Origin of the sequence: uncultured Psychroserpens sp., from assembly GCF_947492715.1 — a bacterium.
Taxonomy (GTDB): domain Bacteria; phylum Bacteroidota; class Bacteroidia; order Flavobacteriales; family Flavobacteriaceae; genus Psychroserpens.
The window spans coordinates 1-57,671 of the sequence record NZ_CANLNS010000006.1; the positions used below are offsets into that span (position 1 = coordinate 1).

55 protein-coding genes and 2 tRNA genes (1 of these 57 running past the window's edge) are annotated in these 57,671 nt (G+C 33.9%); 32 read left to right on the plus strand and 25 right to left on the minus strand.

The genetic code is table 11. The features are described from left to right. Window positions 1–192: 192 nt before the first annotated feature. The 5 genes from thrS to Q0787_RS14215 all read left to right on the plus strand — a co-directional run bounded on the left by thrS (window position 193) and on the right by Q0787_RS14215 (window position 6,851). Window positions 193–2,148, plus strand: coding sequence for a threonine--tRNA ligase (gene thrS, locus Q0787_RS14195; protein WP_298903505.1), 1,956 nt, complete (start codon window positions 193–195; stop codon window positions 2,146–2,148). A 27-nt stretch (window positions 2,149–2,175) separates the two neighbouring features. Next, window positions 2,176–2,727, plus strand: coding sequence for a translation initiation factor IF-3 (gene infC / locus Q0787_RS14200; protein WP_298903789.1), 552 nt, complete (start codon window positions 2,176–2,178; stop codon window positions 2,725–2,727). 57 nt (window positions 2,728–2,784) lie between these two features. After that, a complete protein-coding gene (gene rpmI / locus Q0787_RS14205) occupies window positions 2,785–2,982 on the plus strand; it encodes a 50S ribosomal protein L35 (RefSeq protein ID WP_040250651.1) in 198 nt (65 codons plus the stop codon). A gap of 104 nt (window positions 2,983–3,086) precedes the next feature. Then, window positions 3,087–3,431, plus strand: a complete 345-nt coding sequence (rplT, locus tag Q0787_RS14210; RefSeq protein ID WP_204347045.1) for a 50S ribosomal protein L20 — start codon at window positions 3,087–3,089, stop codon at window positions 3,429–3,431. 162 nt (window positions 3,432–3,593) lie between these two features. Then, on the plus strand, window positions 3,594–6,851 hold the full coding sequence (locus Q0787_RS14215; protein ID WP_298903506.1) for an amidohydrolase family protein: 3,258 nt from the start codon (window positions 3,594–3,596) through the stop codon (window positions 6,849–6,851). Window positions 6,852–6,890: 39 nt separating this feature from the next. Here the strand turns inward: Q0787_RS14215 and Q0787_RS14220 are convergent, their stop codons facing one another. The 9 genes from Q0787_RS14220 to tgt all read right to left on the minus strand — a co-directional run bounded on the left by Q0787_RS14220 (window position 6,891) and on the right by tgt (window position 16,636). Then, window positions 6,891–7,970 (minus strand): adenylate/guanylate cyclase domain-containing protein, encoded by a 1,080-nt coding sequence (locus Q0787_RS14220; protein ID WP_298903507.1) that lies wholly within the window; start codon window positions 7,968–7,970, stop codon window positions 6,891–6,893. Between the two features lie 12 nt (window positions 7,971–7,982). Further along, the gene (locus tag Q0787_RS14225; protein ID WP_298903508.1) at window positions 7,983–8,258 is read right to left on the minus strand and encodes an EF-hand domain-containing protein; all 276 of its coding nucleotides are present in this window, start codon (window positions 8,256–8,258) and stop codon (window positions 7,983–7,985) included. A 55-nt stretch (window positions 8,259–8,313) separates the two neighbouring features. After that, on the minus strand, window positions 8,314–9,573 hold the full coding sequence (locus Q0787_RS14230) for an asparagine synthetase B (RefSeq protein ID WP_298903509.1): 1,260 nt from the start codon (window positions 9,571–9,573) through the stop codon (window positions 8,314–8,316). Between the two features lie 118 nt (window positions 9,574–9,691). Further along, the gene (locus Q0787_RS14235) at window positions 9,692–10,738 is read right to left on the minus strand and encodes an AI-2E family transporter (protein WP_298903510.1); all 1,047 of its coding nucleotides are present in this window, start codon (window positions 10,736–10,738) and stop codon (window positions 9,692–9,694) included. 71 nt (window positions 10,739–10,809) lie between these two features. Then, the gene (gene dnaB / locus Q0787_RS14240) at window positions 10,810–12,351 is read right to left on the minus strand and encodes a replicative DNA helicase (protein WP_298903511.1); all 1,542 of its coding nucleotides are present in this window, start codon (window positions 12,349–12,351) and stop codon (window positions 10,810–10,812) included. A 166-nt stretch (window positions 12,352–12,517) separates the two neighbouring features. Next, window positions 12,518–13,471, minus strand: a complete 954-nt coding sequence (locus tag Q0787_RS14245) for an acetyl-CoA carboxylase carboxyltransferase subunit alpha (protein ID WP_298903512.1) — start codon at window positions 13,469–13,471, stop codon at window positions 12,518–12,520. Window positions 13,472–13,531: 60 nt separating this feature from the next. Further along, window positions 13,532–14,446, minus strand: a complete 915-nt coding sequence (locus tag Q0787_RS14250) for a DMT family transporter (protein WP_298903513.1) — start codon at window positions 14,444–14,446, stop codon at window positions 13,532–13,534. Then, entirely contained in the window at window positions 14,433–15,503 is a 1,071-nt protein-coding gene (locus tag Q0787_RS14255) for an LptF/LptG family permease (RefSeq protein WP_298903514.1), read from the minus strand. The genes Q0787_RS14250 and Q0787_RS14255 overlap by 14 nt, the downstream gene beginning before the upstream one ends. 2 nt (window positions 15,504–15,505) lie before the next feature. Then, a complete protein-coding gene (tgt, locus tag Q0787_RS14260; protein ID WP_298903515.1) occupies window positions 15,506–16,636 on the minus strand; it encodes a tRNA guanosine(34) transglycosylase Tgt in 1,131 nt (376 codons plus the stop codon). Window positions 16,637–16,860: 224 nt separating this feature from the next. On the opposite strand from tgt, the gene Q0787_RS14265 reads away from it, so the two are divergent. The 4 genes from Q0787_RS14265 (at window position 16,861) to Q0787_RS14280 (ending at window position 20,017) form a co-directional block, all read left to right on the plus strand. Continuing rightward, entirely contained in the window at window positions 16,861–17,706 is an 846-nt protein-coding gene (locus Q0787_RS14265) for a transketolase (RefSeq protein ID WP_298903516.1), read from the plus strand. A 1-nt stretch (window position 17,707) separates the two neighbouring features. Continuing rightward, entirely contained in the window at window positions 17,708–18,415 is a 708-nt protein-coding gene (locus Q0787_RS14270) for a hypothetical protein (RefSeq protein ID WP_298903517.1), read from the plus strand. Beyond that, entirely contained in the window at window positions 18,412–19,365 is a 954-nt protein-coding gene (locus Q0787_RS14275) for a transketolase C-terminal domain-containing protein (RefSeq protein WP_298903518.1), read from the plus strand. Before Q0787_RS14270 ends, Q0787_RS14275 begins: the two co-directional genes overlap by 4 nt. 61 nt (window positions 19,366–19,426) lie before the next feature. Further along, complete coding sequence (locus Q0787_RS14280) at window positions 19,427–20,017, plus strand: outer membrane beta-barrel protein (RefSeq protein WP_298903519.1); 591 nt, start codon at window positions 19,427–19,429, stop codon at window positions 20,015–20,017. A 73-nt stretch (window positions 20,018–20,090) separates the two neighbouring features. Here the strand turns inward: Q0787_RS14280 and Q0787_RS14285 are convergent, their stop codons facing one another. Next, window positions 20,091–21,035 (minus strand): FKBP-type peptidyl-prolyl cis-trans isomerase, encoded by a 945-nt coding sequence (locus Q0787_RS14285; protein WP_298903520.1) that lies wholly within the window; start codon window positions 21,033–21,035, stop codon window positions 20,091–20,093. 122 nt (window positions 21,036–21,157) lie between these two features. Here Q0787_RS14285 and Q0787_RS14290 point away from each other — a divergent pair, with 122 nt between their 5' ends. Both Q0787_RS14290 and Q0787_RS14295 read left to right on the plus strand, forming a co-directional pair. Next, window positions 21,158–21,544 (plus strand): S4 domain-containing protein, encoded by a 387-nt coding sequence (locus Q0787_RS14290; RefSeq protein WP_298903521.1) that lies wholly within the window; start codon window positions 21,158–21,160, stop codon window positions 21,542–21,544. 50 nt (window positions 21,545–21,594) lie between these two features. Continuing rightward, window positions 21,595–22,098 carry a phosphoribosyltransferase family protein gene (locus Q0787_RS14295; protein ID WP_298903522.1) on the plus strand — a complete coding sequence of 168 codons (504 nt, stop codon included), beginning with the start codon at window positions 21,595–21,597 and terminating at the stop codon, window positions 22,096–22,098. Here the strand turns inward: Q0787_RS14295 and Q0787_RS14300 are convergent. Continuing rightward, window positions 22,090–22,608 (minus strand): shikimate kinase, encoded by a 519-nt coding sequence (locus Q0787_RS14300; protein ID WP_298903523.1) that lies wholly within the window; start codon window positions 22,606–22,608, stop codon window positions 22,090–22,092. The two genes, Q0787_RS14295 and Q0787_RS14300, sit on opposite strands and share 9 nt — an antisense overlap. A 129-nt stretch (window positions 22,609–22,737) precedes the next feature. On the opposite strand from Q0787_RS14300, the gene Q0787_RS14305 reads away from it, so the two are divergent. The 3 genes from Q0787_RS14305 to Q0787_RS14315 all read left to right on the plus strand — a co-directional run bounded on the left by Q0787_RS14305 (window position 22,738) and on the right by Q0787_RS14315 (window position 24,973). Next, a tRNA-Lys gene (locus Q0787_RS14305) sits at window positions 22,738–22,810 on the plus strand. A gap of 478 nt (window positions 22,811–23,288) precedes the next feature. Further along, window positions 23,289–24,722, plus strand: a complete 1,434-nt coding sequence (locus Q0787_RS14310) for a M57 family metalloprotease (RefSeq protein ID WP_298903524.1) — start codon at window positions 23,289–23,291, stop codon at window positions 24,720–24,722. 164 nt (window positions 24,723–24,886) lie between these two features. Further along, window positions 24,887–24,973 (plus strand) — tRNA-Leu (locus tag Q0787_RS14315). A gap of 47 nt (window positions 24,974–25,020) precedes the next feature. Here Q0787_RS14315 and Q0787_RS14320 read toward each other — a convergent pair. Beyond that, a complete protein-coding gene (locus Q0787_RS14320; protein ID WP_298903525.1) occupies window positions 25,021–25,434 on the minus strand; it encodes a hypothetical protein in 414 nt (137 codons plus the stop codon). Between the two features lie 14 nt (window positions 25,435–25,448). Further along, window positions 25,449–25,973 (minus strand): DUF4269 domain-containing protein, encoded by a 525-nt coding sequence (locus Q0787_RS14325; protein ID WP_298903526.1) that lies wholly within the window; start codon window positions 25,971–25,973, stop codon window positions 25,449–25,451. Window positions 25,974–26,173: 200 nt separating this feature from the next. On the opposite strand from Q0787_RS14325, the gene Q0787_RS14330 reads away from it, so the two are divergent. The 5 genes from Q0787_RS14330 to Q0787_RS14350 are packed head-to-tail and all read left to right on the plus strand — an operon-like array spanning window position 26,174 to window position 31,054. Then, window positions 26,174–27,073, plus strand: coding sequence for a MerR family transcriptional regulator (locus tag Q0787_RS14330; protein WP_298903527.1), 900 nt, complete (start codon window positions 26,174–26,176; stop codon window positions 27,071–27,073). Window positions 27,074–27,127: 54 nt separating this feature from the next. Beyond that, window positions 27,128–28,594 (plus strand): NAD(P)/FAD-dependent oxidoreductase, encoded by a 1,467-nt coding sequence (gene crtI / locus Q0787_RS14335; RefSeq protein ID WP_298903528.1) that lies wholly within the window; start codon window positions 27,128–27,130, stop codon window positions 28,592–28,594. 2 nt (window positions 28,595–28,596) lie between these two features. Continuing rightward, window positions 28,597–29,436, plus strand: a complete 840-nt coding sequence (locus tag Q0787_RS14340) for a phytoene/squalene synthase family protein (protein ID WP_298903529.1) — start codon at window positions 28,597–28,599, stop codon at window positions 29,434–29,436. Between the two features lie 4 nt (window positions 29,437–29,440). Continuing rightward, window positions 29,441–29,890, plus strand: a complete 450-nt coding sequence (locus Q0787_RS14345; RefSeq protein ID WP_298903530.1) for a sterol desaturase family protein — start codon at window positions 29,441–29,443, stop codon at window positions 29,888–29,890. Window positions 29,891–29,905: 15 nt separating this feature from the next. Next, on the plus strand, window positions 29,906–31,054 hold the full coding sequence (locus Q0787_RS14350; protein WP_298903531.1) for a lycopene cyclase family protein: 1,149 nt from the start codon (window positions 29,906–29,908) through the stop codon (window positions 31,052–31,054). Here Q0787_RS14350 and Q0787_RS14355 read toward each other — a convergent pair. The 5 genes from Q0787_RS14355 to Q0787_RS14375 all read right to left on the minus strand — a co-directional run bounded on the left by Q0787_RS14355 (window position 31,041) and on the right by Q0787_RS14375 (window position 37,061). After that, complete coding sequence (locus Q0787_RS14355) at window positions 31,041–31,619, minus strand: TlpA disulfide reductase family protein (protein ID WP_298903532.1); 579 nt, start codon at window positions 31,617–31,619, stop codon at window positions 31,041–31,043. The two genes, Q0787_RS14350 and Q0787_RS14355, sit on opposite strands and share 14 nt — an antisense overlap. Window positions 31,620–31,706: 87 nt before the next feature. Further along, complete coding sequence (locus Q0787_RS14360) at window positions 31,707–32,579, minus strand: anti-sigma factor (protein ID WP_298903533.1); 873 nt, start codon at window positions 32,577–32,579, stop codon at window positions 31,707–31,709. A gap of 93 nt (window positions 32,580–32,672) precedes the next feature. After that, entirely contained in the window at window positions 32,673–33,344 is a 672-nt protein-coding gene (locus Q0787_RS14365) for a Crp/Fnr family transcriptional regulator (protein ID WP_298903534.1), read from the minus strand. A gap of 119 nt (window positions 33,345–33,463) precedes the next feature. Then, window positions 33,464–35,734, minus strand: a complete 2,271-nt coding sequence (locus Q0787_RS14370; protein WP_298903535.1) for an aconitate hydratase — start codon at window positions 35,732–35,734, stop codon at window positions 33,464–33,466. A 190-nt stretch (window positions 35,735–35,924) separates the two neighbouring features. After that, window positions 35,925–37,061, minus strand: coding sequence for an acyltransferase (locus Q0787_RS14375; protein ID WP_298903536.1), 1,137 nt, complete (start codon window positions 37,059–37,061; stop codon window positions 35,925–35,927). A 158-nt stretch (window positions 37,062–37,219) separates the two neighbouring features. Here Q0787_RS14375 and Q0787_RS14380 point away from each other — a divergent pair, with 158 nt between their 5' ends. Both Q0787_RS14380 and Q0787_RS14385 read left to right on the plus strand, forming a co-directional pair. Beyond that, window positions 37,220–38,266, plus strand: coding sequence for a hypothetical protein (locus Q0787_RS14380; RefSeq protein WP_298903537.1), 1,047 nt, complete (start codon window positions 37,220–37,222; stop codon window positions 38,264–38,266). A gap of 4 nt (window positions 38,267–38,270) precedes the next feature. Then, the gene (locus Q0787_RS14385) at window positions 38,271–38,867 is read left to right on the plus strand and encodes an SCO family protein (RefSeq protein WP_298903538.1); all 597 of its coding nucleotides are present in this window, start codon (window positions 38,271–38,273) and stop codon (window positions 38,865–38,867) included. A gap of 8 nt (window positions 38,868–38,875) precedes the next feature. On the opposite strand, the gene Q0787_RS14390 is transcribed toward Q0787_RS14385, so the two are convergent. The 5 genes from Q0787_RS14390 to Q0787_RS14410 all read right to left on the minus strand — a co-directional run bounded on the left by Q0787_RS14390 (window position 38,876) and on the right by Q0787_RS14410 (window position 45,094). After that, complete coding sequence (locus Q0787_RS14390; protein WP_298903539.1) at window positions 38,876–39,841, minus strand: hypothetical protein; 966 nt, start codon at window positions 39,839–39,841, stop codon at window positions 38,876–38,878. 80 nt (window positions 39,842–39,921) lie between these two features. Then, a complete protein-coding gene (locus tag Q0787_RS14395; RefSeq protein ID WP_298903540.1) occupies window positions 39,922–40,875 on the minus strand; it encodes a MoxR family ATPase in 954 nt (317 codons plus the stop codon). A gap of 1 nt (window position 40,876) precedes the next feature. Continuing rightward, entirely contained in the window at window positions 40,877–42,286 is a 1,410-nt protein-coding gene (locus tag Q0787_RS14400; protein ID WP_366915894.1) for a peptidylprolyl isomerase, read from the minus strand. Between the two features lie 10 nt (window positions 42,287–42,296). Next, on the minus strand, window positions 42,297–43,148 hold the full coding sequence (locus Q0787_RS14405; protein ID WP_366915895.1) for a peptidyl-prolyl cis-trans isomerase: 852 nt from the start codon (window positions 43,146–43,148) through the stop codon (window positions 42,297–42,299). Window positions 43,149–43,150: 2 nt separating this feature from the next. Next, window positions 43,151–45,094, minus strand: coding sequence for a peptidylprolyl isomerase (locus Q0787_RS14410; RefSeq protein ID WP_298903541.1), 1,944 nt, complete (start codon window positions 45,092–45,094; stop codon window positions 43,151–43,153). Window positions 45,095–45,374: 280 nt separating this feature from the next. Between Q0787_RS14410 and Q0787_RS14415 the strand changes: the two genes are divergently transcribed. The 6 genes from Q0787_RS14415 (at window position 45,375) to Q0787_RS14440 (ending at window position 50,053) form a co-directional block, all read left to right on the plus strand. Beyond that, entirely contained in the window at window positions 45,375–45,830 is a 456-nt protein-coding gene (locus Q0787_RS14415; RefSeq protein WP_298903542.1) for an SRPBCC family protein, read from the plus strand. Further along, window positions 45,823–46,059 carry a hypothetical protein gene (locus Q0787_RS14420; RefSeq protein WP_298903543.1) on the plus strand — a complete coding sequence of 79 codons (237 nt, stop codon included), beginning with the start codon at window positions 45,823–45,825 and terminating at the stop codon, window positions 46,057–46,059. Before Q0787_RS14415 ends, Q0787_RS14420 begins: the two co-directional genes overlap by 8 nt. A 5-nt stretch (window positions 46,060–46,064) precedes the next feature. Beyond that, window positions 46,065–47,918 carry a M1 family metallopeptidase gene (locus Q0787_RS14425; protein WP_298903544.1) on the plus strand — a complete coding sequence of 618 codons (1,854 nt, stop codon included), beginning with the start codon at window positions 46,065–46,067 and terminating at the stop codon, window positions 47,916–47,918. Between the two features lie 56 nt (window positions 47,919–47,974). Next, window positions 47,975–48,376 carry a DUF1801 domain-containing protein gene (locus Q0787_RS14430; RefSeq protein WP_298903545.1) on the plus strand — a complete coding sequence of 134 codons (402 nt, stop codon included), beginning with the start codon at window positions 47,975–47,977 and terminating at the stop codon, window positions 48,374–48,376. 364 nt (window positions 48,377–48,740) lie between these two features. Next, the gene (locus Q0787_RS14435) at window positions 48,741–49,295 is read left to right on the plus strand and encodes an AAA family ATPase (RefSeq protein ID WP_298903546.1); all 555 of its coding nucleotides are present in this window, start codon (window positions 48,741–48,743) and stop codon (window positions 49,293–49,295) included. Next, window positions 49,292–50,053: a hypothetical protein gene (locus tag Q0787_RS14440; RefSeq protein WP_298903547.1), complete on the plus strand. Its 762-nt coding sequence runs from the start codon at window positions 49,292–49,294 to the stop codon at window positions 50,051–50,053. Before Q0787_RS14435 ends, Q0787_RS14440 begins: the two co-directional genes overlap by 4 nt. Before the next feature lie 133 nt (window positions 50,054–50,186). Here Q0787_RS14440 and Q0787_RS14445 read toward each other — a convergent pair whose 3' ends face one another. Continuing rightward, window positions 50,187–50,339: a hypothetical protein gene (locus tag Q0787_RS14445; protein WP_298903548.1), complete on the minus strand. Its 153-nt coding sequence runs from the start codon at window positions 50,337–50,339 to the stop codon at window positions 50,187–50,189. Between the two features lie 166 nt (window positions 50,340–50,505). Between Q0787_RS14445 and Q0787_RS14450 the strand changes: the two genes are divergently transcribed. Then, on the plus strand, window positions 50,506–51,495 hold the full coding sequence (locus tag Q0787_RS14450; RefSeq protein ID WP_298903549.1) for a HindIII family type II restriction endonuclease: 990 nt from the start codon (window positions 50,506–50,508) through the stop codon (window positions 51,493–51,495). On the opposite strand, the gene Q0787_RS14455 is transcribed toward Q0787_RS14450, so the two are convergent. Continuing rightward, complete coding sequence (locus tag Q0787_RS14455) at window positions 51,492–53,813, minus strand: DUF1156 domain-containing protein (protein WP_298903550.1); 2,322 nt, start codon at window positions 53,811–53,813, stop codon at window positions 51,492–51,494. The genes Q0787_RS14450 and Q0787_RS14455 overlap by 4 nt on opposite strands. Before the next feature lie 156 nt (window positions 53,814–53,969). Between Q0787_RS14455 and Q0787_RS14460 the strand changes: the two genes are divergently transcribed. The 4 genes from Q0787_RS14460 to Q0787_RS14475 form a co-directional block, all read left to right on the plus strand. Next, a complete protein-coding gene (locus Q0787_RS14460) occupies window positions 53,970–55,211 on the plus strand; it encodes an erythromycin esterase family protein (RefSeq protein WP_298903551.1) in 1,242 nt (413 codons plus the stop codon). 24 nt (window positions 55,212–55,235) lie between these two features. Further along, a complete protein-coding gene (locus tag Q0787_RS14465) occupies window positions 55,236–55,778 on the plus strand; it encodes a hypothetical protein (protein ID WP_298903552.1) in 543 nt (180 codons plus the stop codon). 96 nt (window positions 55,779–55,874) lie between these two features. Then, window positions 55,875–56,546 (plus strand): hypothetical protein, encoded by a 672-nt coding sequence (locus Q0787_RS14470; RefSeq protein ID WP_298903553.1) that lies wholly within the window; start codon window positions 55,875–55,877, stop codon window positions 56,544–56,546. A gap of 7 nt (window positions 56,547–56,553) precedes the next feature. Further along, window positions 56,554–57,671: the 5' portion of a T9SS type A sorting domain-containing protein gene (locus tag Q0787_RS14475; protein ID WP_298903554.1), read on the plus strand. 319 nt of this gene lie beyond the right edge of the window; only the first 1,118 of its 1,437 coding nucleotides appear in the window; the start codon lies at window positions 56,554–56,556; the stop codon falls past the right edge of the window.

The window sequence follows — 57,671 nt, forward strand, 5'->3', positions numbered from 1 at the left end:
TTTCAAGCTTTTTTTAAACTATTTTTTTTCAAACCCCACAACCCCTTATAATGAACGCTTTACAAACCTCTTTTTTTATAAAAGTTTATTTCTTTTACCGAAATCACTCTTCATATAATATTATATATATCATCTATTGTATGGCAATATTTAACATACTATCTTTGCCAACTTAATTATTAGGTCATTATTATGATAGATATTACTTTACCAGATGGTACTATTAAAACCTTTGAAGAAGGAACAACTCCAATGGATGTCGCTAAGAGCATTAGTGAAGGATTTGCAAGAAATGTAATCTCTGCAAGTTTCAATGATGAAATGATAGAAACATCCACACCATTACATATTAATGGATCATTAATATTGTATACATGGAGAGATCGAAAAGGAAAAGAATCTTTCTGGCATTCAACATCTCATGTTATGGCTCAAGCATTAGAAGAATTATATCCTAATATAAAACTAACACTTGGACCAGCAATTCAAGAAGATAAAGGTAATGGGTTTTATTACGATATCGATTTTGGCGACCATTCTATTTCCGAAAAGGATTTCAAAGTAATAGAGAATAAAATGATGGAAATTGCTAGGGGTAAACATGATTTTAAAATGCGCCCAGTAAGTAAAGCCGAAGCGCTTTCATTATATAGGTCTCAAAATAATGAGTATAAAGTTGAAATGATTGAAAATTTGGAAGATGGAACCATCACTTTTTGTGATCATTCAAGCTTTTCAGATTTATGTAAAGGTGGACATATTCCAAATACGGGATTAATAAAAGCAGTAAAAATAATGTCTGTGGCAGGTGCTTACTGGAGAGGCGATGAAAACAATAAGCAGCTCACTAGAGTTTATGGTATTTCATTTCCGAAGCAAAAAGAGCTAACCGAATATCTTCAATTAATTGAGGAAGCTAAAAAACGAGATCATAGAAAATTAGGAAAAGAATTAGAATTATTCACGTTTTCCCAAAAAGTAGGACAAGGTCTTCCATTATGGCTGCCAAAAGGGGCTGCATTACGTGAACGTCTTGAGAATTTCCTTAAGAATGCTCAGAAAAAAGCAGGATATGAAATGGTTGTAACCCCTCATATCGGACAGAAAGAACTATATGTAACGTCGGGTCACTTCGCTAAATACGGAGAGGACAGTTTTCAACCCATAAATACACCAGCAGAAGGTGAGGAATTCTTATTGAAACCTATGAATTGCCCTCATCACTGTGAAATATATAACACACGACCTTTTTCTTATAAAGAACTTCCTAAACGTTATGCAGAATTCGGAACGGTATACAGATATGAACAAAGTGGTGAACTTCATGGCTTAACTCGAGTTAGAGGTTTCACGCAAGATGATGCGCATATATTTTGTACTCCAGATCAACTTGATAGTGAATTTAAAGAGGTGATTGATCTCGTTCTATATGTTTTTGGATCGCTTGGATTTGAAAACTTTAAGGCACAAGTTTCCCTTAGAGATCCAGAGAATCCAGAAAAGTATATTGGTAGCGACGAAAATTGGAAAAAAGCTGAAGCTGCAATATTAAATGCAGCTATTGATAAAGGTTTAGACTATGTTGTTGAAACAGGAGAAGCTGCTTTCTATGGACCAAAATTAGATTTTATGGTAAAGGATGCCTTAGGTCGAAATTGGCAATTAGGAACAATTCAAGTAGATTATAATTTACCAGAACGATTTGACTTGACGTATAAGGGCAGTGATAATGAGTTACATAGACCTGTAATGATTCATCGTGCACCTTTTGGAAGTATGGAACGTTTCATTGCTATTTTATTAGAACATACCGGTGGAAATTTCCCTCTTTGGCTTATGCCAGAACAGGCAATTGTATTATCATTAAGTGAGAAATATGAAAAATACGCGGAAAAAGTTTTAAATTTGCTAGAAAATCACGAAATTCGCGCCCTCGCAGATAATAGAAACGAGACTATTGGTAAGAAAATCCGAGAAGCGGAAATGAATAAGATACCGTTTATGATTATCATTGGCGAGAATGAAGAAAAGGAAAACATGATTTCTGTTCGACAACACGGTGGGGAAGATTTAGGCATGATTAGTGTAGATGAATTTTCAGAAATTGTTGAAAGAGAAGTCAATAAAACATTAAAAACATTTAAATAGATAAAGTTTAATTAAAATATATAAGCCATAGCAATACGTAGACGACACAACTCTAAGCGAGTAGTAAAAGAAGATCAACACAAAATCAACTCTAAAATTAGAGCCGAAAAGGTAAGACTTGTAGGTGATAATGTAGACGTTGGAATTTACTCAACTAAAGAAGCGTTGGCCATCGCTGATGACCAAGGGCTAGATCTTGTTGAGATTTCACCAAAGGCTGATCCTCCTGTGTGCAAGGTAATGGATTATAAGAAGTTTCTTTATGAACAAAAGAAACGTGAAAAGGCACTTAAAGCAAAAGCCTCTAAGGTGACTATCAAAGAAATTCGTTTTGGTCCTCAAACAGATGACCATGATTACGAGTTTAAAAAGAAGCACGCCGAGAAGTTTTTGAAAGATGGAGCTAAACTTAAAGCCTTTGTGTTTTTTAAAGGGCGTTCAATCATTTTTAAAGAACAAGGACAAATCTTATTATTAAGATTAGCTCAGGATCTTGAAGAATTAGGTAAGGTTGAACAAATGCCAAGATTAGAAGGTAAGCGAATGACCATGTTCATCGCACCAAAAAAAGTAAAATAAACGCTGAAAAGTTCAGCAGTAAGATAATAAGCGAAACGTAAATAAAACTAGGAAACAATGCCTAAAATGAAAACTAAATCAAGTGCTAAGAAACGTTTTAAACTAACTGGCACTGGTAAAATTAAAAGAAAGCATGCTTTTAAGAGTCATATCTTGACAAAAAAATCTAAAAAGCGTAAGCTAGCTTTGACTCATGACACTTTGGTACACAAAGCAGATGAGAACAATATTAAAACAATGTTACGTTTAAAGTAATAAGGTTTTAATCGGTTAAAACAAATTATAAACCCTGGAGTTAGGCAAAAGTATTTAGCAAGTGTCAAGAATTGACCGCCTACTACAAAAAAACAATTTAAGAAATGCCAAGATCAGTAAATTCAGTAGCGAAAAGAGCCAGAAGAAAAAAGGTTCTTAAGCAAGCAAAAGGTTACTTCGGAAGACGTAAAAACGTTTGGACAGTAGCAAAAAATGCGGTTGATAAAGCGATGCAATATTCGTATAGAGACCGTCGAAACAAAAAAAGAACATTCCGTTCATTATGGATAATGCGTATTAATGCAGGAGCCAGACAACACGGAATGAGCTATTCTAAGTTTATGGGAAAACTTAAAGCTAACAACATCGAATTGAACCGTAAAGTTCTTGCAGATTTAGCTATGAATAACCCAGAAGCTTTTGAAGCAATAGTGAACAAAGTAAAGTAGGGCGTTCGCCTAAATAATAACAACAATTCGCTTATAAAACCGATTCAGAAATGAATCGGTTTTTTTATATTGTTATATCAAAAGTTAAAGCTCTACATGCTAGATTTTAACAGTGAATTTCATTTTTTATAATTAACTTACCTCTCAATTAAAACTAATCAAATGAAATACACACAACTCATCAAACTCCTCATTCTGCTAATTACTTTTAATGCCTTTTCCCAAGATAAGGACAAAGCTAAATCTTGGGACGTATCCAACCCCGAAGGTGATTGGGGTTTTAAAGAATTTAAATTATCAACTAATGAAGGAACATGGATGAACCTCGATGTAAGTCCTGATGGCAAGTCAATTGTTTTTGATATGTTAGGTGACATCTATAAGATAGATAGTAACGGAGGAAAAGCTACAATTCTAAGAAAAGGACTAGCCTTTGAAATACAACCTCGTTTTAGCCCTGATGGAAAACACATTTCCTTTACAAGTGATGCTGGTGGAGGTGATAATATTTGGGTTATGAATAGCGATGGTTCTAATGCTAAACAAATTACGAAAGAAAATTTTCGGTTACTAAACAACGCCATATGGACACCAGATGGTAATTACCTTATTGCTCGGAAACATTTTACGTCTGGACGTTCACTTGGAGCAGGCGAAATGTGGATGTACCATAAATCAGGAGGTAATGGTATTCAACTTACGAAAAAAAAGAATGCACAACAGGACGTTAATGAACCATCACTTTCTCCAGATGGCAAATACCTCTATTACAGTGAAGATGTTTATCCTGGTGGTTTCTTTCAATACAATAAAGATCCAAATAGCCAGATTTATGCAATTAACCGATACGACATGGAAAAGGGAAAAACCACTAGAATTACTGGTGGCCCTGGTGGTGCCGCTCGTCCTCAAGTGTCTAGAGATGGTAAAAAGTTGGCTTTTGTAAAACGTGTACGAACGAAATCCGTGCTTTATATACATGATTTAGAAACAGGAGAAGAATGGCCAATTTATGATCAACTTAATAAAGATCAGCAAGAAGCATGGGCCATTTTCGGTGTATATACGAATTTTAACTGGATGCCAGATAATCAAGCTATCGTTATCTGGTCTGGTGGAAAAATAAAGAAGATAAACATTGACAACTTAGAGGTTACCGATATTCCTTTTCAAGTGGATACAACGATTAAGATTGCCAAAGCATTAGAATTTGAGAATCCTGTTTCTCCCGATACATTTGATGCTAAAGTAATGCGTCATGTTACGACCTCTCCAGACGGAAAATCAATTGTATTTAATGCCTTGGGACACCTTTATACTCAAAATCTACCTAACGGAAAAGCGCAACGATTGACATCTGGGTCTGATTTTGAATTCGAACCCACTTTTTCTCCTGATGGCAAAACAATAACTTATGTGACATGGAATGATGAAAATTTAGGCGGGATATATTCAATTCCTAGTACAGGTGGTACTGCAACAAAATTAACTTCCGAAAAAGGAATCTATCGAAACCCGGCGTACTCACACGATGGGAAAACTATCGTTTATCGCAAAGAAGGTGGAAATAATGACCAAGGCAGAACATTTGCCAAAAAAACAGGATTGTACCTTATGAATGCCAATGGTACTAATTCAAAATTATTAACTCAAGAAGGTGATTTCCCTTTCTTTAATGCTGATGACTCTAGAGTTTTATATCAAAAAGGAGGGCTCTTTTTTGGTGCATTAACCAAAGAATTAAAAAGTATAGATCTAAATGGTTTTGATGAACGCATTCTTGTAAAATCGAAACATGGTAATCGATTAGTTCCAAGTCCTGATGGAAATTGGATTGCCTTCGTTCATCTACACAAAGTTTATATGGCTCCTATGCCAAAAGCTGGTAAAACTCTAGATCTAACCGATAAATCTAAATTTATTCCTATCTCCAAGTTATCAAAAGATGCAGGCATCAATCTTCATTGGTCTAAAGACAGTAAGACAATTTATTGGACGCTTGGAAACATGTATTACGCTGCTGAGGCTTCTGAAGATGCAAAGATGAGCGAGAAAGGAATTAAAATCAACCTTGAGGTTAAAACCGATAAACCCGAAGGTAGGATTGCCCTTCAAGGTGCCAGAATAATAACAATGGAAGGTGATGAAGTCTTAGAAAATGGTACCATTATTATAAATAACAATATTATTGAGGCCATTGGAAACGCTTCAGATGTTTCGGTTCCATCAAATGCCAAAGTATACGACGTCTCAGGTAAAACTATTATGCCTGGTATTGTAGACGCTCATGCTCATATTGGTGGTTTTCGTTATGGACTAACAACTCAAAAACACTGGCAGTTTTATGCCAATCTAGCCTATGGAGTAACTACTGCTCATGATCCTTCCGCTAATTCAGAAACTGTATTTGCACTTTCTGAATTGCAAAAAAATGGAACACTTGTTGGCCCTCGCCTCTACTCCACAGGTTTTATTCTTTATGGTGCCGATGGCGATTTTAAAGCGGTTATTAATAACTTAGAAGATGCGCGTTCTTCTATAAGACGAACAAAAGCCTTTGGAGCTTTATCTGTTAAAAGTTATAACCAACCTCGACGCGAACAAAGACAACAGGTTTTACAAGCCGCTCGAGAAGAAGGCATTTTTGTAGTTCCAGAAGGAGGCTCTACATTCTATCACAACATCACCATGGTTATGGATGGTCATACTGGTGTCGAGCACAATATTCCTGTGGCTCCTGTTTATAAGGATGTACTAGAACTTTGGGGACAGAGTAATGTAGGTTATACGCCAACATTAATTGTAAATTACGGAGGCATGAATGGTGAAATGTTCTGGTATCAAAACACCAATGTATGGGAAAATGAAAAACTACTGAAATATACACCAAGAAGTATTATTGATTCGCGATCAAGACATCGCATTATGATACCTGATGAAGAATATGAAAATGGACACATCTTGGTTTCTAAAACCTGTAAAGCCTTAAGTGATGCAGGTGTAAAAGTGAATCTTGGCGCTCATGGACAATTACAAGGATTAGGAGCACATTGGGAACTATGGTTGTTACAGCAAGGTGGAATGTCAAATCACGAAGCACTGAAAGTGGCTACCATAAATGGTGCAGATTATATTGGAATGAGCGATGATATAGGTTCCTTGAAAAAAGGAAAACTAGCCGATTTAATCATTATGGATAAAAACCCTTTAGAGGATATACGAAATTCTGAAAGTATCGTTTACACCATGATTAATGGACGCCTTTACGACACTGAAACTATGAACGAAATTGGAAACCATCCAAAAGAACGTACAAAATTCTACTGGGAAAACTCTAAATATAACCAAGCGTTTCCTTGGCACGAAGAAACACAAAGTTTCACACGAGCCAACTGTGGTTGCCATGTTGGATCACATTAAAAAACATAAAATCCGGTTCTTGAAAAGAATCGGATTTTTTTATTCTAAATGAATGGCCGAAATATCTATGATTTCCTGCTTACCTTTTAGTTGAATTGCACCTAAGGTTTTTGAAGTATATATCCTGTTAAGGTCAATATCGTCTAATAAAGTATTAGATATTAATAAATTTTCATTGTAAGTATTGCATTCGTTTTGAATTCTGGATGTTGTATTAATGACATCACCATGATAAGCGATTTCCTTTTTTATGGTACCAACTTCGGCTACCATTAGCTGTCCTCCATGAAGTCCTGCTTTAAATCTTGGGTTTAAACCATACGTTTTTTGGTAATACTTTGAGCGCTTAGACAAAGTTTCTTGAAAAGAATAAAATAAGCCGATGCATCTATTATTTTTAATTCCATTTTTATAGGTCCAACTAATAACAGCTTCATCTCCCACATATTGATACACTTCTGCATCGTATCGTCGTAAGATTTTATTAAGATCAAAAAAGCAATCTTGAATGAACTGACTATACTTTTGATGACCTATTTGCTCTGCAATTGCGGTAGAGTCTTTTAAATCTAAAAACATTAAAATACGTTTCTCCTCTTGAGGTTTTCTGTACTTTCCTAAGAGCATTTTGATAAAAACACCCGAACCCAATTTGTCATTGGCTATGCGTATAAATGAAAACACTAAAGATGTCAATAAAAAATATGTCGTACTAAGCCAAAACAAGGGATCTGTTCTCCACCAACCTGGTTCATTGGCCAAATCAATGTCCATTCGTTCTTCAGCAATAAACGTAATAAAACTTAATGAAATAATAAGTATCGATAAATAGATCACTAATTTTAGAAAAATAGATAATGCCAAATTAAGCCTCTGAGAAAAATACTTCTCAAAAGAAAATTCTACAACAGCATAAAAAACACCTATTATAATACCTAAGATTAAACCAAAGTCCAACCATTCGGTAATTGGAATAATATTTTTGGGATTTACATAAGCACTACCTTGTTCTTCGCCATAAGCGAAAAAACGAATAACAATAAACAATGTAGATGCAAAGCTCCAAAAAAAGACTGTGAATGCAAGGAGCTTTAAAAATTTAAAAAGGTTATACTTCAAAACTAAATGAGGCTAGTTAGCTTTTGAGATTTCATCAACAGCAAATTTAAATTCTTTCCAATTTACTTGACCATCTCCATCTTTGTCATAACCTTCAATGAGTTTAGAAGACACTACACCTCTAATAAAACCACTTATTTCAGCCTGTTTCAAAAGTGTCGCTATTTCTTTTTTTGAAAGTGCTCCATTTCCATTTTTATCAAAAAAATTGAAGGCATCTTCGGGGCTATCAAAATGATTGGTAATCACAATTTGTATCTTTTTGAGTATTTTCTTTTTAGACGCCATAGTTTTGACAATTAGGTGAAACTAAAATTACAAAACTTTTAGCAAAGACGGTTAATCAAGTCTTTTGCTTTTTCTTTTTGGCCGCAGGAAACAAAACATTGTTAAGAATGAGTCTATAACCGGGTGATGTTGGATGTAAATCTAATTCTGTTTTAGGATCACCAACTTTATGAGTATAATCTTCAGGGTCGTGACCTCCATAAAACGTAAAGAAGCCTTTTCCTTTAATACCATGAATATATTTGGCTTCACCATTAGTTTTGTTTTCTCCCATTACCAAAACATTCGATTTTATTTCTTCCCGCGTAAACGAAGTCGTTTGTCCCATAAATCCTTTTACCAAAGCGGTATGATTCTGGCAAAGCATAGACGGAATTGGATCCCATTTTGCAGAAAACTCCATAAGAGAAAAATAATCTGTGGTTTTAGGTATGCGTCGTTTTCTCGTCATATCAATTGATGAAAACTCATATACATTTGGGCTCCTCTCTAATAGAAAGTCCTTAAACGCAAACGTTCTGTTATAGTCTATTTTATTTTGATAACCTGCATCACTTCCATCACCATCAAACATAGGTTCACAAATATCAACACCATCGGCAGATAAGGCAATATCAAAGCTGTCTGTTGCACTACACATGGCAAACATAAAACCGCCTCCAATAACATAATCTCTTATTTTCTTTGCCACTGCTAATTTCTCCTCGGAAACTTTATCGTACCCTAATTTCGCCGCTAAATTTTCAGCTTCTTTTTTCTCTTGAATATACCAAGAAGCCGACCTATAAGCTCTATAAAATTTACCATACTGTCCCGTAAAATCTTCATGATGTAAATGCAACCAATCATACAGCAATAAAGCATCCTTTAATACATCTTCATCATAAACCGTTTCATATGGGATTTCGGCATAGGTTAAAACCATAGTAACAGCATCATCCCAAGGCTGAAGTCCTTTTGGAGTATATACTGCTATTTTAGGAGCTTTCTCTAATACAACAGCTTCCATATTTTGCGACGGACTCGCAATCATGTTCAGAATTTCTTCCGCTTTTGCATTAGAAATCACTTCAAAGCTAACACCTCTTATTTGGCATTCACGTTGGATTTCCTCAGAATCTGGTAATAAAAATGACCCTCCTTTATAGTTTAATAACCATTTTACCTTTAGTTGTTTTTCTAAGGTCCAATAGGTTACTCCATAAGCTTTTAAATGATTTTGCTGGCCTTCGGCATCCATTGGAATTAGAATATACGACGCATAAGACGACATCGTAACCAAGAGCAGCGTAAACAACACAATTATCTTTTTCATCGAAGATTTTTTCAATTTAATATCTGAAATATAGTCAAAAATTATCCCGAAGCGGTACGCTTTAATATAGTTTTAGGTATTTACTTGTTGAAATACATAATCTAAAAGATAACTCTACTTATTTCTTAAGTGGCTTTATGGTTCGCTCTGGACCTGACAACAAGGAGGCAATAACTTTAGTACTCGGGAATTGTTCCAAAATAATTTTAATAAAAACAGTAATTGGAATCGCCATAATGAGTCCTGGTATGCCCCAAATAAAGCCCCAAAGCATAAGCATTATGAGTACCGTAATCACATTAATCGAAAATGATTTTCCCATAAAAATTGGCTCTAAAATTGCTCCAAACAAGACCTGTACACCTGTTATGGATAAAATAAAGAAGAACAACGTACTTGTTGGATCTAGTTCTACAAAAGCAAAGATTGACAATAGTATTACCGAAATAAACGACCCTACCATTTGTACAAAGTTGATTAAGAACGCAAAAAGGCCCCAAAATATTGGGAAACTTACATCAAAGAAAACACAAGCTAAACCAGTAAAAATTCCTGTTAACAGGCTAACCAAAAACTTAACTTTAATAAATGTAATTAAGTCCTTTTCAATTTTCATAAAAGCCTTTATTGAGGTATGCTTACGTTTTAATATCGTATTATTTAAAACCTCATGCATATTGATGGATTCTGACAACCACAAAATGGTAAAGAATGTAATCATCAAAATGTTGGTTAAAAATTTTCTAACAAAATCAAAGGTTGAACCAATGCTTTCTTTCTGGAAAAATCTTGCTAAGAACTTATCATCTCTATTGTATTCTAAACCAACCTTATCCTGCATATATAACATAAGGTCATTGATTTTTACTTGGGCCTTGGCAAAGAATCCTGTGTCATTAGACAAAATTTGCTTGCTTGATAGCTGTACCAATTCTACACCTATAAATACGCCAACACCAATAAGTGCAACAACAATAACAATACTCACTAATTGCGGTACGTTACGTCGTCCTAGCCATCGCATTAATGGTAAAAACAATAACGCAATAAACATAGATGATATTAAAGGAATAAATATAAACGATAGGATTTTTAGTAAATAAAATACTAAAGGAACTACGATAAACAGTAGTAGGATATTTGTAGTACGTCTTTGATCTAACATGAGGCAATTTTGTTTTTTAATAGCAAAAGCAAAGTTAGGCTATTATCTTGTGAAAATATCCTTAAAAATTCTTAAAATGGCACATCATTATCATCATTGTCTTCTGGCGTACCAAAGGCATCAGCCGCCGATGGGAAATTATCTGGCTTAAAAGTGTCGTCATTTGCCGCTGCATTCATCTTAGAATGAAACTCTCCAAATGGAGTATCAAAATCATCAAGATTATCAAACTTACCTAAGTGACCGATGAACTTAAGTCTAATATTTTCTAAACCACCATTTCTATGTTTAGCCACAATAAACTCACCTTGACCTTCTGTTGGAGAACGTTCTTCATCATCCCACTCTTCAATCTTATAGTATTCTGGTCTATAAATAAAACTTACAATATCGGCATCCTGCTCAATCGCTCCAGATTCACGTAAATCTGAAAGTAACGGGCGCTTACTTCCACCACGTGTTTCAACAGCACGCGATAACTGAGATAAAGCAATAACCGGAACATTCAATTCTTTAGCCAATGCCTTAAGGTTACGCGATATCATCGAAATCTCTTGTTCACGATTACCACCTTTTTGGCTTCCTCCTGCTGTCATTAATTGCAGGTAATCAATCATGATCATCTTAATACCATATTGAGACGCTAAACGTCGCGCTTTGGCACGTAAATCGAAAATTGACAGGGATGGTGTATCATCGATAAACAATGGCGCTTTTTCTAAAGTTTTCACCTTTACATTGAGCTGTTCCCATTCATGCTTTTCCAGTTTTCCTGTTCTTAACTTTTCAGAAGACAATCCTGTTTCCGAAGAAATTAAACGTGTTATCAATTGTACCGATGACATCTCTAACGAGAAAAAAGCAACTGGAATATTAGTATTTACGGCAATATTTCTTGCCATGGTTAAGGTTAATGCTGTTTTACCCATACCTGGACGAGCCGCGACTATAATTAAATCACTAGGCTGCCATCCCGAAGTAAGTTTATCGAGTTTGGTAAATCCTGTCGGAATACCACTTAACCCTTCTTTATTGGAAATCTCTTCAATTTTCTTTTTCGCCTGAATCACCAAACTCTGAGCTGTTTCTGTAGATTTCTTTACGTTACCTTGGGTTACTTCATAAAGTTTGGCTTCGGCCGTATCTAATAAATCAAAAACATCTTTAGTTTCGTCATAAGCTTCTTCTATAATTTCGTTTGAAATTTTAATTAAACTTCTCTGAATAAATTTTTGAAGAATGATACGTGCATGAAACTCAATGTGCGCAGATGAAGATACACGTTGCGTCAATGAAATGAGGTAAAAATCACCTCCAACCATATCTAATTTTGCATCTTTCTTAAGTTGGGTTGAAACGGTTAATAAATCCACTGGTTCACTATTTTCAAATAATTTGAAAATAGCCTCGAAGATGTGTTTATGGGCTTCTTTATAAAAGGCATCAGGACTTAAAATATCGATAACTTCATCAACACCTTTTTTGTCAATCATCATAGCTCCAAGCACAACTTCCTCTAAATCAATAGCTTGTGGTGGGATTTTGCCTTTTTCTAAGCTAATTATGGTGCTTTTATCGACTTGATAGCCTTTTATTTGGTTGGGTTGCTTCATAACTGCGAATGTAAATAAATTGTGCCCTAAAATTGAATTTACGAAATTTTCAATCTTAACAGGTCTTCAACATTTTAACTGTTAATAACTTGATTATATTGTTAATAGCGCCAAAAAAAACTGAAACGAAACGTTTCAGTTTTTTTCATCCGTTATTCTATAAGGTTTAACCTTTATAAACCCCCATCGCCAAGTATTTATCCATACGTTGATTTACTAAATCTTTTGGTGATAAGTTTTTAAGTTCTTCGTAATTTTTCTCGATGGCATCTTTTACTGCTTTAAAAGTTGCAGCTCTATCTGTATGCGCACCTCCTAAAGGTTCTTTAATGATGTTATCTACAATTTTTAACTTCTTCATGTCAGGAGCCGTTAACTTTAGTGCATCAGCCGCTTGTTCTTTATATTCCCAGCTTCTCCATAAAATAGAAGAACAAGACTCTGGAGAAATTACAGAGTACCATGTGTTTTCTAACATCAATACTTTATCACCAACACCTATGCCCAATGCACCTCCTGACGCTCCTTCACCAATAATTATGGTTATAATAGGAACTTTAAGGCGTGTCATTTCTAATATGTTTCTGGCAATAGCTTCTCCTTGACCACGTTCTTCTGCTTCTAAACCAGGATAAGCACCAGGAGTATCTATAAGCGTAACTACAGGAATACCAAATTTTTCGGCAGATTTCATTAAACGCAAAGCCTTGCGATAACCTTCTGGATTAGACATTCCAAAATTTCGATATTGTCTTGTCTTGGTATTAAATCCTTTTTGCTGACCTATAAACATATAAGTTTGGTCTCCAATTTTACCCAAACCACCAATCATAGCTTTATCGTCTTTTACATTACGATCACCATGTAGTTCTAAAAATGTTTCACCACATAACGCCTTAATATGATCTAGTGTGTATGGTCTATCAGGATGTCTAGATAGTTGAACACGCTGCCATGCCGTTAAGTTTTTGTAAATATCTTTTTTGGTTTCTAATAACTTCTTTTCAATTTTCTTGCAAGTTTGAGTTACATCTACATCACTCTCCTCTCCAATTAACTGACACTTTTCAAGCTGCTCTTGAAGTTCTTTTATAGGTAGTTCAAAATCTAAATATTCCATTGAAATTTTGATTTAATTCTTAATTAGTTGTTTAGTTAGTCAAGTGCAAATATAAAAACTTTAATTGGGTTTACTTGTTAAGGTATTACCCTTTTTAATACTCTTTTTATTTTTTAGAATTCCATCGGCTAATACGGTTGCTAAAATTAAAAAAGCGCCATAGTAAAACTGAGTGCTCATTGTTTCTGTTTCAGGAAATAACAGCAGCGCCAAGGCAATACCATACAAAGGTTCTAGGTTATAAGTTAAGACCACAGTATACGGACTTATATACTTCATTACCTTAACAGATCCTATAAAAGCGTAAGCTGTACACACTGATGCCAGGATCAAAATATAAATCCAATCCCATGTTTTTAGACTGAAAAACGCCATATCAAAACCACCCTCAAAAACTAAAATAAATATAGACAGGAAAACAACACCACTTATAAACTCATAAAACGAGATAATTGTGGCCGAATGCGTTTCGATAAATCTTCCATTAATAACGGCGAACAATGTTGAAAACAGCGCCGAAGAAACCCCTAAAATTATACCGTTAATATATTTTATTTCGCTCTGCGTAATTAATAAAACACCAAGTATAACAATTATTCCGAAGAGAATTTCATACCAAATGATACGGCGTTTATATATAAGTGGTTCAATAAAAGATGCGAAGAAAGCACCTGTAGAAAACATAGCTAAAGTAATAGATACATTAGACTGATTGATAGCTTCAAAAAAAGTAATCCAATGCAGTGCTATTATTATCCCAGCACCAAAAAATTTAAGTTTTGTCTTTACATCTAGCTTAATTTTTAATCTTATCATTTTAATGTAAAGGAACATTAAAATCCCAGCTATAAGCATACGATACCATACTAAGGCGGTAGAACCAATTGAAATTAGCTCACCTAAAATAGCAGTAAAACCGGCTATAAAGACTAAAAAGTGTAAATGAAGATAATTTTTAAGCTTAACGTTTGGCATTATATAGCAGATAAGCCGCTAATATACCAAAAACGATATTAGGAAACCATACAGCTAACAAGGGAGAAAAACTAGATTGTTCTGCCATAACCCCAAAAACTTTATCGAAAAACACATAAATCATTGCAATTGTAATTCCGAAGGCAAGATTAACTCCCATACCTCCTCTTCGCTTAATTGACGATACAGAAACGGCAATAATGGTTAAAATAAAAACAGCCACTGGCAAACTCCATTTTTTGTATTTCACCACTAAATAACGCCCAATATTAGATGAACCACTCTTTTCTTCTTTTTCAATAAAATCCAACAATTCTCCATACGATTTCGTTTCTGCGATGTACTCTTCTGGGGTGAGGTCATCTACATCGAAAGGAAGAATAGTATCCTTTCTACCAAGACTTTGAATGATATCATTATGCGGTCCAAAAATGCGTTTCGTATAGCCCATCAAACGATAACTACTATCATTATTCTTGATAGAATTAGCCGTTATTTTATAAGTAAGTTTATTGCCTTCAAAATGCTCTAAACTAAAATTACTTCCAATCCCTGTCACTGGATTAAAACTACTCACAAAAATATAATCGTTGTCGTTTATTTGTTTGTAAATATTATTTGTTTGAACAATATTTTTATTGCTTTTTAAATACTTGTATTTAAATTGGTTAAACCCTTTACTTGCTTTAGGAGCAAGATATAATCCCATTAACAAGGCAAACCCTGCAATAATTGTGGCTCCAATCATATATGGTCTTAAAAACCTCCAAAACGATACTCCAGAACTTAAAAAAGCAACAATTTCAGTATTATTGGCCAGTTTGGAAGTAAACCAAATCACCGATAAAAATAAAAATATTGGAAATAATAGATTCGCAAAATAAATGGTAAAATCCAGATAATATTGAGCTACTGCTCCAAATGGTACTTCTCGTTCTAATATTTTACCAATTTTTTCAGCCAAGTTTACAGTTATCCCAATAGGAATAAACAGTAACAACATCATCAAAAATGTAAACAAATAACGCTTTAATATGTACCAATCTAATATTTTCACAACTATAAACGGTTATCCATTTGTTTTACCATTTTATCTTTCCATGTTCTAAAATCTCCTGCTAAGATATGTTTTCTAGCTTCTCTTACCAACCATAAATAAAATCCTAAATTGTGAATTGTAGCAATTTGCTTCCCTAGCAATTCATTAACTGTAAATAGATGTCTCAAATATGCCTTAGAGTATTCGGTATCCACAAAAGTAATTCCCATCTCATCTATTGGAGAAAAATCATCTGCCCATTTTAGGTTTTTAATATTAATGGTTCCATAGGCCGTAAACAGCATACCATTTCTTGCATTTCTGGTTGGCATAACACAATCAAACATATCAACACCTAAAGCGATATTCTCCAAAATATTTATTGGGGTTCCTACACCCATCAAATACCTTGGTTTCTCCCATGGAAGAATATCACATACAACATCTGTCATGGCATACATCTCTTCTGCTGGTTCACCAACAGATAAGCCTCCAATTGCGTTTCCTTGGGCACCAGCATTAGCAATATACTCTGCAGATTGCTGGCGTAAATCTTTATATGTACTACCTTGAACTATTGGAAAAAACGTTTGTTCATAATCATATTTAAAAGGTGTTTTATCCAAATGTGTCAAACAACGTTCTAGCCACCTATGTGTCATATGCATTGAACGCTTGGCGTAATTATAGTCACACGGATAAGGTGTACATTCATCAAATGCCATAATGATATCGGCACCTATACTTCGTTGTATTTCCATCACGTTTTCAGGTGTAAACACATGATAACTTCCGTCAATATGTGATTTAAACTTAACACCTTCTTCTTTGATTTTTCGGTTTGCCGACAACGAATACACTTGATAACCACCAGAATCTGTTAAAATATTTCTATCCCAGTTCATAAATTTATGCAGGCCACCAGCCTTTTCTAAAATTGGTGTTTGAGGCCTTAAGTATAAATGGTAGGTATTCCCTAAAATAATATCAGGATTGATATCATTTTTAAGTTCTCGTTGGTGCACACCTTTTACAGATGCAACAGTCCCAACTGGCATAAATATAGGCGTTTCAATTTGGCCATGATCTGTTGTAATCACACCTGCCCTAGCCTTACTTTGAGAATCGCTCGCTTTTAATTCAAATTTCATATAAAAATGGTCATCAGTGGGCAAAGATAATTATATCGATGTATTAAGGTCTTAAACATTTAATAAAATTATACTCAGCATAACTCAAAACATAGAATCAAAATTTTGAATCTCATTTAAATTGTTAGCAACTGATTAAAATCGTTAATAAGTGACTCCTTTCTATTTTTGATTAGCCTTTCGAAAACTTTATTTTTGAGCCTTAAATAACTTACTCTATTTATATGCCAAACACACAACAATTACAAGACTTAACAATTCAAGTTCGTAGAGACATTTTACGAATGGTTCACAAAGTAAATTCTGGGCATCCAGGAGGTTCATTAGGCTGCGCCGAATTTTTTGTAAGCCTATACCAGGACATCATGGACCGAAATGACGGCTTTGATATGAACGGCATTGGTGAAGATCTTTTCTTCCTATCCAATGGCCATATTTCTCCAGTATTTTATAGTGTTCTAGCACGTTCTGGTTATTTCCCAGTAAATGAATTAAATACATTCAGACTTATAGATTCTAGACTACAAGGTCATCCTACAACGCATGAAGGTTTGCCTGGTGTTAGAGTCGCTTCCGGATCACTAGGACAAGGATTTAGTGTTGCTTTAGGTGCTGCCGAAGCAAAAAAATTAAACAATGATAAACACCTAGTCTATAGTTTGCATGGTGATGGCGAATTACAAGAAGGTCAAAACTGGGAAGGTATCATGTACGCTGCTGCCAACAATGTAGATAATATTATTTCTACTATTGATTTGAATGGTCAACAAATTGATGGTTCTACAGATGATGTTTTACCAATGGGAAGTGTTAGAGCTAAATTTGAAGCCTTTGGTTGGACTGTAGTTGATATTGAACAAGGTAATGATATTGATGCTATCTTAGAAGGGATGGCTAAAGCCAAATCACTAACTGGAAAAGGAAAACCTGTTTGTGTTTTATTAAAAACCGTAATGGGTAATGGCGTTGATTTTATGATGCATACGCACGCATGGCATGGTAAAGCTCCCAATGATGAGCAATTAGCTATTGGATTAGCTCAAAACCCAGAAACCTTAGGTGATTATTAAGATGAAAAAACTATTAACAATACTCGTCATTTTCTCAATTGCATGTTGCTATGCTCAAGAGAAAACAATTACCATAGATTATACTGTTGAATATCTTGCTCCAAACAAACGTAAAGGTACTAATGATACCATTACTGTTGGATTTGAAAAAAATGGTAAATACATATGGACAAACAGTAAAAGTCTTGCGAGAGACCTTGGCAAATCTATGTTTAGAAGAAATGCTGAAATGTTGGAAAACGCAGAGTTAGCTATCATTTATGACACCGAAAAAGCAGCACTCATGATGTGTTTTCAGTCTGGAGAAAATGAACTTTTTATGAATTTTGAACTTTCGGCTTTAGTGCCGATGCCTTTTCCTTCTGAAGACGAAGAAGAATTCGAGTTAATTTCGGAAAACACTCAGGAAACCATAAACATCGCAGATAGAAAAGCAACGGTTTATGATGTTTATCCTTCACATAAAAATTCTGAGAAGATCTCTGTTGCTTTTGATGACAGTTTGAAAGTAAAAAACAGTCAGTTATTCAAAAAGATCTTCGAACTAATGTTTGCTTCTAAAAACAATGCAAATCTGTTAGGTTTTAATATTCCAGACGGGCTTATCATGCAAGTAGCAAGCGATGACGAAACCATGATCAAAGCACATAAAGTAGATACAACGCAAAAAACAATCAACATTAATTACAGTTTCAAAATCAAAGAATGAAAACATATACAAACTCAGGAAATAAAGACACACGCTCAGGTTTTGGAGCTGGATTAACAGAATTAGGTAAAACCAATGAAAATGTTGTTGCACTTTGTGCCGACTTGATTGGGTCTTTAAAAATGGATGAATTCAAAGCAAATCATCCTGAACGCTTTTACCAAGTAGGAATTGCAGAGGCCAATATGATTGGTTTAGCTGCAGGTATGACTATTGGTGGAAAAATTCCATTTACAGGAACTTTTGCTAATTTTTCTACTGGTCGTGTTTATGATCAAATTAGACAAAGTGTAGCGTATTCTGATAAAAATGTAAAAATCTGTGCATCTCATGCCGGATTAACACTTGGTGAAGATGGAGCTACACATCAAATCCTAGAGGATATTGGTTTGATGAAAATGTTACCAGGAATGACGGTTATTAATACCTGTGATTACAATCAAACAAAAGCTGCAACCATTGCCATTGCTGAACATCATGGCCCTGTATATTTACGATTTGGCAGACCTAAAGTAGCCAACTTTACACCAGAAGATCAAACCTTCGAAATTGGTAAAGCAGTTCAATTAACCGAAGGAAATGATGTTACCATTGTTGCTACTGGTCATTTAGTTTGGGAAGCGCTAGAAGCTGCAAAAACTTTAAATGAAAACGGAATTTCTGCTGAAGTCATTAATATTCACACTATAAAACCTTTGGATGAAAAGGCAATTTTAGATTCTGTTGCTAAAACTAAATGTATTGTTACTGCAGAAGAACATAATTATTTAGGAGGTCTAGGTGAAAGTGTAGCTAGAGTGCTAACAAAACACCAACCAGCACCTCAAGAATTTGTGGCAACTAATGATACTTTTGGCGAATCTGGAACGCCAGCTCAGCTTATGGAAAAGTATGGTTTGAATGCAAATGCTATTGTAAAAGCAACCGAAACAGTCTTAAAGAGAAAGTAATATTTTTCGTTTGGCAACGTTTTTGATACTATACATCAAAATCACAAAAAACGAATATATTATGAAGAAATTGATTATTAGCACGTTTTTATTAACGTTATTTTGTTTAGGCGCTTATGCGCAAACAGGAAGTGCATTTGGTATTAAAGGTGGATTAAACTACAATGCCAATGGCGATTATTTTGAGTCTATAGGCGAAAATGCCCAAAATCCAGATCGTAATATTGGTTATCATATTGGGGTCTTCGGAAAGCTAGGTAACAAGCTCTATTTTAGACCAGAACTTATGTATACAAGCACAAAGAGTGATTATAACGATGATTCTTTTGACATGAAAAAACTTGATGCACCACTCTTAGTTGGCCTGAAGGTTATTGGGCCTGTAAGTGTATTTGGTGGTCCATCATTACAATACATTCTCGATACCGAATTTGATGGTATTAGTGTGGATAATATAGAAAATGATTTCTCTATAGGATTGAATTTCGGTATTGGATTAAGTCTCAATAAAATTGGTATCGATTTACGATATGAGCGTGGCTTTAATGATAATGAAGCAAACTTTATTGGTAACAATTTAGGTGAAGGCGTTGTAAGTAGAATTGACACAAGACCAGATCAGCTTATTTTAAGTTTATCAATTGCATTATAAAAGAGACCCGTTAAAAAACGAAAAAGACGCCTAATGGCGTCTTTTTTTTTATTGCTGTACTGAAGTTTCCCTTTTAAGAATCTTCATTTGTTTCTGTAGAGTCTGCATCTAAATAATTAGGAATCCCATCACCATCGGTATCATCATTAGTAGGATCTCCATCATTATTAATATCTTCGTTTGTAGTTAACACACCGTCACCATCATCATCTGCATCAAAGAAATTAGGCACGCCATCACCATCCGTATCATCATCATTAGCATTCATATTTTCATTTAAATCTTCTAGTTGAGAAGGTACACCATCATTGTCATGGTCATTAGCCTCTGCTCTATACAATTCAAACTTAAAAATAAGATTAGAATACACAGGTACACCAAAAGGAGGTGTTGAGAAATACGCTAACCCAGAAGGTAAAAACATAACGCCAAAACCATAATCGCTATATTGTACGGTACCATCAGGATTAATAGTAAAAGAATCTGCCGTATTAAATTTTGTTAGCACGTTTCTCCAACCTTCAATAAGTCCTAACATATCAAAGGCAAAGTTTGGATTAACAGAACTATCAAACACCGTTCCATCCATTAAATTTCCAGAGTACACAAACTCTGCTAAATCACTAAAATTAGGGCTATAATCACTTCCTCCCTGATTTAACTTTAATATGTAATATTCATATTCGGTTTCCAAAAATGTCGTTGTGTACGTCTCAACAGCATCAATTAATAGGGTATTATCATCTGGATCTGGAAGTGGCAAATAATTACCATCATCATCTTGAGGCAACTCTGTAATTATAATGTCATCCATAGAATAGTCTCCAGGAGTTTCAAATAAGGATGAGTTGTAATAATGCGTTTCGAAATAATCTATTAAAGAGTCGTTATCAACAACTTGCTGTTCGGTTCTATCATTATCTGGGACAGGTACAAAATCTGGATCATCTGGCTTACAGGCAAAAAAAGATAATGCTGAAAGCGCGATAACCGCTGCTACATTTTTTAATTTCATCATGATTAAATTTTTCTTTATTCAAATAAATTTGAATCGTTCAATATTGCTTATTTTTAACACGCAAGATACAATAATATAATATTTTTGTGCAATACAATTAACGTCAATTTCACAGTTTTAATATGCGAATAGATAAATACCTTTGGTGCATTAGATATTGTAAAACGAGAAGTATTGCCACTAATGCGTGCAAAAAGGGTCATGTCAAGGTAAATGAGCAGGTTGTAAAACCCAGCAGAGAGGTCTACCCAACAGATAAAATAGAGTTTAGAAAAGACCAAATAACATATCAAATTGTTGTTAATGACTTACCTGAAAGTCGCGTTGGTGCAAAACTGGTAGATATTTATAGGACAGACGTTACCCCAAAAGAAGCGTTTGAGGCACAAGAACTCCTCAAATATTCTAAAGATTATTACCGTAAAAAAGGGACTGGACGACCAACGAAAAAGGATCGTAGAGATATTGATGATTTTTATGATACTCCAGAGGAAGATATCCAAAATTAAATCGTTTTAATAACCGAACTCTTTTTATATTTGAAGAAACAAATCAAAGTATGAGTCATACTAAAAACATCATCTTAAATCATCAGGAAATCCAGCATAAAATAAAACGTATTGCTTACCAGATTTATGAAAGCAATGTTTATGAAGAAGACATTATTTTGGCTGGAATTGAAAATAACGGCTACATATTAGCGAAAAAGCTAAAACAAACGCTTGAAAAAATTTCAGATTTAAATCCCATACTTTGTAAAGTTACCATTGATAAAAAACAACCTTTATCTGAGATTAAAACCTCTTTAAAAGCTGAAGAATACACCAATAAGTCTGTTGTTTTGGTAGACGACGTCTTAAACTCAGGTAGTACTTTAATTTATGGTGTAAAACATTTTTTAGATGTACCTCTTAAGCAATTTAAAACGGCTGTTTTGGTAAATAGAAATCATAAGAAGTTCCCTGTAAAAGCCGATTTTAAAGGCATCTCATTGTCGACGTCATTACACGAACATGTTGAGATTATTTTATCTGGCAAGCAGCATGAGGCCTATTTAGAATAGTTGGGCTATTAATTCTTCTACAACTTCGTCTACGTCTTTAGCGTCTGTTTTTATTGTTATATGGGCTTGCTCATAAAATGGCGCGCGTTCAAATAGATGCTTTCCTATAAATTCGTTTAAATTATCTTTAGACGTAATATGTGCAATTAATGGTCGTTGTGCTTTTTCAGAAAACAAACGATTAGATAAGCTTGGTATTAAAGCCTTAAGGTAAATGGTTTGCGCGTTGTTTGCATCTAAAAGTTTAGCCATATTATTTCCATAACAAGGTGTTCCTCCTCCTAAAGACACAACAGTATGCGATGTTGCAAGAACATCATCTAAGTATTTATGTTCGGCTTTCCTGAAATAAATTTCACCTTTAGCATCAAAAATGTTGGAAATAGTAGATTCTTCCTTACTTTCTATAAAAGCATCAAAATCTATAAAATCGTAGTTTAAAACTTCTGCTAGTTTTTGACCAATTACTGATTTTCCAGAGCCCATATATCCAACTAAAAACAATGTCATTTTTTCGTTATAAATTGATTATTAAAAACATAAGATAATTAATCACAAAAAAACGAAAAAATATCTAAAAATTGGTTTGGAATATTAATTAATCGTTTTATATTTGCACCCTCGTTAGAGAAACTTATTGACTTGGTAGCTCAGTTGGTAGAGCATCTCCCTTTTAAGGAGAGGGTCCTGGGTTCGAGCCCCAGCCAAGTCACTTAAAAAGCCTAAGTATTTGATACTTAGGCTTTTTTTATGCAATCAATTGAGTAGTAATCTTTGGTGTTTATCCCTTTTAAAAAAAGGGGTTTTGGCTCTACCCTACTTTCTTATTTTACCAGATATTTGTTTTGATATTAATCTTAACTTGTACTTAGAATGAGCAGCTATAGAGAAAAACTAGCCGATAAAATACGCGATGGTTATAGTTGCAGGACTTTATTCTGGACCTATTTCATAATTATAGGTATCATTTTAGGGATTATTTTATACGCATTTTTTAGCTCTCGATAACGCCTATACATTCTTGTTGACATTAAACACCTATACACTTCCTTTTTTTATATGGCAAATACATGTCATTCATGCGATTTTAAAAAAAAATTAATTAATCCGATTTGATTTGGGTAACATTTTTATTCGTCTCGGAACTTTCAGGTAGTACTACTATTATTAAACCATAAAAATTAACTCGTATGAAAACAAAAAAATTTAAAAAACTAGCACTATTAACGCTAAGCATGACTTGTCTGTTAAGCTTTCAGAATTGTTCTGAAGACAATATAGTGGAAGAAGAAGAGAATTTAAACAGAAACGCTGTTATTGACAAACTACTTGAAAAAGGCTACGCTCTAGAAACTATTGTTGAGCTTGACAATTTCTTCTTAGTTGGAGGCGATTTAATGTTCTCTAAAGACATTAAAGACTATGCAGAGCAAGATGATCATTTAGACAGACACGCGCATACTAATAATTTAGTGTCTCAGGCTAATGTAACTTCAATGACTGTATTTGTAGACAACTCTATTCCGCAATTAGGACCTGATAATTGGCGAACTGAAATTAACCAAGCCATGGATGATTGGAGCAACATTCAGGATAACTGTATCAACTTTACCTTAACTACCAATCCAAATGCTGATATCGTTGTAAGAAGTGATAACAATTCACTTCCGAACAATGTAATTGCTTCTGCTGGATTTCCAAATGCAAATCAACCTCACAATGAAATATTGATTAATCTAAATTTTGACGGTAATACTACAGTTAGTACTGGACAAAAGCGCTATAATATGGTTCATGAATTTGGACATTGTATTGGTTTTAGACATACAAATTGGGATGCAAGAGGTGAAGGCGTTGGCCCTGTTGGTGCTAACCTTATACCAGGCACACCATCTCAAGATCCTAACTCTGTAATGAATGGAGGAACAGCGAACTTCACATGGAATGGCTTTTCTAGTTTTGATATTATTGCTGCCGACTTTTTATATGGTGGTTGCGCTGCTCCTAGCTTTACAATTTCTGGAGCAGAATATGCATGTAGATTTGACAACCTCACGTTTACAATAAACGGAATGGCACCATCAGTATCATCATGGACACACTCTCCAAACTTACAATTCGTTAGTAGCAATGCTACGTCGCTTACTGTAAGTGTTCCTAGTGATAGTCGCGCTAGCGGATTTATAACGGCAAATTTCAGTGATGGAACAAGTGTAACCAAAGACATCTGGGTTGGAAAACCACAATCTCCAGCGAGTATTAGTGGGCCATCAACAGTAAACACAGGTGCTTTAGTTAATTATAATGCTGGTATTTCTCAAGGTGCCGAAGATTATGTATGGTGGTTACCTTATCCTTTTGATGTATCTAACCCTATCGACTATTTTTCTCAAAACTGGCAAATGCAACCAACAGATCATAGAAACCTAACAGCAATGACTGGTTATGGTCAAAACGCTGGTTATGTTCAAGTTATGGGTAATAATCCTTGTGGAAGAGGAGGCGCTAAAATTATCTACGTGACACACGCTACTAGTGGTGGCGGTGGCGGCGGTGGTGGTGGTAATCCTAAAGACGGCGGAGGTATTCCTAGACAAGCTGGGAAACCTGTAAAAAAAGGGTAAACCATTTAGCACACTATTTATAAATTATCAAGGGTTAGACTTTAAATGGTCTAACCCTTTCTCCTTTATACGCTTATAGCAATTATGATTTAAAGGTAATTTATGTGCGTAGTAAATTATGTTTTCTATATCCTTTTTTATAGCTTTGCCGCAGCTTAAAAAATGCGCACGTGGCGGAATTGGTAGACGCGCTAGCTTGAGGGGTTAGTGGACATTAGTCCGTGGAAGTTCGAGTCTTCTCGTGCGCACCATAAAATCGAAAAAAGATGCTTGACTTATGTTTAGCATCTTTTTTATTTCAATCGAAAGGATGTAAGTCTGGTTCTAGAAATTCGGTCTTCGCTTTATCAGATTTAAAAATATCATAACTGTAATGACGCCCTATCAAACCTTTAAAATTGGTCTTTAACTGAGGGGTTTCAGCAATAAAACTTTTAAAATCACGTGTTTTAGATCGTTTCATAAAATGGTAAACAGCCTTTATAGCCACAACCGTTACTGTTGTATGGTACTTATCTTTTGCACCAACATGTGCTACAAAATTTTGTAACTGATTTTGAATCGTTTCTTCGGCTTTTATGAGTCCGAGATTATTAATATGAATCCAAGCCAATCGCAAATGTGCTTCATGACTAAATAATCCAGGATCTAACTTACAAGTTTCGAATTGGCGATTAAATTCTTCATCAGAAAATTGATAATGTTCTTCCATTCTATTTCATAATATTAAATCTCAACTTTTAACAAGGCCTTATAAGGATCTCCTTTTAATCCTAATAATTTAGCAAAGGCTGGTTCGGTTTTATAACCTTCTTTTTTTAGTGCAATAATCTTATCTCTAAACGCTAAACCTTTTGTCTTTAAAATCTTATACTCAATAATCATATGCTTATAAGCGTTTTGCTGTAATACGGGTTTGTTCTGTGCGAAAATTTCAATTTTAAAGGACTCCTCCTGAAATTTAACAACAGTAGACTCTATGCCATCATAATAATCTGTTTGCTTTTGAAATCCTTTTTTATCTCCATATAAACTACTTATATTTAATGAGAACTCTTGATGATCTTCACATTGACAAATAATATCTAAGTCGCTACTTGGTATATCAATTTCTATTGGAATTGTTCCTGACAACACAGGATTATATTGGCTGAGCCTCTCAAAAATTTTCAATGCCTTTAACACCTTATAAGCATTTTGTTGCCTAGGATTACCAGTAATTAAGTATTCTATGTTTGCAAACCAATCCATAATTTTAGAGTTCGTTTACCATTGAAGACAAACAAACTATTCATCTTTATGATGATAAGGTAAAAAATAGTAAAACTATAAAAGTCGAATAATAAAGTCCAAATATGATGCATTGTTAACAGTTATATCATTAAAAAAAGTATAAATCTGAGTTCTGTATTAAAAAAAGTTTATTTTTGTTTAACCTTTTTAAACTAAAAATGAACAACATTAAGAGTACATTTAGTATCAAAGATCTCGAGAATCTTACTGGCATAAAGGCACATACCATTCGGATTTGGGAAAAGCGCTATGACCTGTTACAGCCCGAGAGAACAGACACTAATATTAGATGCTATAGCTTAGGAAATCTTCAAAAACTGCTTAACATCAGTTATTTAAACAATAATGGCTATAAGATTTCTAAAATAGCATCTTTAGATAGTATGGACATTCCCAATTTGGTGAAAGAAGTTGCTCAAAACGACCAAACAAACAACCACGCTATTGATACCTTTAAGTTAGCGATGCTCAACTTTGATCAAAAACTTTTTTATGATACCTATGAAGGTTTAGAAAAAGAGAAGACATTTATTGATATTTTTTATCAAGACTTTATGCCCTTGCTATCCCAAATAGGTGTGCTTTGGCAAACAGATACTATTACACCTGCTCATGAGCACTTTTTAACCTCATTAATAAGACAAAAGATCTTAATTAATACTGAAAAAATACAGTCTAAAAACCAAGTAGATACCAATAAAGTTTTTGTATTATACCTTCCTGATAATGAAGTTCATGAATTAGGTCTAATGATTATAAATCATGAGATCATTGCCAAAGGACACCAATCTATTTTCTTAGGACAAAGTGTGCCACTTCATAGCCTTAAAGATATACTGGGCTATTATGATGACATTACCTTCGTTTCTTATTTTACAGTAAAGCCCGAAAAGGAAGACCTTAAGAAATATCTAAATGACTTTTCAGATCATTTATTAACTAAAACATCTGTGAGGCTTTGGATTATTGGCAGAATGCTCAATGATATAGACAGAAATCAACTACCAAATCAAATTTCGCCTTTTGATACTATCGAAAGTTTGGTTAAAAATTTATAAAAAACACATAATTAAAGTTAATTTTGTTTAACTTTTTATTAAATTTGTTAAACAATGAATAAAAGCATCTCCATAATTGGTTCTGGTTTTTCTGCTCTTGCGGCTTCTTGTTATTTAGCGCGAGATGGATACAATGTTACAATCTTTGAGAAAAACGAAACTATTGGTGGTAGAGCTAGGCAACTTCATAAAGACGGGTTTACCTTCGATATTGGACCAACTTGGTATTGGATGCCTGATGTTTTTGAACGTTTTTTTGCAGATTTCGAAACGACTCCTGAAACCTATTATACCCTAGAGAAATTAAATCCTGCTTACAGTGTCTATTATGGAAAAGATGATTTCATAACGATCGAGGATACTTTAGATAAAATATGCGCTGCCTTTGAGCGAGAGGAAAAAGGAAGTTCTAAAAAATTAATGTCCTTTATTGACACCGCCCAAAACAACTACGAAGTGGCGATAAAAGATCTTGTATATAGACCAGGCGTTTCTCCTTTTGAACTGGTGACACCTGTGACTATGAGAAAAATTGGTCAATTTTTTAGCACTATAAAAAAAGATGTTAGGAAAGAATTTAAAAACGACAGACTGGCCAAAATTCTTGAGTTCCCTGTACTGTTTTTAGGCGCCAAACCAGATAATACACCCTCATTTTATAGCTTCATGAATTATGCCGATTTCGGTATAGGTACCTTTCACCCAAAAGGTGGTATGTATCAAGTTATAATGGCAATGGAATCATTAGCAAAACAGCTTGGTGTGGTTATAAAAACAAACCAACCAATAGATAAGATTGTCGTTAATAAAGGAAAAGCAACTGGAATTGTTTCCAACGGAACGAGCTATGATAGTGATATTATTTTGAGTGGTGCAGATTATTATCATACCGAAACACTTTTAGATGCGAAATACGTTCAATATTCTAAAAGCTATTGGGAGAAAAAAACCTTTGCTCCTTCTTCCCTATTATTCTATGTAGGCTTTGATAAAAAGTTAAAAAATGTAAATCACCATACGTTGTTTTTTGATGTAGATTTCGAGAGACATGCCAAAGCTATTTACGACGCACCAAAATGGCCAGAACAACCATTATTTTATGCAAGTTTCCCCTCAATAACCGATAATAATATAGCTCCGCAAGGAAATGAGGCCGGAATTTTTTTAATCCCGTTAGCCCCAGGCTTAGAAGATTCTAATGATCTTAGAGAGGCCTATTTTGAAAAAATAATAGATCGTTTTGAAGATTTAACATCACAACGCGTTAAAAAAAATATTATATTTAAAGAGTCCTTTTGCGTCAACGATTTTATAAACGACTATAATTCGTATAAAGGAAATGCCTATGGAATGGCAAATACGCTCTTACAAACTGCATTTTTAAGACCCAAATTGAAAAGTAAAAAGGTAAATAATCTATACTTCACAGGACAATTAACGGTTCCAGGACCAGGAGTTCCTCCCTCACTAATTTCAGGCAAATTAGTGTCAGAACTCATTAAAAAACACCACAGTAACTAATTATGAAAGCTATTTTTGATACCGTTTCAAACCAATGCAGTAAAACTGTTACTAAGTCGTACAGCACCTCTTTTTCATTAGCAACAAAAATGTTATCCAATACAATTCGTCAGGATATTTATAACATCTATGGGTTTGTGCGATTTGCAGATGAAATTGTTGATACCTTTCATGACTACAATAAAGAGTTATTATTTAATAATTTTTCGACTGATTTAGAACTAGCACTCGAACATAAAATAAGTTTAAACCCTATTCTAAATTCATTTCAACACACTTACCATAAATATAATATTGACAAAGACCTTGTTGACGCTTTTATGAAAAGTATGCGATTAGACTTATACAAACAAAACTACTTAACCAATGATGAATATAAAGATTACATCTATGGTTCTGCCGATGTTGTTGGACTCATGTGTTTAAAAGTGTTTGTTAAAGGAGATCGAAACAAATACAATGCATTAAAAGATGCGGCGATGAGTTTAGGGTCTGCCTTTCAAAAAGTCAATTTCTTGAGGGATTTAAAAGCCGATTTTGAAGATTTAAACAGAACGTATTTCCCTAACACAGATCTTAGTCAGCTAGATGAAATTTCAAAGCAAACCATTATTGATGACATTCAAAAAGATTTTGCTAAAGGATTACAAGGCATTAAAAAATTACCAATTGAAGCAAAGTTTGGGGTATTTATGGCCTATCGTTATTATAGCCAATTACTTAAAAAACTTAAAAAAACACCTGCCTTAGAAATCAAATCAACTAGAATTAGAGTTCCTAACTATAAAAAGTTTGAACTCCTTACTAGAAGCTATGTCAAATATCAACTAAATTTAATGTAATCGTATGCAGACAGTATTTTGGATTCTCATTTTTTTAGGCGTTTTCTGTACGATGGAATTTATGGCGTGGTTTACACATAAATACGTGATGCATGGTTTTTTATGGAGCCTACACAAAGACCATCATCATAAAGACCACAAAAGTTGGTTTGAAAGAAATGATGCTTTTTTTATATTCTATGCAGCGGTAAGCATGGGTTGTTTTTATCTTTGGAGTTATGAAGCTGTTTGGTTTTGCTTGCCCATCGGATTAGGAATTATGGCTTATGGAGCCACATACTTTCTGGTACATGACATTTTTATTCATCAGCGTTTTAAGTTATTTAGAAATGCAAATAATTGGTATGCAAAAGGAGTGCGTCGCGCTCACAAAATGCATCACAAACATTTAGGAAAGGACGACGGCGAATGCTTTGGGATGTTATTTGTTCCGTTCAAATATTTTAAAAAATAGTAGGCAACATAATTTATGACACATCGTTCCCATTTCGATTATATTATCATAGGAAATGGTCTGGCTGGTTTACAACTGGCTTTAAAATTAGCCTCGGATTCTTACTTCAAAAATCTACAGATTGCCCTTATTGATCCTATTGAAAAAAACACCAACGACAAAACTTGGAGTTTTTGGGATATCGAGCCATCACAATGGAATCATCTTACACACAAGTCATGGACTAATGCATCGATTATCACTTCTAAAAAAAGGATTGATCTTCAGCTTAATCCATATGCCTATAAAACCGTTCGAGCTATTGATTTTTATACAAACGCTTTAACTACTTTAAGAGCACATAAAACTATACATTTCATAAAAGAACGAGTTACCTCCGTTATTGACAATGACAATGTATCAGTCGTAACAAATCGAAACACATACACAGCCTCACATGTATTTGATAGTCGTGTTCCTAATGAATTTACTGAAGCATCTAAGACACGTAATACTTCAATTATTCAACATTTCAAAGGCTGGATGATTTCTACAGAAACCGATACATTTGATGATCAAAACGTAACGATGATGGATTACCGCCTGAAGGATGGAGAGCAAACCACCTTCACCTATATTTTACCATTTTCGAAAAGGGAAGCCTTAATTGAGTTTACATATTTCACAGAACACCTTGTGGATGAACCTATCTACGATTCGTTTTTGAAAACCTATATCAAAACTGTATTAAATATAGATGCTTATACTGTTCTAGAGGAAGAAACTGGACAAATACCTATGACCAGTTATAACTTTTCAAAACACAATACCAATAACATCACAAAAATAGGAACTGGAGGCGGATGGGTTAAAGGATCTACAGGGTATTCTTTAAAGCATACAGAAAAAAAAGTATCTCTATTAATTGAGAATATAAAAAATGGAAAACCTCCATCTCACCAGTTATTTAAAAGGAAACATCGATTTTATGACAAGGTGTTTTTGAAAGTTTTAAAAGATGAAAATCATAAGGGCGAGTGGCTTTTCGAACAATTTTATAGCAAAAATTCGGTGCAGACTATGTTTAAATTTTTGGACGAAGAATCATCACTTTTAGAAGACTTGAAAATAATGTCTTCACTATTTTCTTGGTCATTTATTAAAGCGTTTTTTAAAACGCTTTAAGAGCGTTATCAAGTGTTTCAATAACGTGCTCACTATTCCAATCTGCAGCTCCTGATTTATCAATGATTATTTCCCCACTTCTATTAATAACAAACGTTCTAGGAATAGAGCTAACATCAAACGTTTTTGGGTAATTACTTATAGATTGATAGACGTTAAAGCTATAACCTTCATGAACCATGAATTCGTATAATTTCTCTTTATCCTCATTAGAAACAAACAAAAACACAAGGTCATCATTAGATTTGAAATGTTGATACAATTTTTCTAGACTTGGCATTTCGGCTATGCAAGGTGGACACCAAGTGGCCCAAAAATTAATAACAATCACTTTTCCTTCTGCTGTTTTAAAATCAAATTGGTTTCCATTAATATCTTGTAAAGACCATTTGTAACTAGATAACTTAGTCCTTTCCGAAGCCTCAATAACAGACGGTTTCACAAAAAAAGCTATAGCCTTATTAACCACGACCTGAATAGGCTTACGCGTTTGAGGAATCAACATGAGCGCAATAACAACAAGAATAAGAAGGTTATAAATTTTTGATTTTTTTGATTTCGTCATAATATTAAACATAAGAAACGCACTACCAAATAGTCGGCAATGCGCTTCAAATCTAACAACAAAACTTTAAATATTGTAATCCCTAGTCTAGTTTCGTGTTACAGAGCCTGTTGGTAAAGACGATAGGTTTTGTCCAAAACTATGTGTCGATGGAGCAGTATCGTTACCAGCAGTACCCACTAAAGGCTTAAGAGCGAAAGGTGCTGGAGAATCATCTGGAACAGGTTCTACAGAAATCACTACAGTACGACCTCTAATATCTAAAGGAAATGTTTCTCCTGCAGGAGCATTTAAAAAGAAATCTTCACCAGGAATTGGAGGTCCCGCGTTATTTTCGGTTCCGCTAAATCCGTTTGAACTATCGGCAGTATCAAATTCGGTAAAAGTCCCTGTAGACAAAGGTCCAGACTCTCCTACTACCCAACCTTCATACGCCCAACCTTCTGGTAAAGTTGGCAAGTTAAAGTTTGGTGTTGGTGGCATTCCTGGCGTACCAAACCAAACACCATATTCATCATTCATGTTATTTGTTCCTGTTTCATCAGTAGGTGTTCTTAAAAAGAACATTCCAGATGCCGAGCTAAAGTCTCCAATAAGTCCTGTATTAACTGCAGCAGAGTTACCTGCGAATTCACCTCTTAATACTTTTGTCGCAGCAGGAGCTGGATCTGGATCAACCGCTGGTTCTATTGAAAGCACAAATGCAGTTGCACTATTTAACTGTGCTGTATTCACTGAAAACGTCTGTGGAAAAGTTACACTCGTAAATGTTCCTGTAGATACAGGAGCTCCATTTACAATTATCCATCCTTCATAGACAAAATCACTTCCTAATGCTTCTAAACCATTAAGATTAAGAGTTAAGTCTGAGTTTGTAGGACCATTGTTATCATCGTCGCTACTGCAAGAAGTGGCAAAAATTCCAAGTGCCAAAACTGCTAAAAACATTTTTTTAATCATCGCTTATAATTTTAAAATTTATACTTCAAAATTATAACTAGCTATTGTTATAAAATGTTAGCTATCTAACACAAGTGAAAAAAAATTAAACAATTATGCAGAATGTTTAATGATTCTAATCTCTTTTCTATTAAAATTGATGTAGTTTTCTTCTTTAAGTTCATTAAGAAGAATATTTAATGTAGGCCTAGATGTTCCAATTAATGAGGCAATATCTTTTTGAGTATAAGGATGCTTGATAACATTATCACCTGTCTTGGGGCAGTCATAACCATAGTCGGCACACAGTTCATCCAAAAATTCTACTAAGCGCGTTTTTGTATCTTTAAATAACAGTAATTGAAGTCTGCGTTCTAGTTTTTTGAATTTAAATCCAATAAATTTATACACCTTAAAACTAAACGTCTGGTTGTCTCTCATTAGGTCATGCATAGTCGTTACACCTATGGGACATATTGAAGTCGAGTTGTCTATAGACTGTGCAAATTCGTCACGTTTATTGTCACCCAATATCGCTTTCTCTCCAAATAATTCTCCCTTAGATAAAATAGCCTTTACAATTTCATCTCCATTGTCATTGTAGTAACCAATCTTAACTTTGCCTTTTTCTATTAAATAAATTTTGTTTGCTGAATCATCTTCAAAGTAGATATAATCCTTTTTCTTATAAGCATCAAAATCATGATCCTTCTTATAAGACTTAAACTTATGAGGACAGAGTACTTTAAATAGGTTAACATCGTCAAAGAACCACATTGACTGCATTTGGGTGTGTTTTATTGTTAGATTTCTTAGACAGTCGTTATAACTTAAGAATCCTTACATAAATTCATAAAAAAAGCTCTTGATATCTCAAGAGCTTTTTTATATAAATAGAATTTCTGCTAAGCAGCATTTTCTTTTTTAATTAGATTTAAAGCCGATCCTTCATTATACCAATCAATTTGTGATTGATTATATGTATGATTTACTTTAATGGTGTCCTTGGTTCCATCGGCATGAACAACTTCAATTGTCAACTGTTTATCTGGAGCGAATTCATTTAAATCTAAGAAATTAAATGTATCATCCTCTTGAATTAAATCATAATCACTTTCGTTAGCAAATGTTAAACCTAACATCCCTTGTTTTTTAAGGTTTGTTTCGTGGATACGTGCAAACGACTTTACAATGACAGCGGCAACACCTAGATGACGTGGTTGCATCGCTGCGTGCTCACGAGATGAACCTTCTCCATAATTGTGATCACCAACAACCACAGACTTAATTCCAGCTGCTTTATATGCTCTTGCTGTATCTGGTACTCCTCCAAACTCACCTGTTAATTGATTTTTAACAAAGTTTGTCTTTTCACCAAAAGCATTTACAGCACCAATTAAGGTATTATTAGCAATATTATCTAAATGCCCTCTAAAACGTAACCATGGTCCTGCCATTGAAATATGATCTGTAGTACATTTACCAAAGGCTTTAATCAATAATTTAGCTCCAGTAATTTCATCTCCAATTGGTGTAAAAGGTGTTAAAAGTTGTAGCCTTTCTGAATCTGAGGCAACTTTTACTTCAACGCCACTACCATCTTCAACAGGTGCTAAGTATCCGTTATCATCAACCTCAAATCCTTTTGGAGGTAACTCCCATCCAGTTGGTTCATCTAACATCACTTCTTCTCCATTTTCATTGATTAACTTATCAGTTAATGGGTTAAAGTCTAAACGTCCAGCAATGGCAATAGCGGCTGTTAATTCGGGAGATGCAACAAAGGCGTGGGTATTAGGGTTTCCATCGGCACGTTTTGCAAAATTTCTATTAAAAGAATGTACAATACTATTTTTAGGTGCATTTTTAGGGTCTTCATAACGCGCCCATTGTCCAATGCATGGTCCACAAGCATTCGTAAATATTTTAGCATCTAATTTTTCAAATATTTCTAAGATGCCATCTCTTTCAGTCGTATATCTTACCATTTCAGAACCTGGATTAATTCCAAATTCTGCTTTGGTTTTTAAACCTTTATCAAGTGCTTGCTGTGCCACAGAAGATGCACGAGATAAATCTTCATAAGACGAGTTAGTACAAGATCCTATTAATCCCCATTCTACTTTTATTGGCCAATCATTTTCTTTTGCTTTTTCAGACATTTCAGATCCTATAGCTGTAGATAAATCTGGTGTAAACGGCCCATTAAGTAATGGATTTAATTCTGATAAGTTAATATCAATTACCTGATCAAAATATTGTTCAGGGTTAGCATAAACATCAGCATCAGCTGTTAAGTATTCTTTGATGGCGTTAGCAGCATCGGCTACATCAGGTCTATCGGTTGCACGTAAATAACGTTCCATAGATTCGTCATAACCAAATGTTGAAGTTGTTGCTCCAATTTCAGCTCCCATATTACAAATTGTACCTTTTCCTGTACAAGACATTGCTGTTGCTCCAGGTCCAAAATATTCTACAATAGCACCTGTTCCACCTTTTACGGTTAAAATATCGGCTACTTTTAAAATAACATCTTTAGGCGCTGTCCATCCAGACAATTTACCTGTTAATCTCACACCAATTAACTTCGGAAATTTCAACTCCCAAGCCATACCAGCCATAACATCAACGGCATCTGCTCCTCCAACTCCTATCGCTACCATTCCTAGTCCGCCAGCATTCACAGTATGCGAATCGGTACCAATCATCATTCCTCCAGGAAATGCATAATTTTCTAAAACTACTTGGTGGATAATCCCAGCACCTGGTTTCCAAAATCCAATACCATATTTATCTGACACAGATTCTAAGAAATTAAATACTTCATTACTTGTATTTATAGCATGCTGTAAATCTGAACTTGCCCCGTTTTTTGCTTGAATCAAGTGATCACAATGTACCGTAGTTGGTACAGCCACCTTTTTCTTTCCTGCCTGCATAAATTGCAATAGCGCCATTTGCGCGGTCGCATCTTGACAAGCTACTCTATCTGGTGCAAAATCTACATAATCTTTTCCTCTAGTAAATGCTTTAGTTGCTTTACCATCCCAGAGATGAGCATATAATATTTTTTCTGAAAGCGTTAGTGGTTTACCTACAATATCACGAGCTGCATCAACGCGCTCTGTCATATTCGAATAAACCTTTTTTATCATGTCTATATCAAAAGCCATAAGTAATATTTAAAAGGTTGATTTTCATTTTTAAAGTCATGCAAAATTACAAATTTTAAAACAAATTAAAAAATATGTAATGAAATGTGAAAAACATTGAAAATAAATCAATGAATGATGATTTTTTAATCATTTAAATGAAAAATTAACAAATAAATAGCACTAAAATTATTAAATTAACAATTGAGGCTTATTTAAAATGATTCTTAATTTTCTCATGTTCACGGAGATTAGTCATTGGTCTTTCAAAAACCCTATACAAAAGATAAGAAGCTCCAATAGTAATAGTGACATAACTTATCAAATAGATAATTAAACTGAGAGACGACAACCCTTCAGTAGGAAAAAAATGCTTCATTAATTGCATTACCACAGCGTAATGAATCAAGTACATGGAATACGAAATTAGACTAATTAAAGTTACTGGTACGACTAGTACTTTTGGAGCACTTTTAATCTGAGACAATACTGGTAGTGTTAATGTTATAGCGAGACTATTTATAGGTAAATACAGAACGTTCCAAAAAAACGGATAAGCCTCAATAAATATTTGTTTTGCAGGTACAACAAAATTAAGTGCCACAAAAACCAATAGACCAATACTAAAAAACAAATACTTGTATCGTGTCCAAAACACGGTTTTATTTATGGCAATATATGCTGCCAGCACACCATAATAAATGGCATCAATTCTATAAATGGTAACTGCTTTTAGATTCACATTCCAGAACATCATAGTAGTTTGTGGATGATTGAAATAATAATATGTTTTGGTCAAAAAGAACATAAAAATTATAAGTACGGTTATCATCAAAAATAGTTTAGGCCTACTAATCCTAAGTTTTAGAAATAGCGTCATATACAACAGTAAAGGTCCAATAATATAAGCGAACTCTTCAATAGGCAGGCTCCAAGATTCTCCAAAAAACAGTGGCATTTCCCAACTAAAGTTTTGAATGAAGAAGAAGTATTGCCATAAAGACTCTGGCAGCTTCGTTCCTAAATAAAGCGCTAGAAAGATATTAAACACAAGAATCAAATAATAGTTTGGAAGTGTTCTAAACCATCGCCTAACCCAAAAGTAAACCATATGTTTAGCGCTATAATTAGATGCTGTAAACAGTTTATAAATCAATCGACCAATCAAAAAACCACTTAGAACGAAAAAAATCTCTACACCAATAAGACCAGCAACACTCATCAAATCTGTAAAGATGTTTTTAGTATGCGGAAAAATCCAAACAGAATGAGAAGCAACTACCAGTAAAATGGCTATAGCTCGCATAATATCTAGACCAAAAATTCGGTTCTTGCAATTTACTTTCATCCTAATCCAGCTATTTTTTTTATCATAAGGGTTTCATTACATTTGAATATACAGTTTTACTCATGCGTAGAAGATCTAAATTTATACTAATTTTTCTGTTTTTAATTCTAGCAGCTGGATTTATTTATTTTAAATCCCTTAAAACAAGGCACCAAGAATTGATAAAATCTAAGATTTATTACACATTAAATTTGGTTGATTCTGAATGGAAAAAAGAACTAAATGATTCTGAAGTCATTTTCACGTCCCCAACATTTGTGATCAGTAACATTTATAAATCAATGGAAGGTCCTAAGTCTGATCAATATGTTGTTATTGACGACTCTAATGAAGAATTATTGTACCTCACTGCCTTTAAAACCAACGCTATATCTTCTGATGAAGCTCGTAACCTTTCAAACGACTTTGTATGTCACACTAATTTCGAATATCGCGATGCCGAGCATTACAACCGTTGGAATATGACAGATCGCATCAATTCTCAATATCCAAGGATAACATCAATAAGTAATGGCGTTGAAAATTTTAAACTCCCAGAGGGTTTTGGGTTTCCGGTGTTCTCTAATGAACGTCTATTTATAAATGCGCAAGCTCTAAATCATAATATTACTGACTCCTCTTTTCATATTAAACACAAAATTGAAATTGGATACACAAAGCACAGTCAAAAACCTTTAATTCCACTTCAGCCAAAAACTGTATTTATGATGTTTCCTTTTGATCCTAATAATCCCGATAAAGGACCAACTGAACAATTACCAAATGCTTGTATTCCTGTGGAAACAAAAAATCACACCTACATTGATACTAAAGGCAATCCGTTGTCTGGTCATTGGATTATTAAACCAGGAAAACATAATTACGCGTATGACGCCTCTTCACAACTTCATATAAAGGACAGTATTAGGTTACATCAAATTACATCACATTTACATCCCTTTGCGAATAGATTTGTACTCAAAGACAAAACTACAAATCAAATTATCTACGATTGTAAGAGTGAAAATTTCGAGAATAAAATAGGTTTAAAACGAACACCTTCATTTTCTAGTGAAAAAGGTGTTTGGATGTATGAAGATCATACTTATGAGATGCTTCTTGAAGTTAACAATACAACAGATAAGGATCAAGAAATGATGGCTAGCATGGCTATTTTTTATTACGACGACGCTATGGAAAAAAAGATAAACGAACTCAAATTCTAGTCTTTTGAAACTTCAAATTTTTATACTAGTATTTTTAGTGCTTATGTCTTGTAAAAAAGACACAAACGCACTCCCAATACTAAGTTACAATTATGTAAACGGAGCTAAAGAACTTTATAAAATTGACAGTTTCGAATTTACAAATCAGGATGGGAATTTGATCACATCCGATTCAACCAAAGGCTATGTGCATACCATGAATTTCTTCTTCACGAGTTGCCCTTCTATTTGTCCTCCTATGCGCAACAAGCAACACGAGATTGTAGATACTTTTTCTTCAGAAGAAAATTTCAAACAATACTCAATATCCATTGATTACAAAAAAGATAGCGTTGGTCAACTCAAGCAATACGCTACCATTCATGATATCGATTCTAAGCAATGGCAATTATTAAGAGGTACATCAGAAATACAATTAGAACTTTTAGCGAGTAGGTTAAAAACCAACTTTAAACCCAATGAAGATGGTACAGATTTTTATCATTCAAGCTATGTGGCACTAATAGATAAAGAACAGTATATTAGAGGGTTCTATAATATCCTTTTAAATGAAGAAGTCGAACTTTTAAAAGACGATATTAAAACGTTATTGGACGATTAAAATGTCTCTCAATATTTACAAAACTCATAAATACCTACAACGTCATTTAGCCGTATTTCCTTATTCAAATAATTACCTTCTAAATCATAAACCCTCATTAAACTATAAGGCTTATTCATGGACCATCCGTTTCTCAATGTATGACCAACTACTATCTCATTATCATTTAACTGGTAACCCCCTCTTGTTAAGAATTTATTCTTCAAATCTGAACTCATTTCTAGTGCAACAATCTTCTTTTTCAAAGTGACTGGGTTCACAACAAATAACGAATTACTAAAATACTGAGTGTAAGCTAATTCATTGTTAATTTCAAAAGCATCATGGAGTCCTTCACACTTGAAATGTTTTATACATTTTTTCTGATCATCTAAAACAACGAGACCTCCATATCTTTTTTTATTGATCTTAAGTTTCTTTCTAATCTTATTGAACCTTGCCGTAGATTTCCCTAAATAAGATATAAACATTCTTTTGGAGCTTTCATGAACACTGTTGATATGATGTTGATGGAGCAGCGAGTCTTTTTTAGTCATGATGTTATAGCTCGTTTCACTATCATAACTACTTTGTAGTGTTTTTTCTGTTTTCTTGTTTAATCCCCATCCAAACCAAAACGGTTCAACATGTTTTGATTTTAGGTCAACTTCAAAAACGGCATCGAGGTTTGTATTAGCTAAAAACAACTTATCATTTGTAACACACAAGCCATGAACATCAGAAAACTGATGATGAGCAATCACCTCTTCAACTGTTAAACCAGGCAATGAAAACCTAATCAATCTATCCCATGTGGCCATCCAAAATTCATCATTCACACGCTTAACACCAGCAAAACCTAATTTGTTACTTGGAATATCTTCAGAAAACAACTCTTTGTATTGTCTTTTTTCAATGACTTCTCCTTTGTCAAAATCAACAATTACAAACGTCGGATAATCGAAATGCCCTCTAACTGTAACAATAAATTTCATACTAAATAAGAATTACGTCAAAACCTAAAAATAAAACACTAGGTCAACTTGAGTACTATAAATTCGAGGATAGGATACTATTAAAATAGACTCTTAATGATTTGATCATCACTAATACCCTCGGCTTCAGCCTTATAATTTTTAATAATTCTATGACGAAGAATACCTGAAGCTACAGCCTGAATGTTTTCAATATCTGGTGAGAATTTACCATTAATTGCGGCATGTGTTTTTGATGCTAACACCAAATTTTGAGATGCTCTTGGTCCTGCTCCCCAATCTACAAACTCAGATACTAAATCTGATGCAGTAGATGTATTTGGTCTAGTTTTCGCCACCATACCTACGGCATACTCAATAACGTTATCAGCCACAGGAATACGACGTATTACATTTTGAAAATCAATAATCTCTTGAGCTGTAAACAGTGCATTTACTTTAGCCTGTACATCTGTAGTGGTCGATTTTACCACTTCAACTTCCTCCTTGAACGAAGGGTAATCAAGATTAATGGCAAACATAAAACGGTCTAATTGCGCTTCTGGTAAAGGATAAGTTCCTTCTTGTTCAATTGGGTTTTGAGTGGCTAAAACGAAATATGGCAAACTCAGTTTATAATGATGTCCTGAAACTGTAACCGCTCGTTCTTGCATTGCTTCTAGCAAAGCAGCCTGTGTTTTAGGAGGCGTACGGTTAATCTCATCTGCCAAAATAATGTTTGCAAAGATGGGCCCTTTAATAAATTTAAACTGTCTGTTCTCATCTAGGATTTCACTTCCTAAAATATCGCTAGGCATTAAATCTGGTGTAAACTGAATACGTTTAAAATCTAAACCAAGCGCCTGAGCAATAGTATTAACCATTAAGGTTTTTGCTAGCCCAGGAACACCGATTAACAAGGAATGTCCTCCAGAAAAAATAGAAATCAAAATCTGATTAACAACATCATCCTGTCCAACAATAACTTTGGAAATTTCGGTTTTTAGGGCATTATATTTTTTTACAAACTGTTCAATTGCAGCGACGTCAGACATATTATTTCTTTTCAGTTTTTAACCAGTTACTATTAAATTCACAATCTTTATAATCGTCAGAAATCTTCACATATGTATCATATATCTTTTCTTCTTGCCATTTCTGAATTTCTCTGAATTGCTTTTCCTGAAGCGCCAGATTTTTAATCTTTAAATAATCACGTGCAAAATCTGCTTTGTGTTCATCTACTCTATCAGTAACCGTTAATATTTTAAACTTAATAGGGTTTATTCTGTCTTGATCTTGTAATACCAAACTAATCTCATCATCCTTTAGGTCTTGAATCTGGCCATAAAGTTCTGGATCCATCTTTGTCAACTCCATACTAGAATCTTGAGTATATGGGTTGATAAGTTCTCCGCCATTATATTTAGTTTCTTTTTCATCACTAAACTCAAGAGCTGCATCTGCAAATGTTAGGTCACCCGATTGGATACGATCTCTCACTTTAGTAATCTTTTCTTTAGCAGCCAATATTGAAGACTCTGTAATTTCTGGACGAATTAAAATATGTCTTACGTCATATTCCTGTCCTCTAATCTTCTCTAGTAATATAATATGATACCCGAAGTCTGTTTCAAAAGGTTCTGAAATTTCACCTTCTTGCAAAGAGAAAGCAACATCTCGAAATTCCTTTACCATTTGAGGACGTTTCCTGTTTAAGGTATACATACCTCCCTTACTACGTGCAGCCTTGTCATCAGAATAAAATACAGCCTTTGTAGTAAAGCTGGCTCCATTCTCAATAACATCTGCCTTATATTCTTTTAATTTATCAATAGCATCTTGCTTAGCTTCTTCACTAATTTCAGGAATTACCACAATCTGAGCTACTTTAAGTTCTGTTCCAAATTCTGGTCTCTCCTCTTCAGGAATACTATTAAAATACTCTCTTACTTCCTCTGGAGTTACCTCAACATCTGCAATAATTTTCCTCTGCATGTCACCAGCAAGTTTTGCATTTTTGTTGATTTCAAACATTTCCTCACGTAAACTCTCTTCACTATCCTTATTATAAAACTCTAAAAGTTCTTTCATAGAACCTCCTTTTTGTTCTAAAAAGGTATTCATTTGCTGCTCTATATTAGAACGAATTTCTAATTCATTTACTGTAATACTATCTTGAATAGCATGATGTGCATAAAGCTTATCTTCCAGCAGTTTTCCGAAAAGTTGACATCTGGTAATCTCTGCTATAGAAACACCTCTGGCCTGTAGCTGAATGTATTCTTTGTCGATATCAGAATCTAAAACCACAAAATCTCCAACAACAGCAGCAACGCCATCTACCTTTTTTCTGGCCGATGTTTGTGTTGAATCCATTTTCTTTTTAGAGTTATCTACTTCATCCTGAATAATCTCTTGCGCTAATGAAACATTTACAGTACATACGCATGCAATGATTGCCACGAGAACCGATTTAGTTGTAAACTTCAAATTGTTTGTTTTTAATTGCATCTTTGGTAATATCTTTTTCAAGCTGTTTTATCAACTCTAATTTTCTTTTGTTAATTACAATCTGTTTAATGGTAGGTTTTACATACTCTAAAGGCGCTAGATCGTTTTGTGATAATACGTCTTTAATTTGCATCAAATATAGGTCTAATGAATCTTTGAGTTGTACAAAATTAGATTTTTTTAACAGTTCTTTTTTGTTTTCAGAATTTAGAACATTAATTTTTTCGGTGATTTGTGACGCTTTAATCCACATTGAATCATTAAGTGAGAAGCTCTTAAATTGAACAGAGATAGAATCGAGATACCTTTTGTCTTCGGTATTAAACCTTCTAAATCGCTCTTCGATTTCATCTTCATTTATAGCATTTTGAGGAATTGTAATATATCGAAACTTAACCAGTTCTTCATTGAGTTTAAACACTTCTTGGTTAGCTTCGTATACTTGCCTAGCTTGAGTTTCATCTACGAGTGTATCGATACTTTTTATAACTAAAGCTTCTAAGTAAGCTTTGGTATACAAATCCATTTTATATTGATCGACCAACTTATTAAAATCAGATTGCTTTTGCTCTGGTAAATTTCGTTCTGCACCATCTAACAACAGTTGTTGTGTTGCCCATCGAATTATAAAACCACTTACAATTTGCGTGCTATCTTCTTTAGCAGTTCCGTCTGCCACCAAATCTTTAATATCTTCTTGATACAAGTAGTTTTCTCCTACTCTCGCCACAGGAATTCTATCATCTGCCTCTTTAAAAAAATCACAAGACACCAGCGCACATGCAAGAAGTATTAAAACAACTCTCTCCTTCAAAATTAATTATTTAGTATTTGTTTTTTTACACGCTTCAAAACAGCGTTATTGTGCTTTATCTTAAAACGTTGATTTAATCCTTGTACCCAATTATCTTCAATAAAGCCTTGATAGTCACTAACAGCCTTTCCTCTAGCCTCATCTAGGGTTTTTGGTTGAGCAGGTAATATCCCATTCACTTTTATAACATGAAATGCGTCATTATGTTTGTATACTTTAGAAATACCTGCTTTAAAATCGAAGTCTTCAGGTAATGCTTGATTACCCGATTCAAAGATATCAGCTGTAGAAATCACGTTCAAATCATCTTTCGTATTCATTTGAGACATCACATCTTCTACCGAAGTACCATTTTCAAGCTCTCGTTTTATCTTCTTCATCGTTTTTTCAGAAGCCGAAGACAATATAATCCCATCTACTCTATCTTTCCAAACGTACTTTGATCTATTATTTTCAAAAAACTCCTTTAACCCTAAAGTATCCTTAGAAGCTCTATTCCACACTTCTTTTTCCATTAAGTCAAACAATAGCAAACCATCGCGATATTCTTTTAAAACAAAAGCAAAATCTTCGTTTTCATATTCAAGATTATCTTCGTGATATTTTAATACTTGAGTTTCATAAAAAGCACTAAATTCAGTTTGAACTAAGGTTTTAATATTTGCCCTTCTATTGTAATATTTGCGCTGATTCTTCATTAAATAGCCTAGAAATTCTTTATTAGATATTTTTAAATCTCTAATAGTCATTATCGTTGGGTCTCCATTAAAATCTTCAGGTGCCTTCCATGCTTGCTTAAAATAGGAGTCGTTCAAAATACCCTCGAAATAAGCCAGTTGATCATTATCTTTTTCAACCTTGTACTTTGCCGCTAATTTTTTAACCAATGCAGAATTAATGAGCTTGGATCTAGAATCTCGCTTTACCCTATTTTGAAGCTGAACCTTAACATCTTCAAAAGGTTGTATTCCTGTTTTACGAATCAACTTTACAATATGCCAACCATAATCTGTTTTAAACGGTTTAGAGATATCACCTTCATTTTCTAAAGAGAACGCTACATCTTCAAATTCTTTAGAACTCAATTGTCCTCCTGTAAAAGGAGCCAATGCTCCTCCTTTTTTAGACGAACTTTTGTCATCCGAAAATTGTTTAGCTAAAGATTCGAATTTTTCCCCTTGTTCAATTTTCTTATAAATTTGATAGATTCTTTTTTCAGGAACCACAGTCGTATCTTTTTGTGTATTCGCCACCATAATATGCGCAACTGTAGCTTCTCCTAGTGATTTACGCTTATCAAATACTTTAACTATATGATATCCAAACCGTGTTCTAAATGGCATGGACACTTCGCCTATTTCAGTATTAAACGCAACAGTTTCAAAAGGATATACCATTTTAAATCCTCCAAAGTAACCCAAATCTTCTGCAAAGATGGTTTTACCATCGTGCACGTCTTTTTGTACTGTGGCATAACCCTCATTTAAAATACGTTCACGTAATTTTAAAAGTTGGTTGTACACGGCCGTAGTATCGGTCTCTGTTTCATCAATTCTAACTAATATATGAGATGCTTTAACATCGTTAGTTGTTCTGTCATAAGCCTCTCTTACCAACGCATCTGTAACCTTATTATCAGACATGAAATTTCGCGTTAGCTGTTTTTTATAATTATTAAACTCTCTTAAGTAGTTAGGGTCTTTATCAAGATCTAATCGACGTGCTTCTTTAACCTTCAGTTGATAGTTAACAAAAAGATCTAGGTAAGCATCAATATCTTTCTGAGTTTCATCTTTGACTAAATCTAGATTTTTGTTATAAACTCTAATAAATTCTGTTGCCATAACAGGCTCTCCGTCTACCGTAAACAGCACATCCTTATCCTTAACTTGAGCTTGACTCATAAGGCTTAAACAAAGAAAAGCAGTTGTAACCAATAATTTCATATGTATATTTTAATTTATAAATGGGTTAGAACGCCCATTGTGCTAAAAACTTAAGTTTTATAAGCTAATTTCAGCAAAAATAACATAATTAGCACACAAAACAAGTTGCTTTTTGCAAACGAATAGGATTCCTTTTTAGTATGAAATACATCTACGATGTCATTTATATTTAGATAAAAAATAGCCACTCGTCTAAAATTATGGTTATTGAACTTTCATTAACATTGAGTTTCCAAAAAACTAACTACATTTAAAACTGAATAATCCCTCTAGATTCAAAATGAAATACATTACAGAAATTAAGGTCAAAGTGCCATTGGATGAGTTCATAAAAAAAATGGATAATGTTGAAAACATGAAACATTGGCAGCGCGGATTAGTATCTGCTGAACATATTTCTGGAAATCCTGGTGAGTTAGGTGCTAAAATAAAACTACGCTATAAATTTGGTAGACGTAACATGGAACTTATTGAAACCATAACCAAACGAAACTTCCCTAACGAATTTCATGCTAACTACACATCCAAAAGCGTTCATAACGTTCAAAGAAACTATTTTGAGAAGACAAGTGACGGATTTACAAAATGGACTTCCAAAAGTGAATTTTTACCACTAAATTTGGTGATGAGAATTATGTTGTTTTTAATGCCAAGTTCATTTAAAAAGCAAACACTTAAATATATGCAAGATTTCAAAAATTTTGCTGAAGAAGGAACATCTGTCGCCAATGCGTAAACTAAAACTAATTTGGGATTTTCGAGGCCCCGATGCTTTAAAAATTGCTGAACACCACGAAAAACATTTAAAAGAATATTGCGTTATTCAAAATACCAACTTTAATATTACTGGGTTTGAACAACGCTCTAACCTCCATTCTGTTGCATTTATGGTTGTTACAGATGATGAAATGAAACCTATCAGAGATGCACTTAAACCTCATCGAGGAGAAATATATTCAGAATAAAAACTATGAAAAAGCAAACACTTTTATACGCTCTAATCGTATTAACAATGAGCTGTGAAACCGATAAAAAAACAGAAGATACAGCTTCCAAATATGTTGAAGAATCACATTCATACGCCAAACCTAACGAGTCTGTAATCAAGCATTTAGATTTAAATATAGATGTTAATTTTACAACTAAAACTATTGACGGAACAGCCACTTACACCATTGATACTAACAATGCTTCTGAAATTATTTTAGATTCAAAATTTTTGGAAATTGAAAGTGTTGAAGCCGATGGAAAAGCTACCAATTTTAATCTTGGAGACTTTGATGAACAGTTAGGACAGGCTTTGCATATAAGCATCGAAAATGATACCAAGCAAATTTCGGTTCATTACAAAACAACAGATAAAACAGAAGCCTTGCAATGGTTAAATCCGCAACAGACAGCAGATAAAACGCATCCATTTTTATTTACACAAGGTCAGGCCATTTTAACTCGCTCCTGGATTCCAATTCAGGATAGTCCTCAAATTAGAATTACCTACGATGCCACTGTGAAAGTACCAAAAGAACTTATGGCAGTTATGAGTGCCGAAAATCCAAAAGAAAAAACCGTTGATGGTATTTACACGTTTAAGATGAAACAGCCAATCTCACCTTACCTTATGGCTTTAGCTGTTGGAGATATTGCCTATAAAGCAGTAAGTAACAGAACTGGTGTTTATGCTGAAAAATCTATGGTCGATAAAGCTCAAGCCGAGTTTAGTGACATGGAAAAAATGGTAGTTGCTGCCGAAAACCTATACGGAGATTATGATTGGGATCAATTTGACGTGATCGTCTTACCACCTAGCTTTCCATTTGGAGGTATGGAAAACCCAAGACTTACTTTCGCTACACCTACTGTTATTGCTGGTGATAAGAGCTTAACATCACTAATAGCTCATGAACTCGCCCACTCTTGGTCTGGAAATTTAGTAACCAATGCCACATGGAATGACTTTTGGCTTAATGAAGGTTTTACCGTGTATTTTGAAATTAGAATCATGGAAGCCCTCTACGGAAAAGATCGCGCTAATATGATTGCATTAATTGGAAGGCAAGATTTGGAAGAAGAAGTTGAAGGCTTTAAAGACGAACCAGAAATGACCAAATTAAAATTGGATTTAACTGATAAAAATCCTGACGATGGCATGAACAGCATTGCTTATGACAAAGGTTATTTGTTCTTGAGAACTTTAGAGGAGAAAGTAGGTCGAGATAAATTTGATGCCTTTCTAAAAAATTATTTTAAGACCAATGCTTTTTCTACCGTAACAACCGAAGGCTTTATAGATTATCTTAATTCAAATTTATTAGAACCTAATGGGATTGATTTTAATGTAGACGAATGGGTGTATCAAGCTGGTGTTCCAAATAACCAGGCCATTATCGTATCTGACAAGTTTGAGAATGCCAAAAACACTTTACAATCTTTTATAGATAATAAAACTGTAGATGCGTCAAAAACTTCTAATTGGACTACGCAAGAATGGGTACATTTCATTAGAAATTTCCCTGAAACGATTACTACCGAAGATTTAAAACGTTTGGACGATGCCTTCGATTTAACTAATTCTAGTAATTCTCATATTGCTATGGTTTGGTATGAACAAGCCATTAACCATGATTATCACGGAAATGACGTAGACCAACGTATTGAAGACTTTTTAATTCGCGTAGGAAGACGTTGGTATGTATCTACATTGTACAAGGCTTTTAAAAGAAATGACAAGGTTGATGACGCCTTAGCAATCTATAACAAAGCCCGAGCTAATTATCACTCGGTAACTGCCAATACTATTGATGACCTATTGGGATACAACCAATAAACATTTCATTCTAGAATAGTTTGTATCTTTAACCAAAGTACATTTATTCTATACAGATGAAAAAGTTAGTCAATTCGGAAACCAACAAAAATGTTGATGCATTTATAGATAACATAGACAACGCCACTAGAAAGGCAGATAGTAAGCTATTGGTTGATCTTATAAGAAACATAACAAAGAAAGAACCTAAAATTTGGGGAGCTCGCATTGTGGGTTATGGCAAATACGCTTACAAAAGAAAAAATGGTGACGAATTCGAATGGTTTAATGTTGGTTTTTCACCTGGAAAAGCGAATCTCACTATTTATGTGATGTATGACATTAATGAGGAAGAAGCGCTCCTAAATCAGTTGGGCAAACACAAAACAGGACGAGGTTGTCTTTATATCAAAAAACTAGAAGATATAGACATAAACGTTTTAAAAAAAATCATTAAAAAAAGTGATAAATGGAATTGATGTGTCGCCTCTATAAACGAATAAAATTAATTATATAGCCTTGTATACCATAACCTAAATTTATGAACAAAAAACGCTATACTTTAGTTCTAGTTTTATTCTTTTTAACCATTTCTATCGTTAAAGCTCAATCTAAAGAAGCAAAATTTTAGAATTGGGTCGTTGAACACAAAATGGAACTCGAAGCCTTTATTAATTATAGAGGAAAAATGATTTTTTGTTGCGGTGAAATTATGAAAGAAAAAAACAAACTGACCTATTTCCTTAATAAGAATCAGCTCATTGATAGTCTTGTAATAGAAAGTCTAGAGACCGATAAAAAAATGTCTTTTGAATATGAATACCAATAAAACAGGCTTTTAAAATGAAGGTTTTGATATTTGGAGCTTCTGGTTCTGGAACCACAACTTTAGGAAACGAAATTGAAAGACAAATAGCGTTTAAACATTTAGATGTTGACCACTATTATTGGAAAAATACCGAACCACCATTTCAAGAAAAAATACCGCTAGACGAACGAAATCAAAATCTGAAAGCCGATTTTAAAACATTCGAGAACGTTGTTGTGAGTGGCTCAATGGTGAGCTGGGGAATAGAATGGCAAACGGCATTCGACATAGTTGTTTTTATAACATTAGATAATGAAAAAAGAATGGAACGGCTTAAAAATAGGGAAGCTGAACGCTATGGAAAACGACTGATAACGAATAAAAGCATTAAACAGAATTCAGAGGCATTTTTAGAATGGGCCAATCAATATGAAAACCCTAATTTTGAAGGTAGATCTCTAAAAATTCATAACAATTGGATCAAACAACTTAATTGCAAGATCATGAGAATTGATGGAGAGATTGAATTAATTTATAAGACAACAGAAGTAATTAACGCCATAAAAAACCACAAACCACATTGCAGATGAACCTGAATACAATAAAAAATATTGGATTATTATTTTTGATGTTGTTATTGGCTTCATGCAATAAATATGCTCGTAAAAACTACCCTCAATTCGTCTCAAAACCTGAAAGCTACAAACATATAAATAGTTGTTATTCTGCTGACATCCAAAATTTGGATGACATTCCAATCGATGTAAAAAACAATGTTATCTCTTATCTTAAAAACAGATTAGGTAATGATAATTTTCAAAAGCTAGAATTTGATCATGCTAATGTGCTATCTAATAGGCTTACAGACATTGAAACGATTAAAACCAAGGACAACATTTCGGCACTTCTAGGTGAAGAAGACAAAAGGAGTGATTGTGATACCATTTCGGCTTTCCCAATATACTCTGTAGTTTATCAGCTTAAAAACCCTGAAATTGGAATTGAAAAAATTGGATTAAATGTAATGATCGACAACAACGGAAAAACCATTAAAGACATTGAATTTCCAAGAGCAGAATTTGTAGATATAATAATACCTATAGACTCTGTACATTCAGAGTTAATTCGTAGAAAAATACCCTCAAAAAACCTAACTATAGAATTGTGGTTCGACAAGAAAACGGAATCACTTTTTTGGTCGACCAACACCGTGGTTCGAAAAGGTAGTATTGCAGGACCTAGTTGTTTTCCTGAAATAGACTACCATTTTAAAATGAACGCCATAACAGGCAAAATAACAACATATACTTTTGAAACACATGAAGACTATTTTGCCGAAAGATATTAACTCAATTTCGTCCTTATTAAAACCACTATAAACACTTCCCGTTTTTTTGAACTAAAGGTTTGCAAGCGTTTACTTTTTATTCTGACTACCGTAAAATTACGTTTAATCTTTACAAGATATGGCACTCAAATTATCATCCTGTATGACTGTAATAAGAAAATCCGCATCTTTCGCATGGTTCGCTAGGATGGCCTACAAAATGCCCACATTGTTCCGAATGTCCAGAATAACTCAATTCTTTTTTAACGGTTTCAACCGTTGGTTCTAATGTTTGTTCTAGTTTCATAATTACCTGTTTAATTGTTTCTATAGCTACTCATCGTATCTATTTATAAATGTCACCAAAACAAGCATTTAACTACTCTAAACCCCTCTGTATAGAATTCATTTCAATTCACTATCTTTCGCTTATATCCAAAACTTAAACATCAAAATAGGGCTTAAAAAAATTAATGGAAGATAAAATACAGGACATATTTGGTTTGAAGTTAGATATAAATCAACGAAAAAAAAGTTACGACTTCATTGAAACATTTATCGAAACTAATGTTACAGATTGGAGTACAGCTCCAGATACAGAAGCCGTTGAAATCGCATTTACAGAAACACTAAAAACGCTATCTAATAATGAGTTGGCTTTTTTATTAGTGCATTCAGGCTATATTCCAGAATTTTATGGGCATGATTCCTCTCAAGAAACACTATATTCAAAGCTGGTTGAATCCCTTGTATGCGAATGGGCCCAAAGAATTGGTTTTAGTGATACTGCATTACAAAAACAAAAGTCTAACAAAGAAGATGTAACTGTAAAAATTGACAATAATATCATCGTTTGCGACGCCAAGAGTTTTCGGCTTGGCAGAAGTCAAAAAGCCCCTAATGTCAAGGATGTCATAAAACAAGCGTCTTACATCAAATGGTTAGATCAATATGAAGATAATGAGTGTCGCGCAGGACTGGTAACCTTTCCATCACTATTGGATTGGAAGAACAATAGTGAAGCCTACCAATATTTTTCTGACCACCATTTACCTATTCTGTTTTTGTTCTATGAACATTTATCTTTCTTACTCATCTCTGACAGCTTTAATCATCAAACTATCATTGACCTATTACATAATTATGAAGATGTTTTTCCAGAGAGTTCTCGGCACAAAGCAGCTTATATTAATGGTCTTAATAATTCACTATTTCTGAGTCCAATAAAAGAAGTGCTCGATAATTTCCTTGAGCTTTCAGCTTTAGTCATAAAGGAAAAAGTTCAGCATTCAATTCAACGAATTGAAGCAAAAGCAATAGAAGTAAAAGCAGCCATAGAAAGTCATATTAATGCCATGAAACTTGAGCAGTTAAGAGCATTTACATTTGAGGTAACTTATGAAAATGAATTTGGCCAAATGCTAAAACAGTTAGCCAATATTAAAGACTATAGACCACATTAAATCTTTGACAGAATAAGTCGTGAAACTTTAACGATTTCATTACTACTTCGTTTTGAGACTGTATTGAGGTTTAAACCACTCAAAGTCGAAAATATCTCAATCATAACCGCTCTATCATTCTCATCAATTTGAGCTTTTGTCTTACTATTTCTTTTAAATTCTTCAAATAAAGCTATAGCTTTATAAAGTTGCGTGTTTTCGGGTAATAATTGCGTGTCAATCTCATTTAATTGAATGATTTGGTTACGTTTCTCTGTATAGAGCCCGTTAGCAATCAACAAATTTGTATCGACCTCATTCTCATTCAAATATTTAGACAGATATGTTCTTGTAATATCGTCATAAATACCACTATTTCTGTGTATTGAAATTTTAGAATAATCCCTAATTACGTCTCTATAGGCATCATCGAAACACTTTGCATTGAGAATCATATCCTTGCAAGCCAAAGCCGCCAAATAAATGACTTTATGACTCTCCAATATCTCTCCTTTTTGTACTTCGATATCGAGAGCTGAGATGTCATCTGATACGCTTTTAATATGTGTTTTGTCTTTTTTCATTTTAAAAACAATAACACCATTTAGGGCTTCATAAGACATTGCCCTAGGTCTGGCAATACGCTCCATTTCCAGTGGTAAGCATTCATCAATAAATAAATTTGCATCTCTAATGGCTTCACCAATAACCTTCCAACCTTCAAAGGTTTTATGCGAATAAAGCATAAGTGCCTTTCCATTAGATTTCAGTACTCTATTGACTTCTTTTAGAACGTCTGTCATTAAACTTTGATAATGATTCTGATCTTTACCATTTTTTCCTCCATTTGCGAGATCAACAATAGCTTCAGAGTTATGGTCGTTCTCTAAATTTGCAGACTCTGAAAATGTATGTTTTATAATAACTTCAAACCAAGGTCTAAAGAATTCACTAAGTCCTGTATAGTCTATAGAATCAAAATAAGGTGGATCTGTAAGTACAATATCAATATACTCGTCTTTAAAAGGCAATGCTGCTGATGATCCTTTGATAATCTCAACTTTATGCTTTAAATCTATTGCCATAAACGTATTACAAACCCTATCTAACTTAGATCTAAGATTTGAACCCGATTTATAAAATGGATTCACTTCAATAAAATCCCATTTCATTCCTACTCCTGGTCCAGCCAAACTCCTCCCCGTTTGCTCATTTTGAGCTATCCACATTGTTCCTTTGCTATTCCAATCTACAAGAAATTCAACAAGCGAAGTAAGGCCTAATACTATTTGTTTAGCTGTTTTTAAATCGTACACTTTGAGTAGTCGATTGTATTCATTTATGATTTCATCAATTAAACCTAACAAAATAACAAGCTGTCTATCGGTAAAAAAATCTGACGGTATTTTTAAATCATATAATGTTGGGTTTATTACGCCTCCCTTTTTTGTAACTATATTTTTTGGAAGTAATTGCTCTAGTCTATCTAATTCTAATGCAATAGACGCTTTATATTTGTTTAGATCCTCACCATCTCTACTATCAATTTTCCTATATGCTTTTTTTTCTTTTTCATTATGATAGCATATGGCAAAAGGCCTATAACCTAATGTATTGTTTACACAGTAATCTTTAATATCCTTAAAGCTGTTAACTACTCCGCATTTTGGACATTCAAATCCTTTTATTTTACTATTTGTAGTGGTGTCCTGTGTATCCTCAACTATAGTTTCATTATGGTCAAAATAAATTGTTTTCTTCTTTTTCTTGCTTAAATACTTCAGACGTTTTAAATCAATTTCAGAATTACAATTAACACATTTTGAGATTTTCGAACAATATATCACATATGGGACATCTCCATTTAGATCAAAATACTTAGCATACTTTTTATTTAAGTTTTCAATAATAATTGTCCCAGAATTTCTCAATTTTTCAGAATAATCGGGTACCTCGATGGCATTAAATATTGTGTCTTGTAATAATGAAGCAACAGGATTTAATTCAGCAGAAAACGTTTGAAAACCTAACCTAGAACTTTCAAAAGGTATCGAACCTCCACCTGCAAAAACATCAAGCACTTTTAAATCTGAGGTTTTAAAATCTTCGGAGAATTTCTTGAAATACTTCGGCGCCGGATTAGTATCTGAAATCAAGCTAAGATCCACTTGAGGGTCCTTATTTTTACGTTTGAACATTTCCAGAATCAGGAGAGAACGCATGGCAGTTGTAGGTCGTCTTGCCCACCACACTTTAAGACTATTATAATGGTTTTTTCGCAAATATTTCTCTTTGACTCCAATTTCACTAATTATTTTACTAGTCAACCTAACTTTCATCCGTTCGAATAAATTTTCTTCAAATATAGTTCTTTACAAACATAGTTCTAAGCAAGATTAACAACTATTAAGAGGAGTAGATTATTACGCGGTAGTTTGAAAAAAATTGTAACATTTCAATTAAATACGTATCATTATTTAGTAAACTGAATAGAAATGATCAATAACCGCGTTTTCTCAATTATACTCATCTTATGTACGTTATTAGTTAGTGCACAACCACTACAAGTTCCAGATTCGACCTACATAAACAAAAACATTAAATCTATTAATGTTAATACCAGCTATAAAAATGGCAACTGGAATCCTGTTCTTAAACAAGTTAAAAACAAACGAATAGTGCTTCTAGGAGAACCAAATCATGGCTCGAAAGAAATATTTGAATCAAGGAATGATTTAATAAAAGCATTACACGAAAAATTAGATTTTAATGTCATCCTTTTTGAATCTGGACTAGGAGAACTCATTTCAATCAATTTGCAAAAAGAGACCTTAAACCCTACTGAAATGACCTATGGTTTTTTTAGTGGATGGCGAACATCAGAGTTTGTGGATCTTATGGAGTATATAAAAGCAAACGACATTTCAATAAGTGGTTTCGATGTTCAGCGTACAGGCAATTCGTTTGAGAACCTCATGAAAACGGAATTAAAAAGATTAGGTCTTGATGCCAATCAATTGTCACGCTTAGAAGCTCGTTTTTCCGAAGAAAAAAAGAAACTAACCAATAGAAAATCAATATTTGATTCTTTAAACAATTCTACCAATACACTCATAAAAGATTATAAACAACAACTTTCATCTATTGAACAGTTAGACAATAAATATTTAGATCACACATCTCATTTAGTTATAAGAACTATTAAAAACCGTATAAAATATCTAGAATACTTTTTGGTTTTTGTGAAAGACAAAGATTGGAGTAAAAGATGGAAAGCACGAGACTCTATGATGTATTCTAATATGGATTGGCTTTTAAAAACTATTTACAAAAATCAAAAAGTAATAGTGATTGCTCATAATTTTCATATTTCGAAACATAATGTCAAGGAAGAAGTTATGGGAGAATTTCTCAAAAAAAAATATGGTTCTAAAATGTATGCTATAGGCGTGTTTGCTGGTAAAGGAAGTTTTTTTAATAACCGTGGACAAGAAGAGCAACTAAAACCAGTATCAGATATTGGTCTAGATATTAAACATGTCATACATCGACTAAACTCTAGAGTTGGTTTTTTGAACATTCCAAAAAAAGCCAATAAAAACACAAATTGGTTATTTAATGATATCATCATAAATGATACATTCATTGACTTAAATGGTTCTAATCAAATGATTTTGTCTGAAAATTTTGATGGACTAATTTTTATTGACGAAATTTCACCGCCTAAAAAAATATAGCTATTTAGAAAACCCTTTGAACCAATGAGTATTATACAGGACATAACCGAAAAATATTACGGTAAATATTCTGCAGAATCTGAGAAGAGTTTTAATAGCCCTGTTGGTAAACATTCTTTCCAGCAAAAAAAAGGCATTATAGAAATAGACGGAACAAAAATTAGTATCAACCTAAACGCTGTTAAAGGAGCAACTTATGGCACTGAACCTTTCAGAATTACACTTCATTTAAATAAAACTTACACTATTAAATTTAGTGCTTTTCCAAAATCTTTATGGCACCGATTCTTAGATTTTCTTATACCAAGTCGAGTAGTTTTGATACCAAAATCTGTTAGAAATCAATTTTTATTTGGTGGTGATAAAGACATCATAAAAAATATCGTTTCAGATGAAATTTTCATCAAAAATATAGCTAATGAAAAACTCTACATTGGAACCATGGCTAAACCAACGAATAAAATTATCTTAACTCCTGCCCATGGAATTAAAGACATGAAACAATTCGAAAAGTTCATTAGTATTTTGAAGTGTGTTCAAAAAACCATAGAAGAGAATGCGCCATAGCAAACATAAATCAACTAAGTTAAAATCTTTCAGATTATTCTATAGTTTCATATATATTTACTAACTTAAATCCAAACAAGAACATAGTCAATTATTATGAAATTTTTCAAATCATTTTTAATTCTTACTGCACTATTTTTTCTAAAAAACGACTCCACGAAGGCGTATTATTTTCAGCTATCGGATTTAAGCACAAGTATCATTTTTAAATATGAATGTAAGTCTGATACTTCGAAAACAGAATATTGGAAATTAACATCAAACACCAAGAAAAACACTTTGATAACAGAAGCCTATTCAAACGATCTTAAAAAATATGAATTCTTTGTAGAAGAGTTCAACTCTGATGGATCAAAAGTTTTAAAGTTTATTAGTTACCACTGGAATAAAATTGGAGAAATAGAAGTTATCAAAAACAATCTAAAAGAAGTAGATGTTTTTAAATGGAAAAAAGATCAAACCTACTGCTACTCATCAGAGTATATTGATGGAACATACGGAAAAGTGTCGTTCTCTAAATGCAGAACTTTTTTGAAAGAAGAGGTCTTAACCATCCTAGGAAAAGACTATCCCGTTCTCAAATTTAAAGGGGTTTATAAAACCAAAATCCCAGGCGCCAATTATGACAATGAATACTATCAATATAGTTACTATGCTCAAGGGTTAGGACTAGTTAAAATGGAAAAGAACTACCCTAACGGAAAAACAACAGTATTAGAACTCACAGAGATTATATCAAATGACGATTGGGAAAAAAAACTAAATTAGATAGTCTATGATGCTTAGAATAAAAAAAAGGTTAGCATTATTGATTTTAACAGGAACTGTCATATCTATTCAAGGGCAAGTTCAAATTGGAGATGACATAGATGGTCTAAGCGCTGGTAACCTTTTTGGAAATAAAACGAGTATATCTTCTGATGGGACCGTTGTTGCTTGCGTAGGTATTGGAAATGCTGGAGGACAAGGAAATATCCGTGTATTTAAAAACAATAATGGGGTTTGGAGTTTATATGGAACAGATCAAAATGGTGCTAATTTTGGAGGCATTGGTGCTTATGATGTAAGTCTATCTGCAGATGGTAACACTTTAGCAATAGGTGGATGGTCTAATGCTGTGAGGTTATATACTTACGATGCTGTAACCGGTTTTTGGACACAGAAAGGTAATATTATTACAAATAATACTGGCGTAGGTACTTTTGGTTATAGCGTTAGCTTATCAGCCGATGGAAATAAAGTGATCATTGGAATACCAGGATTAGGAACCCCTCCTCCACCTGAGTCCGGGATTATTCAAATATTTGAATATAATTCGGGCACTTGGAGCCAACTTGGAAATAACATTGAAGGTTCTGTTTTTGCAGGTCATTCTGGACTTAGCGTAAATACATCTTCAGATGGCAATAGGATTGTAATCGCCAACTACGATTCGGTATTTATCTATGAGAACATTGCAGGTCAATGGACACAACTAGGAAACGAAATTATAGGCGACAATGTATCTGGGTTAGACATTAGTGACGTTGCCATCTCATCTGATGGTAATACTGTAGCTGTTGGAGAACCTGATTATAGCGATGCTTTTATTCAACGTGGACGTGTTAGAGTCTTTAATTACGAATCTGGAATATGGCATCAAATTGGTAGTGCTATTATGGGAGAAATAGCTTACTATCGAACAGGCTGGAGCGTGAGCTTATCTTCCAATGGAGACATATTGGCTATTGGAGAAATAGGCAGTATGAGTGGGTCTACTGACAAAGGACGTACACGAATTTTTAAAAACGTAGGTGGTTTTTGGTCCCAAATAGGAACTAATATTTTTGGTGAAGCGAATGAAGATTACTCTGGCTGGAGTGTAAGTTTGTCTGAAGACGCTAGTACACTTGC

Coding starts and splice junctions, on each gene's coding strand:
- Q0787_RS14295 (WP_298903522.1), top strand. CDS start 21,595: ATGAGTCATACTAAAAACATCATCTTAAATCATCAGGAAATCCAGCAT.
- Q0787_RS14370 (WP_298903535.1), bottom strand. CDS start 35,734: ATGGCTTTTGATATAGACATGATAAAAAAGGTTTATTCGAATATGACA.
- Q0787_RS14455 (WP_298903550.1), bottom strand. CDS start 53,813: ATGAAAGTTAGGTTGACTAGTAAAATAATTAGTGAAATTGGAGTCAAA.
- Q0787_RS14410 (WP_298903541.1), bottom strand. CDS start 45,094: ATGAAATTATTGGTTACAACTGCTTTTCTTTGTTTAAGCCTTATGAGT.
- Q0787_RS14390 (WP_298903539.1), bottom strand. CDS start 39,841: ATGAAATTTATTGTTACAGTTAGAGGGCATTTCGATTATCCGACGTTT.
- Q0787_RS14235 (WP_298903510.1), bottom strand. CDS start 10,738: ATGTTAGATCAAAGACGTACTACAAATATCCTACTACTGTTTATCGTA.
- Q0787_RS14225 (WP_298903508.1), bottom strand. CDS start 8,258: ATGGCGTCTAAAAAGAAAATACTCAAAAAGATACAAATTGTGATTACC.
- thrS (WP_298903505.1), top strand. CDS start 193: ATGATAGATATTACTTTACCAGATGGTACTATTAAAACCTTTGAAGAA.
- Q0787_RS14350 (WP_298903531.1), top strand. CDS start 29,906: ATGACACATCGTTCCCATTTCGATTATATTATCATAGGAAATGGTCTG.
- Q0787_RS14340 (WP_298903529.1), top strand. CDS start 28,597: ATGAAAGCTATTTTTGATACCGTTTCAAACCAATGCAGTAAAACTGTT.
- Q0787_RS14290 (WP_298903521.1), top strand. CDS start 21,158: ATGCGAATAGATAAATACCTTTGGTGCATTAGATATTGTAAAACGAGA.
- Q0787_RS14375 (WP_298903536.1), bottom strand. CDS start 37,061: ATGAAAGTAAATTGCAAGAACCGAATTTTTGGTCTAGATATTATGCGA.
- Q0787_RS14445 (WP_298903548.1), bottom strand. CDS start 50,339: ATGAAACTAGAACAAACATTAGAACCAACGGTTGAAACCGTTAAAAAA.
- dnaB (WP_298903511.1), bottom strand. CDS start 12,351: ATGAAGCAACCCAACCAAATAAAAGGCTATCAAGTCGATAAAAGCACC.
- Q0787_RS14325 (WP_298903526.1), bottom strand. CDS start 25,973: ATGGATTGGTTTGCAAACATAGAATACTTAATTACTGGTAATCCTAGG.
- Q0787_RS14285 (WP_298903520.1), bottom strand. CDS start 21,035: ATGATGAAATTAAAAAATGTAGCAGCGGTTATCGCGCTTTCAGCATTA.
- Q0787_RS14460 (WP_298903551.1), top strand. CDS start 53,970: ATGATCAATAACCGCGTTTTCTCAATTATACTCATCTTATGTACGTTA.
- Q0787_RS14360 (WP_298903533.1), bottom strand. CDS start 32,579: ATGATTAAAAAAATGTTTTTAGCAGTTTTGGCACTTGGAATTTTTGCC.
- Q0787_RS14355 (WP_298903532.1), bottom strand. CDS start 31,619: ATGACGAAATCAAAAAAATCAAAAATTTATAACCTTCTTATTCTTGTT.
- rpmI (WP_040250651.1), top strand. CDS start 2,785: ATGCCTAAAATGAAAACTAAATCAAGTGCTAAGAAACGTTTTAAACTA.
- Q0787_RS14450 (WP_298903549.1), top strand. CDS start 50,506: ATGGAAGATAAAATACAGGACATATTTGGTTTGAAGTTAGATATAAAT.
- Q0787_RS14300 (WP_298903523.1), bottom strand. CDS start 22,608: ATGACATTGTTTTTAGTTGGATATATGGGCTCTGGAAAATCAGTAATT.
- Q0787_RS14420 (WP_298903543.1), top strand. CDS start 45,823: ATGCGTAAACTAAAACTAATTTGGGATTTTCGAGGCCCCGATGCTTTA.
- crtI (WP_298903528.1), top strand. CDS start 27,128: ATGAATAAAAGCATCTCCATAATTGGTTCTGGTTTTTCTGCTCTTGCG.
- rplT (WP_204347045.1), top strand. CDS start 3,087: ATGCCAAGATCAGTAAATTCAGTAGCGAAAAGAGCCAGAAGAAAAAAG.
- Q0787_RS14425 (WP_298903544.1), top strand. CDS start 46,065: ATGAAAAAGCAAACACTTTTATACGCTCTAATCGTATTAACAATGAGC.
- Q0787_RS14440 (WP_298903547.1), top strand. CDS start 49,292: ATGAACCTGAATACAATAAAAAATATTGGATTATTATTTTTGATGTTG.
- Q0787_RS14320 (WP_298903525.1), bottom strand. CDS start 25,434: ATGGAAGAACATTATCAATTTTCTGATGAAGAATTTAATCGCCAATTC.
- Q0787_RS14310 (WP_298903524.1), top strand. CDS start 23,289: ATGAAAACAAAAAAATTTAAAAAACTAGCACTATTAACGCTAAGCATG.
- Q0787_RS14215 (WP_298903506.1), top strand. CDS start 3,594: ATGAAATACACACAACTCATCAAACTCCTCATTCTGCTAATTACTTTT.
- Q0787_RS14365 (WP_298903534.1), bottom strand. CDS start 33,344: ATGCAGTCAATGTGGTTCTTTGACGATGTTAACCTATTTAAAGTACTC.
- Q0787_RS14330 (WP_298903527.1), top strand. CDS start 26,174: ATGAACAACATTAAGAGTACATTTAGTATCAAAGATCTCGAGAATCTT.
- Q0787_RS14280 (WP_298903519.1), top strand. CDS start 19,427: ATGAAGAAATTGATTATTAGCACGTTTTTATTAACGTTATTTTGTTTA.
- Q0787_RS14415 (WP_298903542.1), top strand. CDS start 45,375: ATGAAATACATTACAGAAATTAAGGTCAAAGTGCCATTGGATGAGTTC.
- Q0787_RS14265 (WP_298903516.1), top strand. CDS start 16,861: ATGCCAAACACACAACAATTACAAGACTTAACAATTCAAGTTCGTAGA.
- Q0787_RS14470 (WP_298903553.1), top strand. CDS start 55,875: ATGAAATTTTTCAAATCATTTTTAATTCTTACTGCACTATTTTTTCTA.
- Q0787_RS14270 (WP_298903517.1), top strand. CDS start 17,708: ATGAAAAAACTATTAACAATACTCGTCATTTTCTCAATTGCATGTTGC.
- Q0787_RS14395 (WP_298903540.1), bottom strand. CDS start 40,875: ATGTCTGACGTCGCTGCAATTGAACAGTTTGTAAAAAAATATAATGCC.
- Q0787_RS14275 (WP_298903518.1), top strand. CDS start 18,412: ATGAAAACATATACAAACTCAGGAAATAAAGACACACGCTCAGGTTTT.
- Q0787_RS14465 (WP_298903552.1), top strand. CDS start 55,236: ATGAGTATTATACAGGACATAACCGAAAAATATTACGGTAAATATTCT.
- Q0787_RS14245 (WP_298903512.1), bottom strand. CDS start 13,471: ATGGAATATTTAGATTTTGAACTACCTATAAAAGAACTTCAAGAGCAG.
- Q0787_RS14430 (WP_298903545.1), top strand. CDS start 47,975: ATGAAAAAGTTAGTCAATTCGGAAACCAACAAAAATGTTGATGCATTT.
- Q0787_RS14230 (WP_298903509.1), bottom strand. CDS start 9,573: ATGAAAAAGATAATTGTGTTGTTTACGCTGCTCTTGGTTACGATGTCG.
- Q0787_RS14345 (WP_298903530.1), top strand. CDS start 29,441: ATGCAGACAGTATTTTGGATTCTCATTTTTTTAGGCGTTTTCTGTACG.
- Q0787_RS14435 (WP_298903546.1), top strand. CDS start 48,741: ATGAAGGTTTTGATATTTGGAGCTTCTGGTTCTGGAACCACAACTTTA.
- tgt (WP_298903515.1), bottom strand. CDS start 16,636: ATGAAATTTGAATTAAAAGCGAGCGATTCTCAAAGTAAGGCTAGGGCA.
- Q0787_RS14250 (WP_298903513.1), bottom strand. CDS start 14,446: ATGCCAAACGTTAAGCTTAAAAATTATCTTCATTTACACTTTTTAGTC.